Source organism: Brenneria roseae subsp. americana (genome assembly GCF_003115815.1).
Lineage (GTDB): Bacteria > Pseudomonadota > Gammaproteobacteria > Enterobacterales > Enterobacteriaceae > Brenneria > Brenneria roseae.
Genome location: NZ_QDKJ01000015.1, coordinates 57,672 through 115,342, shown reverse-complemented (window position 1 = coordinate 115,342; position 57,671 = coordinate 57,672). Strand labels below are relative to the sequence as shown.

At 51.9% G+C, this 57,671-nt stretch carries 54 protein-coding genes (2 of these 54 cut by a window edge); 13 read left to right on the top strand and 41 right to left on the bottom strand.

The annotated features are described in order from the left end of the window. The 4 genes from hybB to B4923_RS17545 all read right to left on the bottom strand — a co-directional run. On the bottom strand, positions 1-336 hold the 5' portion of the coding sequence (gene hybB, locus B4923_RS17560) for a Ni/Fe-hydrogenase cytochrome b subunit (RefSeq protein WP_109055664.1). 864 nt of this gene lie to the left of the window's left edge; only the first 336 of its 1,200 coding nucleotides appear in the window; it begins with the start codon at positions 334-336; its stop codon lies off the left edge, out of view. Further along, a complete protein-coding gene (hybA, locus tag B4923_RS17555; RefSeq protein WP_109055663.1) occupies positions 323-1,360 on the bottom strand; it encodes a hydrogenase 2 operon protein HybA in 1,038 nt (345 codons plus the stop codon). The genes hybB and hybA overlap by 14 nt, the downstream gene beginning before the upstream one ends. A 3-nt stretch (positions 1,361-1,363) precedes the next feature. Further along, entirely contained in the window at positions 1,364-2,503 is a 1,140-nt protein-coding gene (hybO, locus tag B4923_RS17550) for a hydrogenase 2 small subunit (RefSeq protein WP_109055662.1), read from the bottom strand. Positions 2,504-3,329: 826 nt separating this feature from the next. Further along, positions 3,330-4,922, bottom strand: a complete 1,593-nt coding sequence (locus tag B4923_RS17545; RefSeq protein ID WP_109055661.1) for an ABC-F family ATPase — start codon at positions 4,920-4,922, stop codon at positions 3,330-3,332. 116 nt (positions 4,923-5,038) lie between these two features. Between B4923_RS17545 and B4923_RS17540 the strand changes: the two genes are divergently transcribed. The 3 genes from B4923_RS17540 (at position 5,039) to treC (ending at position 8,503) form a co-directional block, all read left to right on the top strand. Beyond that, positions 5,039-5,920 carry a PhzF family phenazine biosynthesis protein gene (locus B4923_RS17540; protein ID WP_109055660.1) on the top strand — a complete coding sequence of 294 codons (882 nt, stop codon included), beginning with the start codon at positions 5,039-5,041 and terminating at the stop codon, positions 5,918-5,920. Positions 5,921-5,965: 45 nt separating this feature from the next. Further along, entirely contained in the window at positions 5,966-6,496 is a 531-nt protein-coding gene (locus tag B4923_RS17535; RefSeq protein ID WP_109055684.1) for a GNAT family N-acetyltransferase, read from the top strand. A 315-nt stretch (positions 6,497-6,811) separates the two neighbouring features. Next, positions 6,812-8,503 (top strand): alpha,alpha-phosphotrehalase, encoded by a 1,692-nt coding sequence (gene treC, locus B4923_RS17530; protein WP_109055659.1) that lies wholly within the window; start codon positions 6,812-6,814, stop codon positions 8,501-8,503. Positions 8,504-8,667: 164 nt separating this feature from the next. Here the strand turns inward: treC and elaB are convergent, their stop codons facing one another. The 15 genes from elaB to lrhA all read right to left on the bottom strand — a co-directional run bounded on the left by elaB (position 8,668) and on the right by lrhA (position 25,942). After that, on the bottom strand, positions 8,668-8,979 hold the full coding sequence (gene elaB / locus B4923_RS17525) for a stress response protein ElaB (RefSeq protein WP_109055658.1): 312 nt from the start codon (positions 8,977-8,979) through the stop codon (positions 8,668-8,670). A 255-nt stretch (positions 8,980-9,234) separates the two neighbouring features. Further along, the gene (nuoN, locus tag B4923_RS17520) at positions 9,235-10,692 is read right to left on the bottom strand and encodes an NADH-quinone oxidoreductase subunit NuoN (RefSeq protein WP_109055657.1); all 1,458 of its coding nucleotides are present in this window, start codon (positions 10,690-10,692) and stop codon (positions 9,235-9,237) included. 6 nt (positions 10,693-10,698) lie between these two features. Next, entirely contained in the window at positions 10,699-12,234 is a 1,536-nt protein-coding gene (gene nuoM / locus B4923_RS17515) for an NADH-quinone oxidoreductase subunit M (protein ID WP_109055656.1), read from the bottom strand. Between the two features lie 99 nt (positions 12,235-12,333). After that, a complete protein-coding gene (nuoL, locus tag B4923_RS17510) occupies positions 12,334-14,181 on the bottom strand; it encodes an NADH-quinone oxidoreductase subunit L (RefSeq protein WP_109055655.1) in 1,848 nt (615 codons plus the stop codon). Beyond that, on the bottom strand, positions 14,178-14,480 hold the full coding sequence (nuoK, locus tag B4923_RS17505) for an NADH-quinone oxidoreductase subunit NuoK (protein ID WP_109055654.1): 303 nt from the start codon (positions 14,478-14,480) through the stop codon (positions 14,178-14,180). The genes nuoL and nuoK overlap by 4 nt, the downstream gene beginning before the upstream one ends. After that, positions 14,477-15,037: an NADH-quinone oxidoreductase subunit J gene (gene nuoJ / locus B4923_RS17500; protein WP_109055653.1), complete on the bottom strand. Its 561-nt coding sequence runs from the start codon at positions 15,035-15,037 to the stop codon at positions 14,477-14,479. Before nuoJ ends, nuoK begins: the two co-directional genes overlap by 4 nt. A 9-nt stretch (positions 15,038-15,046) precedes the next feature. Next, positions 15,047-15,589, bottom strand: coding sequence for an NADH-quinone oxidoreductase subunit NuoI (nuoI, locus tag B4923_RS17495; RefSeq protein ID WP_109055652.1), 543 nt, complete (start codon positions 15,587-15,589; stop codon positions 15,047-15,049). A gap of 14 nt (positions 15,590-15,603) precedes the next feature. Beyond that, the gene (gene nuoH, locus B4923_RS17490) at positions 15,604-16,581 is read right to left on the bottom strand and encodes an NADH-quinone oxidoreductase subunit NuoH (protein WP_109055651.1); all 978 of its coding nucleotides are present in this window, start codon (positions 16,579-16,581) and stop codon (positions 15,604-15,606) included. Next, entirely contained in the window at positions 16,578-19,304 is a 2,727-nt protein-coding gene (gene nuoG, locus B4923_RS17485) for an NADH-quinone oxidoreductase subunit NuoG (protein ID WP_109055650.1), read from the bottom strand. The genes nuoH and nuoG overlap by 4 nt, the downstream gene beginning before the upstream one ends. A gap of 129 nt (positions 19,305-19,433) precedes the next feature. After that, positions 19,434-20,783 carry an NADH-quinone oxidoreductase subunit NuoF gene (gene nuoF / locus B4923_RS17480; protein ID WP_109055649.1) on the bottom strand — a complete coding sequence of 450 codons (1,350 nt, stop codon included), beginning with the start codon at positions 20,781-20,783 and terminating at the stop codon, positions 19,434-19,436. After that, positions 20,780-21,328, bottom strand: a complete 549-nt coding sequence (gene nuoE, locus B4923_RS17475) for an NADH-quinone oxidoreductase subunit NuoE (RefSeq protein ID WP_109055648.1) — start codon at positions 21,326-21,328, stop codon at positions 20,780-20,782. Before nuoE ends, nuoF begins: the two co-directional genes overlap by 4 nt. 2 nt (positions 21,329-21,330) lie before the next feature. Next, positions 21,331-23,130, bottom strand: a complete 1,800-nt coding sequence (gene nuoC, locus B4923_RS17470; RefSeq protein ID WP_109055647.1) for an NADH-quinone oxidoreductase subunit C/D — start codon at positions 23,128-23,130, stop codon at positions 21,331-21,333. A gap of 96 nt (positions 23,131-23,226) precedes the next feature. Further along, positions 23,227-23,901 (bottom strand): NuoB/complex I 20 kDa subunit family protein, encoded by a 675-nt coding sequence (locus tag B4923_RS17465; protein ID WP_109055646.1) that lies wholly within the window; start codon positions 23,899-23,901, stop codon positions 23,227-23,229. 17 nt (positions 23,902-23,918) lie between these two features. Further along, a complete protein-coding gene (locus B4923_RS17460) occupies positions 23,919-24,359 on the bottom strand; it encodes an NADH-quinone oxidoreductase subunit A (protein ID WP_109055645.1) in 441 nt (146 codons plus the stop codon). 680 nt (positions 24,360-25,039) lie between these two features. Continuing rightward, positions 25,040-25,942 (bottom strand): transcriptional regulator LrhA, encoded by a 903-nt coding sequence (lrhA, locus tag B4923_RS17455; protein WP_109055683.1) that lies wholly within the window; start codon positions 25,940-25,942, stop codon positions 25,040-25,042. Between the two features lie 503 nt (positions 25,943-26,445). On the opposite strand from lrhA, the gene B4923_RS17450 reads away from it, so the two are divergent. After that, entirely contained in the window at positions 26,446-27,660 is a 1,215-nt protein-coding gene (locus tag B4923_RS17450) for a pyridoxal phosphate-dependent aminotransferase (RefSeq protein ID WP_109055644.1), read from the top strand. Between the two features lie 113 nt (positions 27,661-27,773). Further along, positions 27,774-28,373, top strand: coding sequence for a 5'-deoxynucleotidase (yfbR, locus tag B4923_RS17445; protein WP_109055643.1), 600 nt, complete (start codon positions 27,774-27,776; stop codon positions 28,371-28,373). Here the strand turns inward: yfbR and B4923_RS20950 are convergent. The 5 genes from B4923_RS20950 to yfbV form a co-directional block, all read right to left on the bottom strand. Beyond that, complete coding sequence (locus B4923_RS20950) at positions 28,355-28,510, bottom strand: hypothetical protein (protein ID WP_170116085.1); 156 nt, start codon at positions 28,508-28,510, stop codon at positions 28,355-28,357. The two genes, yfbR and B4923_RS20950, sit on opposite strands and share 19 nt — an antisense overlap. Next, the gene (locus tag B4923_RS17440) at positions 28,492-30,324 is read right to left on the bottom strand and encodes an SLC13 family permease (protein ID WP_109055642.1); all 1,833 of its coding nucleotides are present in this window, start codon (positions 30,322-30,324) and stop codon (positions 28,492-28,494) included. The genes B4923_RS20950 and B4923_RS17440 overlap by 19 nt, the downstream gene beginning before the upstream one ends. A gap of 256 nt (positions 30,325-30,580) precedes the next feature. Continuing rightward, positions 30,581-31,237: a sugar phosphatase gene (locus tag B4923_RS17435; protein WP_109055641.1), complete on the bottom strand. Its 657-nt coding sequence runs from the start codon at positions 31,235-31,237 to the stop codon at positions 30,581-30,583. Between the two features lie 21 nt (positions 31,238-31,258). Further along, on the bottom strand, positions 31,259-31,753 hold the full coding sequence (locus B4923_RS17430) for a YfbU family protein (RefSeq protein ID WP_109055640.1): 495 nt from the start codon (positions 31,751-31,753) through the stop codon (positions 31,259-31,261). A 181-nt stretch (positions 31,754-31,934) separates the two neighbouring features. Further along, positions 31,935-32,390, bottom strand: coding sequence for a terminus macrodomain insulation protein YfbV (gene yfbV, locus B4923_RS17425; protein ID WP_109055639.1), 456 nt, complete (start codon positions 32,388-32,390; stop codon positions 31,935-31,937). Positions 32,391-32,832: 442 nt separating this feature from the next. Here yfbV and ackA point away from each other — a divergent pair, with 442 nt between their 5' ends. Further along, on the top strand, positions 32,833-34,035 hold the full coding sequence (gene ackA / locus B4923_RS17420) for an acetate kinase (protein ID WP_109055638.1): 1,203 nt from the start codon (positions 32,833-32,835) through the stop codon (positions 34,033-34,035). A 94-nt stretch (positions 34,036-34,129) separates the two neighbouring features. Continuing rightward, the gene (pta, locus tag B4923_RS17415; RefSeq protein WP_211313972.1) at positions 34,130-36,253 is read left to right on the top strand and encodes a phosphate acetyltransferase; all 2,124 of its coding nucleotides are present in this window, start codon (positions 34,130-34,132) and stop codon (positions 36,251-36,253) included. 158 nt (positions 36,254-36,411) lie between these two features. On the opposite strand, the gene B4923_RS17410 is transcribed toward pta, so the two are convergent. Next, complete coding sequence (locus B4923_RS17410) at positions 36,412-37,458, bottom strand: LacI family DNA-binding transcriptional regulator (protein ID WP_425428648.1); 1,047 nt, start codon at positions 37,456-37,458, stop codon at positions 36,412-36,414. A 217-nt stretch (positions 37,459-37,675) separates the two neighbouring features. Here B4923_RS17410 and B4923_RS17405 point away from each other — a divergent pair, with 217 nt between their 5' ends. The 3 genes from B4923_RS17405 to B4923_RS17395 are packed head-to-tail and all read left to right on the top strand — an operon-like array spanning position 37,676 to position 39,698. After that, positions 37,676-38,119, top strand: a complete 444-nt coding sequence (locus B4923_RS17405; RefSeq protein WP_109055635.1) for a PTS sugar transporter subunit IIA — start codon at positions 37,676-37,678, stop codon at positions 38,117-38,119. Between the two features lie 22 nt (positions 38,120-38,141). Then, entirely contained in the window at positions 38,142-38,429 is a 288-nt protein-coding gene (locus tag B4923_RS17400) for a PTS sugar transporter subunit IIB (RefSeq protein ID WP_109055634.1), read from the top strand. A 12-nt stretch (positions 38,430-38,441) separates the two neighbouring features. Continuing rightward, complete coding sequence (locus B4923_RS17395) at positions 38,442-39,698, top strand: PTS ascorbate transporter subunit IIC (protein WP_109055633.1); 1,257 nt, start codon at positions 38,442-38,444, stop codon at positions 39,696-39,698. Between the two features lie 81 nt (positions 39,699-39,779). On the opposite strand, the gene yfcD is transcribed toward B4923_RS17395, so the two are convergent. From yfcD to eat, 5 genes are all read right to left on the bottom strand, one after another. Then, positions 39,780-40,388 carry an NUDIX hydrolase YfcD gene (gene yfcD, locus B4923_RS17390; RefSeq protein ID WP_109055632.1) on the bottom strand — a complete coding sequence of 203 codons (609 nt, stop codon included), beginning with the start codon at positions 40,386-40,388 and terminating at the stop codon, positions 39,780-39,782. An 84-nt stretch (positions 40,389-40,472) separates the two neighbouring features. Beyond that, complete coding sequence (yfcE, locus tag B4923_RS17385) at positions 40,473-41,024, bottom strand: phosphodiesterase (RefSeq protein ID WP_109055631.1); 552 nt, start codon at positions 41,022-41,024, stop codon at positions 40,473-40,475. A gap of 182 nt (positions 41,025-41,206) precedes the next feature. After that, positions 41,207-42,001 carry an ethanolamine ammonia-lyase subunit EutC gene (eutC, locus tag B4923_RS17380; protein WP_109055630.1) on the bottom strand — a complete coding sequence of 265 codons (795 nt, stop codon included), beginning with the start codon at positions 41,999-42,001 and terminating at the stop codon, positions 41,207-41,209. Continuing rightward, positions 41,998-43,389 carry an ethanolamine ammonia-lyase subunit EutB gene (locus B4923_RS17375; protein ID WP_109055629.1) on the bottom strand — a complete coding sequence of 464 codons (1,392 nt, stop codon included), beginning with the start codon at positions 43,387-43,389 and terminating at the stop codon, positions 41,998-42,000. The genes eutC and B4923_RS17375 overlap by 4 nt, the downstream gene beginning before the upstream one ends. Before the next feature lie 79 nt (positions 43,390-43,468). Beyond that, positions 43,469-44,854 (bottom strand): ethanolamine permease, encoded by a 1,386-nt coding sequence (gene eat / locus B4923_RS17370; protein ID WP_109055628.1) that lies wholly within the window; start codon positions 44,852-44,854, stop codon positions 43,469-43,471. 453 nt (positions 44,855-45,307) lie between these two features. Here eat and yfcG point away from each other — a divergent pair, with 453 nt between their 5' ends. From yfcG to B4923_RS17355, 3 genes are all read left to right on the top strand, one after another. Beyond that, positions 45,308-45,934: a GSH-dependent disulfide bond oxidoreductase gene (gene yfcG, locus B4923_RS17365; protein WP_109055627.1), complete on the top strand. Its 627-nt coding sequence runs from the start codon at positions 45,308-45,310 to the stop codon at positions 45,932-45,934. 186 nt (positions 45,935-46,120) lie between these two features. Next, positions 46,121-46,492 carry a dihydroneopterin triphosphate 2'-epimerase gene (gene folX, locus B4923_RS17360; protein ID WP_109055626.1) on the top strand — a complete coding sequence of 124 codons (372 nt, stop codon included), beginning with the start codon at positions 46,121-46,123 and terminating at the stop codon, positions 46,490-46,492. A gap of 57 nt (positions 46,493-46,549) precedes the next feature. Further along, positions 46,550-47,473: a TIGR01777 family oxidoreductase gene (locus tag B4923_RS17355; protein ID WP_109055625.1), complete on the top strand. Its 924-nt coding sequence runs from the start codon at positions 46,550-46,552 to the stop codon at positions 47,471-47,473. Positions 47,474-47,496: 23 nt separating this feature from the next. Here the strand turns inward: B4923_RS17355 and hisP are convergent, their stop codons facing one another. The 11 genes from hisP to B4923_RS17295 all read right to left on the bottom strand — a co-directional run. After that, positions 47,497-48,270 (bottom strand): histidine ABC transporter ATP-binding protein HisP, encoded by a 774-nt coding sequence (gene hisP, locus B4923_RS17350; protein WP_109055624.1) that lies wholly within the window; start codon positions 48,268-48,270, stop codon positions 47,497-47,499. A 15-nt stretch (positions 48,271-48,285) separates the two neighbouring features. Beyond that, positions 48,286-49,002 (bottom strand): ABC transporter permease, encoded by a 717-nt coding sequence (locus B4923_RS17345; RefSeq protein WP_109055623.1) that lies wholly within the window; start codon positions 49,000-49,002, stop codon positions 48,286-48,288. Then, positions 48,995-49,684 (bottom strand): histidine ABC transporter permease HisQ, encoded by a 690-nt coding sequence (gene hisQ / locus B4923_RS17340; RefSeq protein ID WP_109055622.1) that lies wholly within the window; start codon positions 49,682-49,684, stop codon positions 48,995-48,997. The genes B4923_RS17345 and hisQ overlap by 8 nt, the downstream gene beginning before the upstream one ends. Before the next feature lie 124 nt (positions 49,685-49,808). Beyond that, the gene (locus B4923_RS17335; RefSeq protein WP_109055621.1) at positions 49,809-50,588 is read right to left on the bottom strand and encodes a lysine/arginine/ornithine ABC transporter substrate-binding protein; all 780 of its coding nucleotides are present in this window, start codon (positions 50,586-50,588) and stop codon (positions 49,809-49,811) included. A 394-nt stretch (positions 50,589-50,982) separates the two neighbouring features. After that, positions 50,983-51,552, bottom strand: a complete 570-nt coding sequence (locus B4923_RS17330; RefSeq protein ID WP_109055620.1) for a UbiX family flavin prenyltransferase — start codon at positions 51,550-51,552, stop codon at positions 50,983-50,985. A gap of 218 nt (positions 51,553-51,770) precedes the next feature. After that, positions 51,771-53,288, bottom strand: coding sequence for an amidophosphoribosyltransferase (purF, locus tag B4923_RS17325; protein ID WP_109055619.1), 1,518 nt, complete (start codon positions 53,286-53,288; stop codon positions 51,771-51,773). A 21-nt stretch (positions 53,289-53,309) separates the two neighbouring features. Then, a complete protein-coding gene (gene cvpA / locus B4923_RS17320; RefSeq protein WP_109055618.1) occupies positions 53,310-53,810 on the bottom strand; it encodes a colicin V production protein in 501 nt (166 codons plus the stop codon). A 141-nt stretch (positions 53,811-53,951) separates the two neighbouring features. Beyond that, entirely contained in the window at positions 53,952-54,686 is a 735-nt protein-coding gene (gene dedD / locus B4923_RS17315) for a cell division protein DedD (protein WP_109055617.1), read from the bottom strand. After that, complete coding sequence (gene folC, locus B4923_RS17310; RefSeq protein WP_109055616.1) at positions 54,676-55,944, bottom strand: bifunctional tetrahydrofolate synthase/dihydrofolate synthase; 1,269 nt, start codon at positions 55,942-55,944, stop codon at positions 54,676-54,678. Before folC ends, dedD begins: the two co-directional genes overlap by 11 nt. A gap of 89 nt (positions 55,945-56,033) precedes the next feature. Next, positions 56,034-56,948, bottom strand: coding sequence for an acetyl-CoA carboxylase, carboxyltransferase subunit beta (accD, locus tag B4923_RS17305; protein WP_109055615.1), 915 nt, complete (start codon positions 56,946-56,948; stop codon positions 56,034-56,036). 231 nt (positions 56,949-57,179) lie between these two features. Next, a protein-coding gene (locus tag B4923_RS17295) for a DedA family protein (protein ID WP_109055614.1) crosses the window boundary here: on the bottom strand, positions 57,180-57,671 show its 3' portion. Its footprint extends 171 nt past the window's final position; 492 of the gene's 663 nt are visible here — the last part of the coding sequence; the start codon falls outside the window, past its right edge; its stop codon occupies positions 57,180-57,182.

The window sequence follows — 57,671 nt, the reverse complement described above, 5'->3', positions numbered from 1 at the left end:
CCCGACGTCAATGGTGATCGACAGTCCCCCCAGCGAATAACCGAACAGACTGGCTAACAGCGCCGGACGAACCAGCGGATGGTATTCGCCGCGATTAAACACATAGACCGCCCAGGCCAACGCCCAGCCGCCGCAGGCAAAACCAGTGCCCACCAGCAGGTCGAACGCAATCCAGATCCCCCACGGATAGCCGCCATTGAGCGCCGCGACATCGCCGATGCCAAACACCAGACGTTTTACGATCAACATCGCGCACAGAATGACAAACGGCGCCAACAACATCACCGGCCAGCTGACCAGACGTCCGCCCAATGGGCTCGTTTTATGCGCCGTCATGATTGTTCTCCTGTTTCTTGTCAGCATCCGAATGATGGTCATCGTGATCCAACCGGTCGGCCCGGGTGTTGCGATGCACCAGTACGGATAGCCCAGCCAGAACCGCCAGCGGCAGCACCATGCCTTTGTAGAGCGTATGCTGGATATGTTCGGAGCGCGCGCCGGTCGATAGTTCGGCCAGTTCCGGCAGATCGAGATTCTGGTAAGGCACGCCCGCCAGCACCAGTACCTGCGTACCTCCGGCTTCTTTTTCCCCGTAAACATGCTGATCGTATTTCGGCACGGTGTGGAGATAGGTATCCTTTTTCGCCAGGGTCTGACGCGGATAGTGGTACTCCTCTCCCGCCTGCAACGACAACCGATGTTTCGCTTCGGATAACAGCTCTTCACGCGTGCCGAAAATCACCGCCCCCGTCGGACAGACATCCACACAGCCCGGCAGGCCGCCCTTGTCCAAGCGTTCCAACCCCGGCTGATTACACAGTTCGCATTTGTGCAGCTTGCCAAATGGATTTTCGTAGTCGTACTTGGGGATATTGAAAGGACAAGCCACCATGCAGTAACGGCAGCCGGTACAAATGCTGGCGTCATAGTGCACCACGCCGGTTTTGGCATCTTTCTTCAATGCAGAAACCGGACATACCGACACACAGTTAGGATCAACGCAGTGCATACACTGCTTCTTGATGTAGGCGTAGCCGTTATCGACCTGATCCTTATTGGTCCCGTCGCCCGAACTCCACACCTGAATGATGTTATTGGTGTAAGGGCTCAACTTATCGTTGTTAGACCAGATCGCCGCCCCGCCCGCATAGATCTTGCTGTCGGGATTATAGGCCGATTGGTTGACCTGCTGACATTCCGACACACAGGCCTGACAGCCGACACACAGCGTTGAGTCATACAGCATGCCTAACGCGCCGGGGATCGGCGGTTTATTTTCAGCGGCAGCGTGTCCTGCCAAAGGCGTACCGGCCAGTAACGCACCGGCAGAAGCCAGTTTGAAAAAATTGCGTCTGTTCACGGCTTAACCCTCCCGGGATGCGTTTCCGCCGTCTTGCTGGCTTTGACTCTGCTTTTGCTGACGTCCCAACTCACGCAAGGTCATTAGACTAACGCCCCCTACCACACCGAGAACGCCGCCAATCAACCCTACGGCCGTCGCAGACATCTGCCCGCCTTCCGGACTATGGATTGCCGGTTTTTCTACCCGCGGCGTCGGATTTTCTACGTTGGCCAGTTGGAAAATACCTTTGGTAAATCCGATACCTTTCTCGTTACAGCCATAGCAAGGATGCCCGATACCCACAGGCCAGATACCGCCGCCGACATCGCAAAACTCCAGCGTTGGGCAGTTGCCATAAGTTTCCGGCCCTTTGCAGCCCAGATGGTAGAGACACCACCCTTGACGATGGCCTTCATCACCAAACTCTTTCGCAAAACGTCCGGCGTCGAAATGTGGACGACGCTCGCAGTTTTCATGAATCAAACGACCGTAGGCAAAAGTCGGCCGCCCCTCTGCATCCAGTGCAGGCGGACGTTGGTAGGTGATGATGTGTGCGACGGTGGCGAGGAAGTTATGTGGATTAGGAGGACAGCCCGGAATATTAATGACGGTTTTTCCGGGGAGCACATCCTGCAAACTGACGGCTCCCGTCGGGTTGCTTCCCGCTGCCGGTACGCCTCCCCAGGCAGAACAAGAGCCGATGGCGATAATCGCCGCGGCGTGTTCCGCCGTTTCGCGAATATGCTCCACAATCGGCTTGCCCGCCACCATGCAATAAATACCGCCGTCTTTCATCGGTATCGACCCATCAACGACCAGAACAAATTTCCCTTTATATTGCTCAATGGCACGGTGCTTGTTTTCTTCCGCTTGCTCACCGAAAGCGGCGGAAAGCACTTCGTGATATTCCAGCGAGATGGTGTTTAATAGCAGGTTCTCAATGGTTGGGTGGGTCGCCCGTAACAGGCTTTCTGTACACCCGGTGCATTCCTGTGCGCCGATCCAGATAACCGGTGGGCGCTGTGGAGAGCTGATTGACTGGGCAATTTCTGCCACAGCAGAGTCCGCCAGCCCCATTGACGCGGCGAGTGCTGCACATAACTTCATAAAATCACGGCGATTCACACCGTGATGGGAAAGCATTAAATTTTCCCCACTCATTTTTTATTATTCTCCTGTAACCTGAACGGAGCCTACCCAGTAAATTCCGGGTTGCATCTGCCTGGAGCAGATTTGAACGCTGCCTGCATCAGCCCTGAAGGGGCGAGGCCCACGGATGGGCTGGGTAATACAGCCAATGCACCAGCAACCTGAAAGATGATGGGTATAACACACAGTATGTGTGGGGATATGGTAATGAGTAAATTAAGTTAACAGACTTGATCTTCATCAATCGCTGGGACAATAGATTTCTTATTTCTGTTATAACTGTGACTTTATACGCAATGAATCTATTTAAAGAAAAAAGAGGATTGTTTAAATGAGAAATAATCGCAATAACGACAATATATTATTGAAGCATCCATTATTCGTGAGCTAAATCGATTAACCACCGGACGTAATCACTTTATTTAATGATGGTAACCAACTGAAATAAAACAATATAAAGCTGCAAAGACATTAGCATTGTTTATTTATTTTTCAACACATAAAAAAATAATTTTTTGTTTACACAACTCATAATCAAAATAATTACTTTAAGTTTTTTAGTTAAAAAACCACCTTTGCGCCAAAATTTTTTGAGTCACAACCAAATGCAATGTTTTATCTTGCAATATTTAGGGGAAATAAATACGGGCCATATTCACGTTTCCCGTCAGGGATAAAATTACGCTTATATCACGTCAATTGACACTTGCCGGGAGCCTGTTTAAACACAGCGACAGCAAGGCTCAAAGAGGGGATAGCCAGGATGCCCATCATAAAAAAGGCAGCAACGGCTTCGGCCATATGCTGCCCTGAGCAGGAAATTACACGCGAAAGCCGGTTATTGAATGCCCTGACTACGCAGGTAATCTTCATAATTTCCCGTAAAGTCGATCACTTTATTCGGCGTGATTTCCAGAATACGGGTGGCCAGCGAGCTGACGAACTCACGATCGTGAGAGACGAACAGCAGCGTCCCTTCGTACATTTCCAGCGCCATGTTCAGGGATTCAATCGACTCCATATCCAGGTGGTTGGTCGGTTCATCCATCACCAGGATATTCGGACGCTGCATCATCAGTTTGCCAAACAGCATACGGCCTTTCTCACCACCGGACAGGACTTTCACTTTCTTCTTGATATCATCCTGGCTGAACAATAAGCGGCCCAAAATGCTGCGAACGGCCTGTTCGTCATCCTTCTCCTGTTTCCACTGGCTCATCCAGTCAAATACGGTCAGGGCGTCGTCGAATTCATATTCATGATCCTGCGCGTAATAACCGATTTTAGCGTTTTCAGACCATTTAACGGTGCCGCTATCAGGCGGCATATCACCAACCAGCGTTTTCAACAGCGTCGATTTACCGATACCGTTAGTCCCCAGAATCGCGACTTTTTCACCCACTTCCACCATCAGGTTCAGTTTGCTGAACAGCGGGCCATTATCAAAACCTTTCGCCAGCGCTTCCACTTCCAGCGCATTACGGAACAGTTTCTTATCCTGTTCAAAGCGAATAAACGGGTTCTGACGACTGGAGGCCTTCACCTCTTCCAACTGGATTTTATCAATCTGGCGAGCGCGAGACGTCGCCTGTTTAGATTTGGACGCGTTGGCGCTAAAACGGCTCACGAACGATTGCAGTTCGGAAATCTGGGCTTTCTTCTTGGCGTTATCCGCCAGCAGGCGTTCACGCGCCTGCGTCGCCGCTGTCATATATTCATCATAGTTACCGGGATAAATACGCAGTTCGCCATAATCCAGATCCGCCATGTGCGTACAGACCATATTCAGGAAGTGACGGTCATGGGAAATGATGATCATGGTGCTGTTACGCTCGTTCAGCACTTGCTCCAGCCAACGAATCGTATCGATATCCAGGTTGTTGGTAGGTTCGTCCAGCAGCAGAATATCCGGATCGGCAAACAGCGCCTGCGCCAACAGCACACGCAGTTTCCAGCCGGGCGCCACTTCGCTCATCGGCCCGTAATGCTGTTCCACTGGAATACCGACGCCCAGCAGCAGTTCACCGGCACGAGCTTCCGCGCTATACCCATCCATCTCACCGTACTGCACTTCCAGATCGGCAACTTTATAGCCGTCCGCTTCGCTCATTTCCGCCAGTGAATAAATACGATCGCGTTCTTCTTTTACCGCCCACAGCTCCACATGGCCCATGATGACGGTATCCAGTACGCTATATTGTTCAAATGCGAACTGATCCTGACGCAATTTACCCAAACGCTCATTGGGATCGAGGAAAACGTTACCGGCGCTCGGCGCCAAATCGCCGCCGAGAATTTTCATAAACGTTGATTTACCGCAGCCATTCGCGCCAATCAAGCCATAGCGGTTACCGCCGCCAAATTTAACGGAAATGTTTTCAAACAACGGCTTACTGCCGAACTGCATGGTGATATTGTTGGTACTTAACACAGCACTCACTCAAGTTAAAAATGTGATTTGGCGCGCATTATGCCACAAGCGCGCGACAGGATCGCGGTTAGTTTTGAGTAATATTTAAGCGATGGTCACCAAAGGAAGACGAACATATGTTATTGCCGCGCCGTTTTAAACAAGTCGATGTTTTCACCCAGCAGCCTTTCAAAGGGAATCCGCTGGCAGTCATCATGGAAGCTGACGGGTTGAGCGATGAACAAATGCAACATATCGCCCGCTGGACCAATCTGTCGGAAACCACTTTTTTATTACCGCCTACCGATCCTGTAGCCGATTATCGTGTGCGGATCTTCACCCCGGAGTTCGAGCTGCCGTTTGCCGGTCATCCGACGCTCGGCTCCGCACACGCCCTGCTGGAGTCGGGGTTACAGACTAAAGCCCCGGGTCAGATCGTCCAGCAATGCGGCATCGGCCTGGTGCCTATCAATATAGGCGATGACGGGATGTTGGCATTTCATGTGCCGCAGGCCGCTATCGTCCCCTTTGATACCGAGCTATATCCACTGTTGGAACGGACACTCGGCAGCACCAGAATCGATAAACGCTATCCGCCGGCGAACGTTCATATGGGAATACGCTGGTTGGTTATCCGTTTGGACAGCGCCAATACCTGTCTGGATATCACGCCTGACGCACCATCGCTGGCGATGTTACAGCAAACCTGTAAAACGGATGGCATCGCTATTTACGGTCCCCACGATCGCGCCTCACCGGCGGACTATGAAGTCCGCACATTTTATATTGAACTGGATTCTTTGAAGGAAGATCCGGTCACCGGAAGCGCCAATGCCTGTATCGCTGCGCTACTGCGGCACCAGCATTACCCGGATAATATTACCGAAAACCTGGGTTACAGCGTCCGACAAGGCATCAGGCGTCAATGTGACGGCCGACTTTTCATGACTTATCTGAACGATGAACCGTGGGTCGGTGGGCACAGCGTGACGATTATCGACGGTACGCTGCAAGCGTAATATCACGATGAAAAGAGGAAATAAACATTGATTGGGGAAGTCATGATGAAAACACTGTCTGAGTTGCATTATCCGCCTCATTTACATTTGAGCATTCAGGATGAGAGTGATGCTGCTGCCATTTTTGCGTTGATTCAGCAAGAAAAACCCCGCCTGCGCAGAACGCTGCCCTGGCCTGATTCCGTAACCTGCATTGATGACTCACGCAAGACGATCAAAGCCAACCGGGATGCCTTCGCTACCGGAACGGGGGCGGTATACGTTATCCGTTGGGATGATGCCATCGCCGGTATCGTTTCATTCAATACCCTCCGGCATAAAACAGGGGTAATTGGTTATTGGATTGCCGAAGCATTTGAAGGTAAAGGCATTGTTTCTCTGGCCGTGAGTACCATGATCAACGCGTATCTCTCTGCCGGCATCATCGAACGCTGCGTCATCAAAGCGTCGGTTGAGAACGTGCGCAGCAATGCGCTGGCGCAACGACTCGGCTTTCGTTTTTATCGGCTAGACAAGAATGCGGAGAGAATTGGCGATCGTGATTTCGACCAGAACATTTATCACTACCCAGCCTGAATAATGGCTTAATGCCGATCGGTAAATCCGCCTCAACGCAGGCGGATGTTTACTCTCCCCGCCATACGCTCCCCGGTGGAAAAACACGCCAGACGAGTGATGTAAACTTCCCGTTTAAAAACAGCTCAATGCGCTATGCTTATCTTGTCTCTCTTGCTTTTTTATCCCATTCGATTAGCGATCCAGACGTAAAGGACAGGGTGACGAGCAAGATTAAGCCGCAGGACATTGATCGTCTTATTGAACTGGATAGGTTGGCCGCAAGCGGGCAGACATCGAACCGCTTTCATTCCTTGACTAAAAGAGGAGAGCGTCATGGCTACATCCCTCCCCTGGTGGCAAAACGGTGTGATTTATCAGATCTACCCGAAAAGCTTTCAGGACAGCACAGGCAATGGCATGGGCGATATCAGAGGTATTACCTCGCGGCTTGATTACCTGCGACTTCTGGGCATTGACGCTATCTGGCTTACCCCTGTTTACCTCTCTCCACAGGTTGATAACGGCTACGATGTCGCCGACTACTGCGTTATCGATCCCGCTTATGGCACGATGGCGGATATGGAAACGCTGATTGCCGAAGCGCATCAGCGCCGTATCCGCATCGTGATGGATATGGTTTTTAACCATACCTCGACGCGGCACCGCTGGTTCCAGGCCGCTCAGGATCGTCGCAGTGCTTATCGCCATTTTTATATCTGGCGGGAAGGTAACGGCGAAGATCTGCCGAATAACTGGCGTTCCAAATTCGGTGGCCCGGCCTGGCAATGGCATACCGAAAGCGAACAGTACTACCTGCATCTTTTTGCCACCGAACAGGCCGATCTCAATTGGGAACATCCACGGGTACGTGAAGCGTTGAAAAAGGTTTGCGAATTCTGGGCAGATAAGGGAATCGACGGGCTACGACTGGGTGCCATCAATCTGGTTTCCAAACGGCAAGATTTCCCTGACGACGAACACGGTGACGGAAGGTGCTTCTATACGGATGGTCCGCGCATTCACGACTATCTGCAAGAATTCAGCCGGGATGTGTTTCAGCCACACGGACTGATGACCGTTGGAGAAATGTCATCCACCTCACTTGAGCAATGCCGTCGTTACGCGGCATTAGACGGCAGCGAGCTTTCCATGACCTTCAATTTCCATCATTTGAAGGTTGATTATCCCAATGGTGAAAAGTGGACTCAGGCACAACCGGATTTCATTCAGTTGAAACAGATCATGAATCAGTGGCAACAGGGAATGCATGACCACGCCTGGAATGCGCTTTTCTGGTGTAATCATGACCAGCCCCGCATCGTTTCACGCTTCGGCGATGAGGGAAAATACCGGGTCCATTCCGCCAAAATGCTGGCGATGGTGCTGCACGGTATGCAGGGAACGCCTTATATCTATCAGGGGGAAGAAATCGGCATGACCAGTCCCGGCTACACGGCATTAAGCCAGTATCGGGACGTAGAAAGCCTGAATATGTTTGCAGAGCGAAGCGGCGGCGAGCAGTCGGATGAGCGTCTACTGGCAATCCTCGCGGCTCGTTCGCGGGATAACAGTCGAACGCCAATGCAGTGGGAAGGTGGTGAACAGGCGGGATTTACCACCGGGACGCCGTGGCTGCAACTTTGCAGCAATTACCCGCAGATTAATATCGAACAGGCCCTGGCCGATAAAAATTCGATCTTCTATACCTATCAGCAATTGATCCTTATGCGTAAAGAACTTCCGCTACTCACCCACGGTGATTACCAGGATCTACTGCCCAATCATCCTTCCCTCTGGTGTTATCAGCGATGCTGGCGTGGTCAGCGACTATTGGTTGTGGCGAATCTTGGGAAAACGCCCCAAAGCTGGCAATCGCCGCCTATTATCAACGCAGACGATCGTCGCTGGCGCTTGCTATTGAGCAACTATGCCGATGCTGCCGACCAACCGGGTACATTGACGCTACGGCCTTTTGAAGCCATTTATTGGATACAAGGGATGCCCGAACGGGAGGATAAGGTTTGAGTACTTTGAGAAATGATAATAAAGAAGCAATAGGATTATCGGGACGACTTCGTACTAAAAGCAAACATTCTGTCGAAATGACACCGCTACAGAATGTTTGCTGCATTTAGCCTGCCATGTGTGAAAATCAGTTCAGCTGGGCATTACCTATTTTCATCAGACCACTAGCGTTTTGCCAGTAATAACCCCAGAACCAGCCCGATGGTTGCACCAATACCGATACCATGCCATGGCTTGTCGTGTACATAGACGTCAGCTTTATCCGCAACCTGCTTTGCCCGTGCATAGTAACTATCGGTTGCACCAATACGCGCTTTCACCTCCAGCAAGGCTTTCTCTGCTCCCTTTTTCAAATCCAGATAGGCTTTATCGGCCTGATCCCCAGAGTAACGCAGTAACTCATCCAACGTTTCGGACAAAAGTTTTAAGTCATCATCAATACGAATTTCTTCAGGCTGTTGCTTTGCTGCTGCCATAATGTTGTTCTCCCTCTTCTATGAAAAATCATTGTCCGATTAACTATAGACAATTCTGCGCGCCTTCTGCGTCAGATGTGGGCGGATCATTCCTAAAGTGCCCTTTTTCTGCGAATAACGGATAAAAAACACCCCGCACGTTTTTCAACGTCACGAAATGACGACCCGCAGGGTGACGGACAGGGATCGTCGGTCATAAAAAAAGCCGCTGATTCTCATCAACGGCTTTTTTATCAATCAGACTGTCGTCTGTGATTACATCATTGGCTGCGCTAATTGCACCAGCGAGATCAGCGGTTGAGGATAGACCCCAAGGAGCAGTACGGCGATGGAGGAAATAAGAACCACCACGCCACCCGCGGTCAGCGCCCAATTGCTTGGCGTATCACGCTGAAGCACTTGCGGCGCGCTCAGATACAGGCTGACCATCACGCGCAGATAATAGTAAAGACCGATGGCGCTCCCCAGCACAACAGCGCCGGTTAACCACCATAGTTCGGCATTCACACCGACGGCCAGAACATAGAATTTACCGAAAAAGCCCAGAGTCATCGGAATACCCGCCAGTGACAGCATCATCACCGTCATCACTGCGGACAGAATCGGTTTATGCCAGAACAGGCCGCGATAAGAGAATAGTGAATCGGCATCCGGGCCGCGATACGGGCTGGACATCAGGCTGACCACGCCGAACGCGCCCAGGCTACTGAACAGATAGCCCACCAGATACACACCCACGGTTTCCAGCGCCATCTGATGGCTTTGCACCGCAATCAGCGCAACCAGCAGATAACCCAGATGCGCAATGGACGAGTATCCCAGCAAACGTTTGATATTGCTCTGCGAGACCGCCATCACGTTGCCAAACAGGATGGAAGCAATGGCAATCAGCCCCAATACCATTCTGATAGAATCACTATCGACCATCGGCGCGTAGAGGAACAACCGCATGACCGCACCAAAAATGGCAATTTTACTGGCAGTAGCCAGAAATGTTGACACGGGAGCAGGCGCGCCCTGGTATACGTCCGGGGTCCACAGCTGGAAGGGAACCAGAGACAGTTTAAAGCCCAGACCCACGATCATCATCCCCAGCCCCGCCAACAGTAGCGGTTCGTGAATCTGCTGATCGCTCAGGCTACTACCCAGGCTGGCAAAGCTCAGATCGCCGGACTCGGCGTACACCAGCGCCATACCAAACAGCAAGAAAGAAGATGCGGCGGCGGAAAGCAGCATGTATTTGATACTGGCTTCCAGCGAGCGTTTCTGACGGAATGCGTAACCAATCAGGCCGAACAGCGGCAGAGATATCAATTCAATACCGATGAACAGCGCAGCAAGATGATTCGCACTCGCCAGCAAAATCCCCCCTAGCGCAGCAATGAGAACCAGTAAATAGAACTCATCACGATTATCCGGATAACCTTCCAGCCACGGATAAGCAAAGGTGCTGGTTGCCAGACTGGCTAACAGCACCAGTCCTGTATAAAACATGGAAAAGCCATCAACACGCAGTAACGGCGTCACATCCATTGGCCCTGCCTGGCCGACAAAGTAAAGCGACAGCAGCGCAATATTCAGGCCGATAACCGTCACGGTTGCGTTAACAAAATGGTTGCGTCGCCACGCAATGCACAGCATCACAACCACTACCGTCAATCCGACGATTAACAGCGGCGATAGCGCGATTAGTTGTTGAGGAGTTATTGTCATGGCGAATTACGGCCTTGTTGTTGAAATTATTGAATCTGGAGCAGACGACATGAACCACTGCTGGATATTTGACATCGCGGCACTGGAGGTATCCAGAATCGGTTGCGGGAACACCCCTAACAACACCAGCAATACCACCAACAGCATCACGATGGACAATTCACGCATCGACATACTCTGCAACAACCGATCGGATTTCGGCGCGCCGTAGTAAGCGCGTTGCATCATGATCAGCGAATACACCGACGCAAATACCAGACCAAATGTTGAAATCACCGTGATCATCGGCACCACTTGGTAGCTGCCGAACAGAATCATGAATTCGCCGACAAAGTTACCCGTACCCGGCATCCCCAGCGTGGCCACTGCAAAAAACAGCGACAGCGCGGGCAGATATTTCAGGCGGGCCCACAGTCCCCCCATCTCGCGCATATCGCGGGTGTGCAGACGTTCGTACAGCTGGCCGCACAGAATAAACAGGCCAGCGGCGGACAGACCGTGCGCAATCATTTGAATGACCGCCCCCTGGTAGGCCAGTTGACTGCCGGAATAAATGGCAATCATCACGAATCCCATGTGGGAAACGGAGGTATAGGCAATCAAACGCTTGATATCGGTTTGATTAAAGGCCATCCACGCGCCATAGAAAATCCCGATCACGCCAAGCCACATGGCGATAGGCGCGAACTCATGTGAAGCGTTCGGGAACAGCGGCAGGCTGAAACGAAGCAGACCATAGGCCGCCGTTTTCAGCAAAATACCCGCAAGGTCGACGGAACCCGCCGTCGGCGCCTGACTGTGCGCATCCGGCAACCAGCCATGCAGCGGCACCACTGGCATTTTCACGGCAAAAGCGATGAAGAAGCCGAGCATCAACAGATATTCGACACCACGGGACATCGGGGTGTCGAGCAGCTTCTCGTAGTTGAACGTCCACTCGCCGGTCGCGTTATAGTGCACAAATACCAGCGCCAGAATCGCAATCAACATCACCAGCCCGCTGGCCTGGGTATAGATGAAAAACTTGGTCGCGGCGGTAATACGGGTTTTACCGTCAGAGCCTTTGTGTCCCCACAGTGCGATCAGGAAATACATCGGCACCAGCATCATCTCCCAGAAGAAGAAGAACAGGAACAAGTCGATAGCGACGAAGACCCCGATGACAGCGCCCAGAATCCATAGCAGATTCAAATGGAAGAAACCCTGATAACGTTGAATTTCATTCCACGAACAGAGGATCGCCAGAACCCCCAGTAAACCGGTCAACACCACCATCAGTACCGACAGGCCATCCAATGCGAGATGGATATCAATACCAAAACGAGGGATCCATGGAACATTGAACTCGGCCTGCCACTGCGGCAGTCCATTGGGTGTTGCCAGCGAATAGCCACCTTGCAACCACAGTTGCAGAGATAGCGCCAGAGTCAGCCCCATAGCAATCAATGCGATCCAGCGCGGTACTTTCGTACCAAAACGCTCAAGCTGCCAACACAGCAGACCGCCGATAAAGGGGATAAGAATTAGCCAAGGTAGTAGCATGGCGTTTTGTGTCCCTAAATTAAAGAAATCTGAAAACTTTGCCGTGGCAGGGACTCCCCCGGGGAATGCCCTGCCCTTCGCACGTTACCGGGTACCGCCTTAAATCAGCAATAACAAGGCCAGCACCACGACAGCACCCAAACTCATCGAGGCAACGTACCAGCGCACTTGACCATTCTCGCTTACTGTCAGCCCACGGTTTCCCCAGCGGGTAATGAAAGCCGGAATATTCATCAGTAAGTTCAGTGGATCGCGCCGCAACAGCTTCGCAATCGCCAGATAAGGTCTGATAAAGACTTTGTCGTATACCCAGTCAAAACCCCAGGCATGGAACCACCATGTCGAGAAGAAACGTCCAGGCGCGCTTTTCGCGATACTATTAACAACCTGACGTTTGCCCAGCCACAGCACGGCAGCCAGCAAAATTCCCGCAATGGCAATCACGCCGGAAGCAATTTCCAGAGTCATTACCTGACTATGCTCAAGCTCCGTTGTTTCCGGCAATACGCCGTGCAAAGGAGGAACAATCATCGCACCGATAAAAGTTGACAGCACCATTAACACAATCAGTGGTAAATGATGGGAAATGCCTTTCCCGGCGTGCGCTTGCGTTTTTGCTTCACCATGGAACACGATGAAGATCATACGGAAGGTATACAGCGAGGTCATGAAGGCGCCAGCCAATCCCGCCACCATCAGGTTGATATGTCCATTCGCCCATGCGCCGGCCAGAATTTCGTCTTTACTGAAGAAACCCGCCGTCAGCAGCGGCAACGCCGACAGCGCCGCACCGCCGACCAGGAAGCAGACATAAACCAGCGGGATGGTTTTACGCAGGCCGCCCATTTTGAAAATGTTCTGTTCGTGATGGCAGGCAAGAATTACCGAGCCAGAGGAAAGGAACAGTAGCGCTTTGAAGAACGCGTGCGTCATCAGGTGGAAAATGGCCGCATCCCATGCCTGAACGCCAAGCGCCAGAAACATGTAACCAATCTGGCTCATGGTGGAATACGCCAGAACACGTTTGATGTCGGTCTGAACCAGTGCGGCGAATCCCGCCAATACCAGCGTTACCGCACCGATGATGCCAACCAGATGCAGAATATCCGGCGCCATCAGGAACAGACCATGCGTACGGGCAATCAGATAGACCCCTGCGGTTACCATGGTTGCGGCGTGGATCAAGGCTGAAACAGGCGTCGGGCCGGCCATCGCGTCTGCCAGCCAGGTCTGCAATGGCAACTGCGCTGATTTACCTACCGCGCCGCCGAGAAGCATCAAGGTTGCCCAGGTAATCGCCGGGGAGCCTTCTGCCAACTGTTGCGGAGCCAGAACCATCAGCTCACGGAAGTTCAGCGTACCCAGTTCCTGGTAGAGAATGAACAGAGCGAATGCCAGGAACACGTCACCGACACGGGTGACCACGAACGCTTTCATGGCCGCCGCGCCATTCTTCGGATTGGTATAGTAGAAACCGATCAGCAGATAACTGCACAGGCCTACCCCTTCCCATCCGAGGTACATCAGCAACAGGTTATCCGCCAGAACCAACACCACCATGCTCGCAATAAACAGGTTGGTATAGGCAAAAAAGCGCGAGTAGCCTTCTTCGCCGCGCATATACCAGGAAGCAAACAGGTGGATAAAGAAACCGACGCCGACCACCACGGAAAGCATGGTCACCGACAGACCATCCAGCGTTAACGTCACGCTGATGTCAAAGTTCCCAACCGCCATCCATGTCCACAAATGCTGGTTAAAGAAGGTGACGCCACCGTGCTGTTGGCCCATAAAATCGACCACAACCCAAGCGGTAACCAACGCTGCCAGACCAATCGAGCCAACCCCTACGGTCGCAGAGGCATTCTCTGACCAGCGACCGCGGGAAAAAGCCAGCAACAAAAATCCGAGCAGCGGAAATAATATTGTTAAATAGAGTAAGTTCATCCGCGCATCTCACTGACTGTATCAATATTCAGGGTTTGACGACGACGATACATTTGCAGCAGCAGCGCCAGACCGATACTTGCCTCGGCAGCCGCCAGCGTAATCGCCAGAATGTACATCACCTGCCCGTCCGGCTGTTGCCAGTAACTGCCCGCCACCACAAATGCCAGTGCGGCGGCGTTGATCATGATTTCAAGACTGATCAACATAAACAGCAAGTTACGGCGAATCAGCAATCCGGTCAGCCCCAAAACAAACAGCGTAGCGGCTAAAATCAAGCCATGCTGTAACGGAATCATGCGCGTTCCCCCGTTATTTTCTTCTCAACATCCTGATTCGCGCTTTCTTTGCTGATGACGTCGCCACGCTTGTCTTCGCGGCCAATATGGAAAGCAACGACCAATCCGGCCAGTAGCAGCATTGAGGCAAGTTCAACAGCTAAAACGTAAGGCCCGAACAGGCTAATCCCTACGGATTTCGCATCCACCATTTCACCGGTGATGTTCTGATCGCTCAGGCTAAGAATCGCCTTCACAATCACCGTCAGCAACACAAGCGACAACAGGCCGGGACCGATCCAGACCCCCGGTTTCAGCCATGCCCGCTCTTGCTCTACCACGGAATTACCGAGGTTAAGCATCATGACGACGAACACGAACAGCACCATGATGGCGCCCGCGTAAACGATGATTTCCAGTGCGCCGGCAAAGTAAGCGCCCAGCGAGAAGAACACACCCGCGATAGCCAGCAGGGAAACGATCAGATATAACAGTGCATGCACTGGGTTGGTATGGGTAATGACGCGTAATGTCGCCAGTACCGCAATCAACCCCGCGATATAAAAAGCGAATTCCATGCTAGCTCCTTAGGGCAATAAGCCTTTGACATCAATGGGTTTGGCTTCGTTTTCGGCTTCGCCTTTATCTTTCCCATCAATTGCCATTCCGGCCATCCGGTAGAAGTTGTATTCCGGATATTTACCCGGCCCCGATATCAGCAGATCTTCTTTTTCATAAACCAGATCCTGACGTTTGTAATCCCCCATTTCAAAATCCGGCGTCAGCTGAATGGCTGTGGTCGGGCAGGCTTCCTCACAGAAACCACAGAAAATACAACGCGAGAAGTTGATACGGAAAAACTCGGGATACCAGCGTCCATCTTTGGTTTCGGCTTTCTGCAAAGAAATACAGCCAACCGGACAAGCCACCGCACACAAGTTACAGGCTACACAACGCTCTTCACCATCCGGATCGCGCGTCAGCACGATACGGCCACGGTAACGCGGCGGCGGATTAACGGGTTCCTCGGGATACATTTTGGTTTCGCGCTTTCTGAAAGCGTTCGATCCCACCATACAGATACTGCGTACCTGGGTGCCGAAACCAACCACTAACTCTTTTAATGTCATGGTTCACTCACCCCTTATTGAGCGTTGTACAAAATGACGGCGGCGGTCGCCAGCAGGTTCAATAACGTTATCGGCAGGCAGACTTTCCAGCCGAAAGCCATCACCTGGTCATAACGCGGACGGGGTAAAGCCGCACGAATCAGAATGAACATCATCATGAAAAATGCCGTTTTTAACGCAAACCAGATAAATGGCGGCAGCAGCGGGCCATGCCAGCCCCCGAAGAACAGGGTGACAATCAGCGCGGAAACCGTCACGATACCGATATACTCGCCCACAAAGAACAAACCGAATTTCATACCGGAATATTCAATGTGATAACCATCGGCCAGTTCCTGCTCTGCTTCCGGCTGGTCAAACGGATGACGGTGACATACCGCAACGCCTGCAATAGCAAATGTGAGGAAGCCGAAGAATTGCGGGATCACATTCCATAAATGCGCCTGTGAATCCACAATATCGCGCATGTTGAATGAACCGGCCTGAGCCACCACGCCCATCAGGGACAGCCCAAGGAACACTTCATAACTCAACGTTTGCGCCGACGCACGGACCGCACCCAGCAGTGAGTATTTGTTGTTACTTGACCAGCCGGCGAACAGCACCGCATAAACGGCCAGTCCCGCCATCATCAGGAAAAACAGCAGGCCGATGTTCAGGTCAGAAACGCCCCAGGTCGGGCTGACCGGAACAATGGCAAAAGCCAGCAACAGCGAGGTAAATGCGATCATCGGCGCCAGGGTGAAGATGACTTTGTCAGTAAACTTCGGCACCCAGTCTTCTTTGAAGAACATTTTGATCATATCGGCGACAAGCTGCAACGAACCGCCCCAACCTACCCGGTTCGGTCCGTAGCGCCCCTGGAACAGCCCCAGCAGCTTACGTTCACCCATACTCATGAATGCCCCGCAGGTCACGACAACCAGCAGGATCACGATCGCTTTTCCGACTGAACTCAGAATCTCGATAATTTCCGGTGTTAACCAACTCATTGTGCAGCCTCCCGCAGATTTTCAACGGTTGCACCCACCAGAACCGGGGCGATTCCCGGGAATCCAAGCGGCAAACCAACCTGTCCCTGACTCAGTTCAGCGCTTAAGCGCAGCGGTAAACGCAGCGTCAGACCATCGCAGGTCAACTCCAGCAAAGCGCCGGCATTGACGCCAAGCGTAGCCGCATCAGCAGGGTTAACCATCACATAGGGTTCCGGCATACGCTGTTGAATAACCGAAGAGCGCTGTGACATCTCTTCACTGCCAAATAGGTGATAATACGGTGCAATCCGCCATTGACCGGCTTCTGCGACAAACGCAGAGGGAATATTGTCGAAATATCCCAGCGTGCCTTCGCCAGCTTCAATAATACGCACACCCGGATCGCCATGACGCAGATGACCACCCACTTCGTCCTGGAATTTGTTCCAGGCTTGCGGTGAGTTCCAGCCCGGAGCCCAGGCAAACGGGACTTGCTGACGGTCGGCGGTCGGACTGTTGTTCCCTTCCATCGAGAAAGCAAACATCGTGTCTTTATCCTGCGGCTGACGCGGTTCATGCACGCTGATATTGGCGCGCATTGCGGTACGCCCGCTGGAGCGGTTCGGCGAACGCGCCAGCTTTTGCCCACGGATGCGGAATGAAGCGTCCGGCGCAGCCTGCTTGATAGCAGACAATTGCGGCAAGGCGCTGACACAGGCATCTATCACATGATCGAGCTGAGTCCAGTCAACCTGACGGCTGTTATAGGTGATAAACAGTGAATGCAGCCAGCGCCAGCTTTCCAGCATAACGACTTTATCGTTGTAGTAAGTTGGATCGTAAACCTGGAAGAAGCGCTGGGCGCGGCCTTCCTGATTGACTAACGTTCCATCGCTTTCCGCAAAACTGGCTGATGAAAGAATGAGGCTGGCTTTATCCATAATCGGGGTGCGCTGATGATCCAGAACCACCAGATTAACCGCCTTTTCCAGTGCGGCGTCGACACGCGCAGCCGAAGCATGACGATAGAGATCGTTTTCCAGCACGACAACGCTATCAGCGTCTCCGCTTTCCAACTGCGCCAGCGCCTCATCCAGCGAGCCGCCGCCAATCATGGACAGGCCGATGCTGTTTGCTGCGGAAGCAACAAAAGTAATCCCGACATCAGAACCACGATGCTTCAACGCCTGCGCCACGTTTGCGGCAGCCGCGATGATCTCTTCGCTGCCGGAGTTGGTTCCTGAAATAATCAGCGGTTTCTTCGCGCCGGACAAGGCCTGTACGATGATATCGACCTTCTGATCCAAACCCGATGCCAGATCGGTCACCGCCGGGGCATTTTCGTCCAGAGCATGGGCAATGGCGAAACCCAGCCGGGCCTGATCGGCGACCGGCGCGCGATAGTTCCAGGCGGCGATATCATCCAGACGGGTATTATCTACGTTGGTGATAAACAGAGGATGCTTGGCGTGTTGGCCGATATTCATGATGGCCGCGATTTGCCAGTCCGCGACTTTCTGCGCGGCGGCCATTTCACGCGCCTTTCCTTTCACCGCCTGACGCACGGCCAGCGCAATACGCGCTCCCGTCTGAGTCAAATCCTCACCCAGTATCAGGACCGCATCGTAACTTTCAATCTCACGCAGAGCGGGGGTGCGCACACCGCTTTCACGCAATACTTTCAGCATGAGTTGCAGGCGATTTTGTTCATCCTGAGCGATACCGGTATAAAAATTCTCAGCGCCGACCAGCTCACGCAGAGCAAAGTTACTTTCGATGCTGGCGCGAGGTGAGCCAATACCGATGGTTTTCTTCGCCTGACGTAAAACATCAGCGGCGCCTTGCAGCGCCTGATCGGCATTCAGCGCGATCCAGTCGTCACCACGACGCTGCAATGGCTGTTGAGGACGATCTTTCAGGTTAACGTAGCCATAGCCGAAACGGCCGCGGTCACATAAGAAATAATGGTTTACGCTGCCGTTGAAACGGTTTTCAATCCGGCGCAGCTCGCCATAGCGCTCTCCGGGGCTGGTATTACAACCGATGCTGCACTGTTGGCAGATACTCGGTGCAAACTGCATATCCCATTTACGGTTATAGCGCTCGGAATGCGTTTTATCGGTAAATACGCCGGTAGGACAGACTTCAACCAGATTACCGGAGAATTCGCTTTCCAACGTACCATCTTCGGGACGACCGAAATAGACGTTGTCATGCGCGCCGTATACGCCGAGATCTGTGCCATCCGCGTAATCTTTGTAGTAACGCACACAGCGATAGCAAGCAATACAGCGGTTCATTTCATGAGAAATGAAGGGGCCGAGATCCTGATTGCGGTGGGTGCGCTTGGTAAAACGATAGCGACGGAAGTTCTGTCCCGTCATTACCGTCATATCTTGCAAATGACAGTTACCGCCTTCCTCACATACCGGACAATCGTGAGGGTGATTGGTCATCAGAAACTCAACTATCGTTTTACGGAATAGCTGCGCTTCCTCGTCCTCAATCGCGATAAACGTTCCCGGTGTAGCAGGTGTCATACATGACATCACCAGACGACCTCGGGTATCCTCCGCGTTCTGGTATTGCTTTACCGCACAAAGGCGGCAGGATCCGACGCTTCCCAGCGCCGGGTGCCAGCAAAAATAAGGAATATCAAGCCCCAGAGACAGACAGGCTTCAAGAAGATTGTCCGCTCCGTTTACTTCATACTCTTTGCCGTCTACATGAATAGTAGCCATAGTCAGCATGCTTCCATAATGGCCCGTGTCGCCACGAGCGCTAATCAAAAATTCTATTATCGGTGTGGCTTATTTGCGCCACCCGGCGGATACATTGACTGCATCTCACACTTATCAGGCCAGTACTTATTACCAGCGTTCTTTCAGCAGATTGGGTTGAATACCGCCAATTGCTTTAAGATTACCCAGATATTGTGGAGAAATTCCCGCCTCAAATTCTTCCCGGAAATATTTAATGGCGCTCTGAAGAGGCTCAACGGCGCCTGGCGCATGCGCACAGAAGGTATTGCCCGGCCCAAGGAAACGGCATAGCTGCTCCAGCGTTTCAATATCGCCCGGTTGCCCTTCCCCTCGTTCCAGCGCGCGCAGCAGTTTAACGCTCCACGGCAGGCCGTCACGACAAGGCGTACACCAGCCGCAGGATTCGCGAGCAAAGAACTCTTCCAGATTACGGGTCAGCGAAACCATGTTGATTTCGTGATCGACGGCCATCGCCAGTGCCGTGCCTAAACGGCTGCCGGCTTTCGCGATATGCTCAAAATCCATCGGTAAATCGAGATGGCTTTCCGTCAGGAAGTCCGTACCCGCACCACCTGGCTGCCAGGCTTTGAACTTCAATCCGTCGCGCATACCGCCAGCATAGTCTTCAAGAATCTCACGGGCGGTCGTACCGAACGGCAGTTCCCATAATCCGGGATTTTTGACGCGGCCGGAGAAACCCATCAGCTTCGTGCCGGCATCTTTACTCTTGCCCGCCGATAGCCCCTGATACCACGCCGCACCATATTCAATAATTGCAGGTACGTTACACAGTGTTTCGACATTGTTCACACAGGTCGGTTTGCCCCATGCGCCGGCAGACGCCGGGAAAGGCGGTTTGGAACGCGGGTTGGCCCGACGACCTTCCAGAGAATTTATCAGCGCCGTTTCTTCACCGCAGATATAACGGCCCGCCCCCGTATGAACGAACAGCTCAAAATCAAATCCGCTGCCCAGAATATTTTTACCCAGCAATCCTGCTGCTTTGGCTTCTTCAATCGCGCGGCGTAAATTCTCTGCCGCCTCGATATACTCGCCGCGCAGGAAGATATAGCCGCGGTAGGCTTTTAGCGCAAACGCGCTAATCACCATGCCTTCCACCAGCAGGTGGGGAAGCTGCTCCATCAAAAGGCGGTCTTTGTATGTCCCTGGCTCCATTTCATCTGCGTTACACAGCAGATAACGGATATTCATGCTTTCGTCTTTCGGCATCAGGCTCCATTTCAGCCCCGTCGAAAAGCCAGCGCCGCCGCGCCCTTTCAGTCCGGCATCTTTGACCAGAGAAACCACCTCATCCTGCGCCATGCCGCTTAATGCTTTTTGCGCGCCGGCATAGCCGTTTTTGCTGCGATATTCATCCAGCCATACTGGTTGTTTATCTTCACGCAAACGCCAGGTCAAAGGATGTTGCTCAGCAGTCAGGACAATGTTTTTACTCATTGATACTGCTCCAATAACGATTCAATATCTTCAGGCTTCACGTGGCTGTGGGTGTCGTCGTCGATCATCATTGACGGCCCCTTGTCACAGTTCCCCAGACAGCAGGTCGGCAGTAACGTGAAACGTCCGTCAAAGGTTGTCTGGCCCGGTTTGATGCTGAGCTTGCGCTCCAGCGCGGCCTGAACGCCCTGGTAACCATTGATGTGGCACACCACGCTGTCGCAATAGCGAATAATGTGACGTCCAACCGGTTGACGGAAAATCTGGCTATAAAATGTCGCAACACCTTCAACATCGCTGGCGGGGATGCCCAGTACGTCGGCAATCGCCGAGATGGCGCCATCCGGCACCCAGCCACGCTGCTTCTGCACGATTTTCAGTGCTTCGATGGATGCCGCGCGGGCATCTTCATAGTGGTGTTTTTCGTGTTCAATCGCGTCACGCTCTGCGTCACTCAACACAAAAACATTTTCTTTCGTCAGTGAATCGGCGGCGGGTTGCCCCTGAGCGTCGATATGATCGTGAGTGTTGTTATGATCGTGCATAATTAGCGGTCCACATCTGACATGACAAAATCAATACTGCCGAGATAAACGATCAAATCGGATACCAGACATCCTCGGATTACCGACGGAATCTGCTGCAGATGCGCGTAACTCGGCGTGCGAATACGGGTACGGTAGCTCATGGTGCCGCCATCACTGGTCAGGTAGTAGCTATTGATACCTTTGGTTGCCTCAATCATCTGGAATGATTCATTGGCAGGCATAACCGGCCCCCACGAAACCTGTAGGAAGTGGTTAATCAGGGTATCAATATGCTGCAACGTGCGCTCTTTCGGCGGCGGCGTGGTCAGCGGATGATCCGCCTTGAACGGCCCTTCCGGCATATTCTTCAGGCACTGTTCCAGGATCCGCAGACTCTGACGAAGTTCTTCAACTTTCAGCATCACCCGGCTGTAACAATCACTGATGCCATCGCCGACCGGTACTTCAAAGTCAAAGTTTTCATAGCCGGAATACGGACGACGCTTACGTATATCGAAATCAATACCGGTTGCGCGCAAGCCTGCGCCCGTTACCCCCCACTCCAATGCCTCTTTGGCATTGTAGGCGGCAACGCCCTGAGTACGGCCTTTGAGGATGGTATTCTGCAAGGCGGCTTTGACATAGGTGTCCAGACGGGCCGGCATCCAGTCGAGGAATTCGCGCAGCAAGCGTTCCCAACCACGCGGCAAATCGTGCGCCACACCGCCGATCCGGAACCAGGCTGGGTGCATACGGAAACCGGTAATCGCTTCAACCAGATCGTAGATCTTCTGGCGATCGGTAAAGGCAAAGAACACTGGCGTCATGGCGCCAACGTCCTGAATGAAGGTACTGATATAGAGCAGGTGGCTATTGACACGGAAGAGTTCGGATAGCATGACGCGAATCGTCTTAACGCGATCCGGCACCTCAATGCCGGCCAGTTTCTCAACGGCCAGCACATAAGGCATTTCATTGACGCAGCCGCCCAGATACTCAATACGGTCGGTATAAGGAATGTAGCTGTGCCAGGACTGACGCTCACCCATTTTTTCCGCACCGCGATGGTGGTAACCCACATCGGGCACACAGTCGAGCACTTCTTCGCCATCCAATTGCAGGATGATGCGGAAAGCACCGTGCGACGAGGGATGGTTCGGCCCCATATTGAGGAACATGAAATCCTCATTTTCGGTGCCGCGCGTCATTCCCCAATCTTCTGGTTTGAACGTCAGCGATTCCATTTCCAGATCTTCTTTCTGCTTGGTCAGCACAAAAGGATCGAATTCGGTCGCACGCGCCGGGTAATCTTTACGTAACGGGTGACCTTCCCAGGTATGCGGCATCATGATGCGCGTTAAATGAGGGTGGCCGTCAAACGTCATGCCGAACATTTCCCAGGTTTCCCTCTCATACCAGTTGGCATTGGGGAATAATCCGGTCATGGTCGGCAGGTGCATATCACCTTCGACCAGCGCGACTTTCAACATGATGTCGCGGTTACGTTCGATGGAAATCAGATGGTAAAAAACAGAGAAATCAGCAGCAGGCAAACCTTCGCGGTGCGTACGCAAACGTTCGTCCATACCGTGTAAATCAAACAGCATGACATACGGTTTCGGCTGTTTTTTCAGGAAAGACACAACTTCCAGTAATTGCTCACGCTTGATCCACACAACAGGAACGCCTGTGCGCGTTGCTTGTACAGTAAATGAATCCGGCCCAAAACGGTTACGCAGTTCGCTAATGACCGGATCGTCAAGGTGATCGCGGGTTTGCCAGGCTGGCAGAGCGAGATCGTGCGTCGTTAAATCTGTCATAAATGTCACCACATTAAATGTGCTATTGCTGTATCTGATCATGGCCGCACACTGTTATCGTGATATTACACGGCCAGCGTAATCATCATTTACAGATCAAATCTCATCGGGCGAACGCAGGTTGGTCACTGCGATACGCTCACCGCGTTTGCGTTCCCGTTCGGATTGCATATTGGCACGGTAAACGCCCTGTTCCCCCACTACCCATGACAGAGGACGGCGTTCTTTTCCAATGGACTCTTTTAACAGTAGCAGAGCTTGCATATAGGCTTCAGGGCGCGGCGGGCAGCCAGGAATATACACATCAACCGGCAGGAATTTATCGACCCCCTGAACAACGGAATAGATATCGTACATGCCGCCGGAGTTGGCGCAGGCTCCCATGGAAATCACCCATTTAGGCTCCAGCATTTGTTCATACAAACGCTGGATGACGGGCGCCATTTTGGTGAAGCATGTTCCGGCAACGACCATAAAGTCGGCCTGGCGCGGTGAAGCGCGCAATACTTCAGAACCAAAACGCGCGACGTCATGAACGGCAGTAAACGACGTCACCATTTCAACGTAACAACAGGAAAGGCCAAAGTTATAGGGCCATAAAGAATGTTTACGACCCCAGTTCACGGTATCGTGTAATGCATGTTCCAGTTTGCCCATATAGACACTGCGGTGAACATGCTGCTCCAGAGGGTCGGAAACGATCTCCTGCCGTTGCAGGGGATAACGGTCATTCTCACCGTCCGGCTCTATGCGGGTGAGCGTATAGTCCATCTTAAAATGCCTCGCTGTTACTGCTGATGAGTGTTGGTAGTGTTGATCATGTCTGATTTGACGACTTGTCTCTTGGAACGAGCAGGGATCCAGTCCAGCGCCCCGATACGTACCAGATAAATCAAACCAGCCAACAGCACCAAAATGAAAATGGTTGCTTCGATAAAGCCAACCCAGCCACTCTCCCTGATAGAGACAGCCCAGGCATACAGATATAAGGCTTCAACGTCGAAGATAACGAAAAACATGGCGACCAGATAAAACTTAGCGGACAGACGCAAACGCGCTGAACCCACCGCATCAATACCGGATTCATAAGGAATGTTTTTAGCTCTGGCCCTTGCTCTCCCACCAAGCAAGAATCCCCCTACCAGCATGAAACCGCACAGGCCCACAGCAACGATAAGGAATAGCGCAAACGCCCAATGGTGGGCGAGGACTTCAGTAGTTGTTGACATACTCTTTGCTTACTCATCAAAAGTGGCGGGTAACACATCTGCTCTTTTTCCGGCAGTTAATACGCCACATCGATTAAAAGGAAGGATAAATAACCACACGGAAAGCACGGAAACGTATCAGGTCAACGGCATTCGACGTGGTTGAGTCCCTAATTTTGTAACCTTTTTTCAACCTTACTAAAAATAACAGTACATTAGTTTACATGCACGTAGTTTTGTTAACATTTTGTGTCCTTACCTTCGGCTAAATCGAGTCAGTTTCGTGACTCGTTAACAAATTACGACGGTAGAAAACGCTGATTCGCAATGCCACTATACCATTTTCACAAGGAATGCCTGTTCCCCCATAGGGTTATTAGGGATATTTTTTGATCCAGCACACATTTTTTTCAATTTAGTTAGTAAAAAAATTGGCGGGGTTGACTGTAGGTAAGAAGTAAATTTTTGCAACAACATTTTAAAAAAAACAAACTATCGTTTTATAAAAAACAAAGGGATTCGATGCTGTAGCAACGCCCCATTTCAGCCGGGGCACTTATAGGATATCTGATATCTGGATAGCGTGCTTTGCGCACGCATCACCGACAAGCCGCCATCATTCGGGTTATGTCCCTATTGCCCGAATGATGTCAGGCCTATCATAAAATGATGGATAAGATCGAAAAGCGAGCCTTCACCGCTTAATCCTGCACAGTTGAAACAGGGATCACATGCGATTTATTCCCTGAATCAATCACATTGAAAATCGCGGTTACCAACTCATTTTCATGATGCGGGTTCCTGCACAGGAAATAACGGGTTTCAGGCAGTCTGGGTAACCCATCCTCTTCCCCCAGCACTTTCAACTCGGGGCTCATCATCTCGACCGAACGAACCGTTACACCAAGCCCGGCTTTGACCGCTGCGCGTACGGCAGACAATGTTGACGCCACATAAGAAATCTTCCAGGGTATCCCTGCCGCTTTCAGCCTTTCTACGGCTAATGTGCGAAAAGGACTGGGTTCATCCAATACGACGAGTGGAACCGGTTCTTCAGATCTGAATTGATAATCCGCGGCGCAATACCATAACGTAGGAGAGCTGCGTAATAAAACATGCGGAAAGCCAACACTATTCATCGTGGTAATCACCAGATCAATTTTTCCCTCATGTAGCATTTCCAACATTTCAGCACTGCGTTTCACACTTACCGCTATCGATAATTTAGGAAAAACAGAAGTTACCCGGTGTAAAATATAGGGAAGAATAGTATCCGCAGTATCATCGGAAGCGCCGATCGTCAGCGTCCCCTGAATATCGCTATACATTAATGAAGCGCAAGCTTCGTCATTGAATTGTAATATCTTTCTGGCGTATCCGAGAAACTGGATACCGTGTTCAGTTAACTGCTTATTACGCCCATGACGGGCAAACAGCTCCTTTCCGATGAGTTGTTCTAAACGTTGCATTTGCTGGCTGACAGCCGATTGGGTCCGGCATACGGCAACAGCGGCGGCTGCAAAGGTGTTTAAATCTGCAACAGCGACAAACGTTCTCAATAGATCAAGATCGAGATTAAGTACTGGTCGATTTGCATTGGTCATACGATTATTCACTTATCTATTTTAATTTTTAACAAGAGCATTCCTGGTGTTTTATTACATGTATTGGGAACGTCCCATACATTTGAAGACACTATCGCAGACGCACGATAAGGGCAAAAAAATACTTATGTTTCGTTACCCCTATCGTCTTTTCAATTGATGCCTCATCTTTATTTTAAATGATTCATCAATCTTAATCTTTATCAGAATAAAAAAATCGTTTCCGCTTTTTTTCACTCTGAAAAATAAACAATCTCTGTTATTTAAAATAACCTGAGACCGGTTGTAGTAGAGAAAACAGTTACAAACTGATGAAAAGACCGCCTTCTGAGCCTACCATAGCGCACTAATCAACTAGTACACAATGCCATAGTATGCCGGCGCTGATATTTGCAGATATCGAGATAAACATTCTTCAAAAGGCACAACGGGAGGAGTACATTAAGCAGGTTATGCTATTCCACACAGGAATACGCTTTTCCCGCAAAAGGTCTGTGATATTTATGTCTCCGATTGAAAAATCCAAAAAGCTGGAGAACGTTTGTTATGACATTCGTGGTCCGGTTCTGAAGGAAGCCAAACGACTTGAAGAAGAAGGTAATAAAGTCCTCAAGCTGAATATTGGTAATCCCGCCCCTTTCGGCTTTGAAGCCCCGGATGAAATCCTCGTCGACGTTATCCGCAATCTGCCGACAGCGCAAGGGTACTGTGATTCAAAAGGCCTGTATTCCGCGCGTAAAGCCATCGTCCAGCACTATCAGGCTCGGGACATGCGCGAAATGACGGTTGAAGATGTCTATATCGGCAACGGTGTTTCCGAACTGATTGTGCAATCAATGCAGGCGTTACTGAACAGCGGCGACGAAATGCTGGTGCCTGCGCCGGACTACCCGCTGTGGACGGCTGCCGTATCACTTTCCAACGGCAATGCGGTACATTATCTCTGCGATGAAGAAGCCGGCTGGTTTCCCGATCTGGACGATATTCGTAAAAAAATCACGCCGCGTACCCGTGGTATCGTCATCATCAATCCCAATAACCCGACAGGCGCAGTCTATAGCAAAGCGCTGCTGCTTGAGATCGTGACCATCGCCCGCGAACATAACCTGATTATTTTCGCTGACGAAATTTACGACAAAATTCTCTATGATGACGCCCAGCATCATTCTATTGCCGCGCTCGCCCCCGACCTGTTGACCGTCACCTTTAATGGTTTATCAAAAACCTATCGCGTCGCCGGTTTCCGTCAGGGCTGGATGGTATTGAATGGCCCGAAAAAGCATGCGAAAGGGTATATTGAAGGTTTGGAAATGCTCGCATCAATGCGTTTGTGCGCAAACGTACCGATGCAACATGCCATTCAAACCGCCATTGGCGGTTATCAGAGCATCAGCGAATTTATCCAACCCGGCGGACGTTTGTATGAACAGCGCAACCGCGCCTGGGAACTGATCAATCAGATTCCGGGAGTCTCCTGCGTCAAACCCAGCGGCGCGCTCTATATGTTCCCGCGTATTGATGCCAAACGCTTCAATATCCATGATGATCAGAAGTTGGTTCTGGATCTCCTGTTGCAGGAAAAAGTGCTGCTGGTACAGGGAACCGCGTTCAACTGGCCTTACCCGGATCACGTTCGAATTGTGACGCTGCCACGCATTGACGAATTGGATATGGCCGTCCACAAACTGGGGCGTTTTTTGGAAGGGTATCACCAATAACCCTTGCCGCTCCTTGCCGGGCAGTTCCCTGTCCGGCGTTATTTTGTCTGATTGCATAATCCTGCCCAAGTGCTCACAATAGATTCTTGTCGTGCTGCTGTCTGAGAGATGTTATGAATCAGAGTCACTTTTTTGCCCATCTATCCCGCCTTAAACTCATTAGCCGCTGGCCGCTGATGCGAAACGTCCGCACAGAAAATGTTTCTGAACACAGCCTGCAGGTGGCTTTTGTCGCCCACGCTCTGGCCGTAATTAAAAACCGAAAGTTCAACGGCAACATGAACGCGGAACGAATTGCCTTACTGGCGATGTACCATGATGCCAGCGAAGTGTTGACGGGGGATATGCCTACGCCAATCAAGTATTACAATGCGCAGATTGCTCATGAGTACAAAAAGATTGAGAAGATCGCACAGCAAACACTGATTGAGATGCTTCCGGAAGAATTGCAGCAGGACTACCGTTCGCTTCTGGATGCACAATATATGAGCGAGGACGAGCGGGCGATTGTCAAACAGGCCGATGCGCTTTGCGCCTATCTGAAATGTCTGGAAGAACTGTCTGCGGGTAATACCGAATTTACGCTGGCCAAAGCCCGATTAGAGAAAACATTGCAGCTGCGCAACAGCCCGGAAATGGGCTATTTCATGGATGTCTTTATTCCGAGCTTTAGTCTGTCGCTGGATGAAATCAGTCAGGATTCCCCGCTGTAAATGCTGATGGGATTGCCGTGCTCTCTCCACGACAGCCAGCAATCACGCGCCAGGATAACGGATTGCTCCAGCGGGGAGCAATCCGTTTCGCCGATGCCGTCGCCTGAACCAAAAACAATCAGAAAGGGTACAGCCACGGTACCATCATCACACTTACAATCATCACCAGGATGGTGAACGGCACACCGACACGGATAAAGTCGCCAAACTTGTATCCCCCCGGCCCTAATACCAGCGTATTCACCGGCGATGACACCGGTGTCATGAACGCAGCTGAAGCCGCAATAGCAATGATCAGGGCAAATGGATAGGGTGAAACGCCCATCTGTTTGGCTGCCGCAATGGCGATCGGCGCCATTAACACCGCTGTCGCCGTATTCGAGATAAACAGCCCGATAACCGCACACAATATAAACAGGCAGACCAGCATGACATGAGGCCCTGCCCCCCCGGCGACTTCCATCAGCGCATTCACGATCAGCGCCACCCCGCCGGTTTGCTGTAGGGCAAGTGCAAACGGCATCATTCCCACAATCAGGATAATGCTGGGCCAGTGAATCGCACGATAAGCGCCTTCCATGTCAATACAGCGAAACTTGCCCATTAATAAACAGGCGATCAGCGCCGCAATCGCATTGGGAATTTCATCCGTCAGCATCATGGCGACCATCAACGCCAGACAAAATAACGCATGGGGAGCCTGACTGACCGCAGGTGCGACATCATCCACTTCCGCGGGCAAACTCAGCAACAAAAAGTCGTTTTTCTGCGTGTGCAACTGCCGGATCATTCGCCAGTCACCAATAACCAGCAAAATATCACCGAGTTGCAGTTGCTCATCTGCCAAAATCCCTTCCATCGCCTCACCGTTGCGGCGAATACCCACCACGCTCAATCCGTAGCGGCTGCGGAATCCCACTTCATAGAGCGTTTTTCCCAGCAGCTCGGAATCGGGAATCAACGACATTTCCGCCATGCCGACATCACGAGCCTGTTCTGAAAAATATTCTCCGCGCAGCACCATCGGTTCCAGACGCTGCGAGGTACAGAACTCGCGCAGATCCATTTCCGACGCCGACATATCAATCAGCAGGACATCATTCAGGCGAAGCTCGGTGTTACCCGCCACACTGACCATCACGCGACGAAATTTCCGCCAGCGTTCAATCCCGACGATATTGGCGCCATAGCGCTGACGCAGACGAAGATCGTCCAGACGATGACCAATCAAAGGGGAACCGGAGAGGATCGCCAAACGACGCGCCCTGCCCGTCAGCTTATAATCCCGAATCAGGTCGCGGAATGTTTTTCTTTTCCAGGCCTCTTTTGAGGCTTCCGTTTCCGCACCGCTGAGCCAGTAACGCGCCACCATCATATAGGCCACGCCCATCAATAACACCACTATACCGATTGGCGTCATGCTGAAAAAACCGAACCCCGCGATACCTTCACGCATAAGTTCACTGCTGACGACCATATTGGGCGGTGTCGCCACCAGCGTCATCATCCCACTGATCAACCCGGCAAAGCTCAATGGCATCATCAATCTGCCCGGAGATGTTTTCATGCGGGCAGAAACACTCAGCACCACAGGAATAAAGATAGCCACCACGCCCGTTGAGCTCATAAACGCACCCAACATGGCAACGGTCACCATTAACAACACCAGCATTTTGATTTCACTGCTGCCCGCGGCTCGCACCAGCCAGTCTCCCACCTGATAGGCAACGCCGGTACGCACCAATCCCTCACCAATAACAAACAGCGCCGCAATCAAAATCACATTAGGGTCGCTAAATCCCACCAACGCCTGGGGTAATGTCAGCGTTCCGCTCAAAACAAACGCGATAATGACCAATAGTGCAATGACATCCATGCGTAATTTATTGGTGGTAAACAACACAATGGCGATCAGCAACAGGGATAAAACCCAGAGAAGTTCGCTATTCAAAACGGTTCCCCTGACGGAAAGAGTTCATTGATAGGAATATATTCAAAATGCCATAAAAAACCGATGCATTTTTTAGCGCGGTCCGAAGGGCGGCGGACAGGGATAGTCCTGCCATAAAAAAATGCAGGAGCATTTTTTAACGCAGCGTTGCTGCGACCCGAAGGGTGGCAGACAGGGATAGTCTGCCATAAAAAAACCTCGCTGATGCGAGGTTCGATCATATTTAATCATACTTTTGTCAGTAAATTACAAAAACTTATTGACCATAGACGATACTAACGCCGTTGTCAGACTTCTCTATTCGAATCTGTTCCAGCGAATTTAAAACCAGGTCGACCTGATCCAGTTTCGGCGTATCCAGCGGCGCTTTTACCGCAATAACCTGACACCCTGCCGCCAACCCAGATAATATGCCCGCCGGCGCATCTTCGACCACCACACACTCTGTCGGATTCAGCCCCAGCTGTTGGGCGCCGAGCAAGTAAGCATCAGGATGCGGTTTACCCTGAGCAACCTGTTCCGCAGTAATAAACACTTTCGGTGCAGGCAATCCCGCAGCCCGGTGACGCGCGCTTGCAATCGGAATCGTCCCCGAGGTGACGATTGCCCACGGGATACCCAGTTCATCCAATCGTTCTAACAGGGCTTTCGCCCCGGGCATTTCGACGACACCCTGCGTATCCATCGTTTCAATTTTTTCCAACGCATAGAATTCCTGCTGAATCGTCTCCTCGCTCTGTCCCCGGAGGAAATGCCGCAGAGAAGTAATCGCCTGCTTGCCATGAATAAAATCCAGAACTTCCTGTGGATCGATACCGTGTGCTTTTGCCCAGTTAATCCAGGAACGTTCTACGGCAGGTAATGAATCAACCAGCGTACCATCCAAATCAAACAGAAAACCTTTACACTCCACAGAAAGCCCCTTTGCAATCATTCAGGCGTTGATAATTTGTGCGATCTCAACCGCACTCAAATGATATTGGCGCGGACAGGACTGCCAGATAGACAGCATACGGCCATACTTGTCCCACATTTTAGTCTGGGCATTAAAACCATGCGTACCCGAGTCGAAATGCGGATAGCGCCCTTCCACGTGCACCATAAAACGGACAAAGCCGAGATAGCGTGCTTCCGTCGCCGCATCAAAACCCAGAAAAACCAGGCGACGTTCGTCCAGATCCTGTTTATCTTTCAGATTGTCCCACGACACCTGCAAGGCGTGGTGCATTTCCATTATATTGATAATCGTGCGGCAGACATCTTCACTCAGCTCGCCGAACTCACGATCCAATTCGCGCATCTGTAAACCATAGCCCCGCTCGATAATAGTTTGCAGCCGGCGATAACGCTCTGCGTTCTCCGGATCAAGCATGGTCATCATTTTGTATTGATTTGAAAGGATCAATCTCTGGGCATTTGTCATTTCCATCGTGCTCTCCTGAACCACATCCCGGCGTACCGCCGATTACCATGTTATTGATAACAGAATCGTTATTGACAGCAGAATCGCATACTGAATCGTTTCGTGATAGCAATAGCAGACGAATTTTTGATTTAAAACAGCAGGAAGGAGAAAAATCACCTTCCACGCACGCCCAGTCTGATTCAGATCACAGATCGTCCAAAAACGTTTTATCAAGCTGCTTGAAAGCGCGTTTCAGCACATCGGCCAACGATTGGTACGTCGGGGCTTCCTCCAGCGGCGCCAGCGCCAAACCAGACTCAAGCAGCTTATGGCGGATATCATGGAACCAATTCAATAGCGTAGGCGGCAACGGCGTCACGGAGCGACGTCCAAGCCACCATAGCCCTTGCATAGGTAAACTGCAGGCAAATAACGCGGTGGCGATGGCGGGGCCTAGTTGCCCTTCAAGGGCAATCTGCCAGGTCAGGGTAAACACCGCCAACGGCGGCATAAAACGAACGGCAAACTGGGTAGCGCGCGCCACACGATTTTCAGGAAAAACGGGAGCCAGACGCTTATCGGCAGGCCACGTTTTCATGTAGTGCTGCCCACGTTGGAGTAACTGTAGCCAACTGATTCTACCGCTAGGTTTCGTTGCCATAGTCACACCTCAACTTTAAAGATAAAAAATAAAACTTTTGCACAAACCAACAACTCAATTTGATAAGGTTAAAATATATTTTGTGTTTGCCGTACGCTATCGGTATTCTAGAACGGCCTTTTGGCCGCTATATATTTGGCTGCTATATACTAAAATCGTAGCCTATACGCAGGGAGTACATTCCCTCACTACAACAAGCGCTGCCAACAGCCATAACGCGGTTATTCATCGCTTTTAATAAGCTGCGGTCTCATCACGTTGATGTCATGTTCAGTATACTGTTCATTCGGTATCAACGCTTAGAGACATCGACATTTTTTCATCGTCATGTCAGGTGTATCACACCAAGGCATGATGTTAATCATAAATGCCAACAGTGGTGTACGATAGACTTACCTCTGTATGACATTTTTTTAACCATGTATAACAAGTAGGTACTTCCATGTCGAGTAAGTTAGTACTGGTTCTTAACTGTGGTAGTTCATCCCTGAAGTTTGCCATCATCGATGCTGTTAACGGGGAAGAATACCTATCCGGTTTAGCCGAATGTTTCCACCTTCCTGAAGCCCGTATCAAATGGAAGATGGACGGTAGCAAACAAGAAGCTGAATTGGGTGCTGGCGCGGCTCACAGCGAAGCGCTGAACTTCATCGTTAGCAACATTCTGGCTCAAAAACCGGAACTGTCTGAACAACTGGTTGCCATCGGCCACCGTATCGTTCACGGCGGCGAGAAATTCACTCAGTCCGCCGTTATCAACGCCGATGTCTTGCAGGGTATCAAAGATTCCATACCTTTTGCACCTTTGCATAACCCTGCGCACCTGATCGGTATCGACGAAGCGCTGAAATCCTTCCCTAAACTGGCCGATAAGAACGTGGTTGTCTTCGACACCGCTTTCCACCAGACCATGCCGGAAGAATCTTATCTTTATGCCCTGCCGTACAAACTGTATAAAGAACACCACATCCGTCGCTACGGCGCACACGGCACCAGTCACTATTTCGTTACTCAGCAAGCGGCTAAAGCGCTGAATAAACCGGTTGATGAACTGAACGTCATTACCTGCCACCTGGGTAACGGCGGTTCTGTGGCTGCGGTTCGTAACGGTAAATGCGTTGATACTTCTATGGGGCTGACGCCGCTGGAAGGCCTGGTAATGGGTACCCGCAGTGGCGATATCGATCCGGCAATCGTTTTCCACCTGCATGACTCGCTGGGCATGAGCGTTGAAGCCATTAATAAACTGCTGACCAAAGAATCCGGCCTGCTGGGGCTGACTGAAGTCACCAGCGATTGTCGCTATGTTGAAGACAACTATACGACCAAAGAAGACGCCAAACGTGCAATGGATGTTTACTGCCACCGTCTGGCTAAATACATCGGCTCCTACAGCGCCCTGATGGAAGGTCGTCTGGATGCCGTCATCTTCACCGGCGGTATCGGTGAAAACGCCGCGATGGTACGTGAACTGACGCTGAAAAAACTGGGCCTGCTGGGCTTTGACGTCGACCACGAGCGCAACCTGGCCGCACGTTTCGGCAAAGGCGGCAACATCGCTAAAGAGGGTACCCGTCCGGCGCTGGTCATTCCGACCAATGAAGAATTGGTCATCGCTCAGGACGCCCTCCGTCTGACAGCGTAAAAATAAAGAACGCCAACTCCGTCAGCTCAGGCTGACGGAGTTGTTTTTGACTAACGAGCAACCGTCAAGAGGTTTAGCCGTGTCCCGTACAATCATGTTGATCCCAACTGGCACCAGCGTTGGTCTGACTAGCGTCAGCCTGGGTGTCATCCGTTCCATGGAACAAAAAGGCGTCCGCCTGAGCGTGTTCAAACCTATCGCTCAGCCTCGCACTGGCGACAATACGCCAGACCAGACCACGACCATCATTCGCGCCAACTCCTCCATCAATGCAGCAGAACCGTTGCAGATGAACCGTGTTGAAGCGCTGCTGAGTTCCAACCAGCAGGACGTGCTGATGGAAGACATCATTGCCCGCTACCATGAAAACACCAAAGATGCGGAAGTGGTGCTGGTCGAAGGTTTGGTTCCGACCCGTAAACATCAGTTCGCCAACGCGCTGAATTATGAAATCGCAAAAACGCTGAACGCGGAAATCGTTTTCGTACTGGCGCTGGGCAACGACTCGCCCGCACAGTTGAAAGAACGTATCGAACTGGCCCGTTCCAGCTTCGGCGGCAGCAAGAATAAAAACATCACCGGCGTGATCATCAACAAACTGAACGCCCCGGTGGATGATCAAGGTCGTACGCGTCCTGACCTGTCTGAAATCTTTGATGATTCCAGCAAAGCCAGCGTTACCAATATCGATCCGAAACTCCTGTTTGCCAACAGCCCGTTGCCGGTACTGGGTTGCATTCCGTGGAGCTTTGAGCTGATTGCCACCCGTGCAATCGATATGGCCAAACACCTGAATGCCCGTATCATCAACGAAGGCGATATTCAGACTCGCCGCGTGAAATCCGTGACGTTCTGTGCGCGCAGCATTCCTCATATGCTGGAGCATTTCCGTCCAGGCTCGCTGCTGGTCACTTCGGCAGACCGCCCTGACGTACTGGTTGCCGCCTGTCTGGCCGCAATGAACGGCGTGGAAATCGGCGCCCTGCTGCTGACTGGCGGCTACGAAATGGACCCGAGCATCAGCAAACTGTGCGAACGCGCTTTCCAGACCGGACTGCCTGTCTTTATGGTTAAAACCAACACCTGGCAGACCTCGCTCAGCCTGCAAAGCTTCAATCTTGAAGTGCCGGCGGACGATCACCAGCGCGTGGAAAAAGTTCAGGAATACGTGGCTCGCCACATCGATACCCAGTGGATTGACTCGCTGAGTGCCGAATCCGAGCGTTCACGTCGCCTGTCGCCACCTGCGTTCCGTTATCAGTTGACCGAACTGGCGCGTAAAGCCGGCAAGCGTATCGTTCTGCCAGAAGGTGATGAACCGCGTACCGTTAAAGCCGCCTCTATCTGTGCTGAACGTGGCATCGCTCACTGCGTTCTGTTGGGGAACCCGGAAGAGATCCAGCGTGTCGCTGCCGCTCAGGGCGTAGAATTAGGTAAAGGTATCGAAATCGTCGATCCGGCTGCCGTGCGCGAACGTTATGTTCCACGTCTGGTTGAACTGCGCAAGAGCAAAGGCATGACCGAAGTGGTTGCGCGTGAGCAACTGGAAGACAACGTCGTCCTGGGTACCCTGATGCTGGAACAGAGCGAAGTTGACGGTCTGGTTTCCGGCGCGGTTCACACCACCGCTAACACCATCCGTCCGCCGTTGCAGTTGATCAAAACCGCGCCGGGCAGTTCTCTGGTTTCTTCCGTGTTCTTCATGCTGCTGCCTGAGCAGGTTCTGGTTTACGGCGACTGCGCCATCAACCCGGACCCAACCGCTGAACAACTGGCTGAAATCGCGATCCAGTCTGCCGATTCCGCCACTGCTTTCGGCATCGACCCACGCGTCGCGATGATTTCCTACTCTACAGGTAATTCTGGCGCCGGTAGCGATGTGGAAAAAGTTCGTGAAGCAACCCGTCTGGCTCAGGAAAAACGCCCGGATCTGGTCATCGACGGTCCGCTGCAATATGACGCCGCCATCATGGCCGACGTGGCGAAATCCAAAGCGCCGAACTCTCCGGTTGCGGGTAAAGCCACCGTGTTTATCTTCCCTGATCTGAACACCGGTAACACCACTTACAAAGCGGTACAGCGTTCAGCAGACCTGATCTCCATCGGGCCGATGTTGCAGGGTATGCGCAAACCGGTCAACGATCTGTCACGTGGCGCACTGGTAGACGACATCGTTTACACCGTTGCCCTGACGGCGATTCAGGCAACCCAGCTTTAATTTTCCGTCTGCCACATACCGATCCCCGCGCAAGCGGGGATTTTTTTATGCATGCGCAATCATTGCGCTTACTGACAAATCCACCGGTTTAGTTGTGCATAGCGTGTGTTGCGCTTTGCTTTGACAACACCGTCAGCGATTCATATTTACCTGGGATATTAGCTGCTTCTTCCCGGTTCAAACCGATAACTGAACGCAAGACTGATCGGTTCTTCCATTCCTTTCTTAAGCATGGATATTAGTAACTTACCCGTTTCACGCCCCATTTTTGCATAATCTACCCTCACCGAGGTCAATACCGGATAGGTTTGATCGCAATTCTCGCTACCGTCCAGACAGGCTATCGCCAGATTTCCCGGCACCTTGATCAAGCGGCGCTGGCACTCGAACAACAGCCCGAGCGCAATATCTTCATGGCTGCAAACCAGCGCATCCAACTCCGGCTGTCTGAGCAACAGCTCCATCAGGGCATGGCGACCAAACTGCATACTGGGTGCGTCAGACGTCGCCACGACCAGATCGGCATTCTGATAGCCTTGCAGCATGGCTTTATGCCAGCCGTTCAACTGCTGTCTTTGCAGGCGGTTGTCCATATGCGCACAGACGTAACCGATATTCTTGTATCCCTGCGCCAGTAAATGCCGGGTTAGCTCTTCCGTAGCGGCAGAAAAATCGACATTGAGGGTCAGACTGGCATTCAGGTTGCCAGCTCCGGCAATATTCAGGGTTGGTACGGAGGCCCGTTCAATGAACTGCCAGGTGCTGTCGGCAAGCTGCGAGCCAAAGACGACCAGCGCATCGGGATTATTCTGTAGTAAGGTGCCGAGAATGCTGGCTTCTTTCTGCTGGTTGTAATCATGACAACCCAACAGCAGTTGGTAATTGTTGCGATTGAGCGCCAGTTGCAATGATTGCATAAACAGCGAACTGGCCTGATCGGTCAGAGAAGGGATCAGCACAGCGATGGTATTACTGTGCCCGGAAGCCAACGCTCCCGCCGCGCGGTTTGGAATGTACCCCAACGATTCCACCGCCTGCTCTATTTTTTCTCGCAGCTTATCCGATACCTGTTCTGGCGTTCTCAGCGCGCGCGAAACGGTCATCATGCCGACACCGACGTAATTCGCCACATCTTGAAGGGTAACCCGTCCGGTCGTGCGGCGTTTACGCAATTTTTCCATTCTGGTTTTCCCTGTTTCCGTCATAGAACCCCGCCACACCCTTAACGAGTAGATGACATATATGGTCATTATAACCGCCGCAGCGATACATCATCAAATATCATCGCATCGTTAATGATAGCGTTATCACACAATTTGGTAGCGCTACCAGTTAGCGCTACCAAATGTGACTCACATCCCATTAATCGCTGTATAAAGCGGCTACGCTCTGCGGCATTGACGTAAAGAGAGAGAAAAATAAATGTTAAAAGATCTATTAACACCGGATGTGATCCAACTGATTGACAGCGTAGATGACTGGCGGAGCGCCGTGGCCGTTTCCTGTCGGCCGCTCATCGACAACCACGCTATCGAACCCCGTTATCTGGACGCCATCTATCGCTCGCACCAGGCGATTGGTCCGTATTACGTCATTGGTCCCGGCATCGCCATGCCACACGCGCGTCCGGAAGAAGGCGTAAATCGTCTGGCATTGAGTCTGACGGTGATCCGCAACGGCGTTAATTTTTCGGCTGGCGAAAACGATCCCGTTAAGCTGCTGGTCGTGTTGGCCGCTGCCGACAGTAACAGCCATATCGACACCATTTCACAGTTGGCGGCGTTATATGACAACAGTGATGATATCGCCGCCATTATGCAAGCCAACACCCCGCAAGATGTTATTGCGATTATCGAGCGCTATTAATTACCTGCCCCGGAGTAAATAAATGAAAATTACAGTCGTTTGCGGTAACGGTTTAGGTACCAGCCTGATGATGGAAATGAGCATTAAAACCATCATCCGGGATCTGGGCGTCAGTGCCGAGGTTGATCACGTGGATCTGGGATCGGCCAAAGGTACGCAAAGCGACATCTTTGTCGGCACCAAAGACATAGCGGAACAGCTCATTGCACAGTCCGTCAACGGAAAAATCGTTTCGCTCGATAACATGATCGACAAAAACGCCATGAAAGAACATTTGTCCATTGCGCTTACCGAACTAGGCGCCCTGTAATCGGAGGTCAGTATGGATTTTTTTCATTTTTTGATGAGCGACGTGCTGTCCGAACCGTCGATTCTGGTCGGTCTGATTGCATTGATTGGTCTTGTCGCCCAGAAAAAACCCGTTACCGAATGCATTAAAGGTACGGTCAAAACCATTATGGGTTTTGTCATACTCGGCGCGGGCGCGGGTCTGGTTGTTGCCTCTCTGGGCGATTTTGCCAATATCTTTCAGCACGCGTTTGGCATTCAGGGCGTCGTGCCGAACAACGAGGCGATTGTTTCGGTAGCGCAGAAAAGTTTTGGTAAAGAGATGGCGATGATCATGTTCTTCGCCATGGTAATTAACATTCTGATCGCCCGTTTCACTCCCTGGAAGTTCATCTTCCTTACCGGACACCACACGCTATTCATGTCGATGATGGTGGCGGTTATTCTGGCTACCGCAGGCATATCCGGCGTGACGCTGATTGCCATTGGTTCACTGGTGGTTGGCACGGCGATGGTGTTTTTCCCGGCGATTGCTCACCCGTACATGAAAAAAGTCACCGGTTCCGACGAGGTGGCGATCGGTCATTTTTCAACATTATCGTACGTACTGGCGGGCTTCATCGGTAGCAGGTTTGGCAACAAGGCGCATTCGACTGAAGATATGAACGTACCGAAAAGCCTGCTGTTTCTGCGGGATACGCCGGTTGCGATCGCGTTCACCATGAGCATTATCTTCATTATTACCTGTCTGTTCGCCGGACCGGAATTCGTCAAGAGCATTAGTGGTGGCAAGAACTGGCTGATGTTCTCGATTATCCAGTCGATTACTTTCGCGGCGGGCGTGTACATCATTTTACAGGGTGTACGAATGGTCATTGCCGAAATCGTTCCGGCGTTTAAAGGCATCTCTGACAAACTGGTGCCCAATGCCAAACCGGCGCTTGATTGCCCGATCGTGTTTCCCTATGCGCCAAATGCGGTATTGGTCGGCTTTCTCAGCAGTTTTGTCGCAGGGATTATCGGTATGTTCGCGCTGTACCTGCTCAACATGACGGTAATTATCCCCGGTGTCGTTCCACACTTCTTCGTGGGGGCCGCCGCTGGCGTGTTTGGTAATGCGACTGGTGGACGACGCGGCGCGATTCTGGGCGCTTTTGCTCAGGGTCTGCTGATTACCTTTCTGCCGGTGTTCCTGCTGCCGGTACTGGGCGAAATTGGTTTCGCCAACACCACGTTCAGTGATGCGGACTTCGGTGCGCTGGGGATCCTGCTGGGTATTATTGTGCGTTAACCCCACGGACTGACTTAATTTCAACGCATTGACGATCATCGTTATCCCCGTTTTCACGGGGATAACGGCGGACAGAAAGCCTCACTTCTCCAGTTCAATAAAGCCGCCGTCTTCAGCGCGGCTCTGGCTGTCGTTGTTGACACTGTTGTCACGCGCCAGCGGTTTACCGTAGTTTTGGTCATTGTAGCGCGTTAACCACAGCGACAAGGCTTTGAGTGAATCAGGCGTAAACTCATCACAGCGCGCGGTAATTTCTTCCGGCGACAGCCAACTCACTTCATCAATTTCAGCTTCCTGCAACGCAAAAGGTCCATGCGTAACACAGCTAAAAAGCCCTCCCCATACGCGACAGTTCTCTGCTTCATAATAAAACAGGCCATGTTCAGCGAACGGGACACCGGCAATACCGAGCTCTTCTTCAGCTTCGCGACGCGCGGACTCAAGCATCTGCTCTCCGCTTTGCACGACCCCTCCCGCCGTTGCATCTAACCATCCTGGATAGAAATCTTTGCTTTCGGTACGACGCTGAACCAGAATTTTGCCCATGCCATCATGCACAACAATGTAGGTAGCTCGATGACGAAGACTCTGGGCACGCATCTGCTGACGACTGGACTGAGCGATTACCTCATTGTTTTCATTGACGATATCTACCCACTCTGTGTCTGCTGACTGACTTTGTTCCGCCATCCTTTGAAACCCTTTAGTATTGACGCGTTGCAACGCGTATCTGTTTAAATAGTAGACTTCACTAACTGTGTAATCACAAATAAATTAGTGCCTAATGGTCACCTGCGCAATAGGCTCACCATCAGACAAAGGAAGAACGCGCAGAACATCGTCTTCCAGCGTTCCATAGCTAGCCGGATAACCGCCTTTAGGCAGGCTGACCGAACCCGGATTAAAATGGTATATCTCCCCCCGCTGTGCGGCGACCGGAATATGAGTATGTCCATAAACCAGTACATCGCCAACGTTTAACGGCGGTAAGTTGTCAGGATGATAGAGGTGACCGTGCGTCAGGAAAAGGCGATTTTTCGGCAATAGCACATGTTGCCAAGGCGCGGTGATAGGAAAGCTCAGCAGCATCTGGTCCACCTCACTATCGCAATTCCCGCGCACCGCGATAATCCGTTTGGCATAGGCATTCAGACGGGCCGCCACTTCCACAGGCTGGTAGTTGTCCGGCAACGGATTGCGCGGCCCATGATTCAGAAAATCCCCTAATAGAATCAGCCAGTCCGCGCCGCTTTGCTCAAATAGACGCAGCACCCGTTCTGTCGCACTCAAAGAGCCATGTAGGTCAGATGCAAACATCAACTTCATCGTTTTATCCCCCGCGTGTCGTCGTCAGCGTATTGTCATCAAAACAATTGTCATCAAAACAATTGTTATCAAAACAGTCGGGAGCTAGTTTAACAAAGTTGTACCATCGACCTTAGTATGAATTCAGTATAAATAACGCCGGAATGTGTATCCGATATCAAACGTATGGCGACGGCCGATCATTAACGCGACATCAGCAAGGATGGGGGTGGCGTAATCCGTCCGTGCAACGCCGGGTTATCACTTTCATCTTTGAGTTGAACGCCCGACAAACGACGCTGGAAAGATTGTTCCAGCAGCCAGGCCAGCTTGAATGCCGCCAGAGGATAATCCAGCCCCTCAGGGCGAATATTCGAGATACAGTTACGCTCTGATTCAAGCCGCCGGGTATGCGGCCCCCAGGTCATGTAGACGCTCAGACTGTCCGGCGACGATAAGCCGGGGCGTTCGCCAATCAGGATCGCAACCGCTTTGGCCTGAATGCATTCACCGATATCATCACCCAGCGCGACGCGGGACTGATGAGCTAATACAACAGGAGCCAAAGACAAGCCCAGCAGATCGAGATACGGCTGTAACGCTAAAATTAATGGTACTGCCTGCCGATGCACCGCTTTGGAAGACAATCCATCGCCAATCACCAACAGCAAATCGGCCTGCTGGACGGAGGAATTCATCAGCAGCGTTCGACTCGATTCTGATAACCGGCGGCCTAAGTCGGGCCGGCACAGATACTGTTCCCGCGTTTGCGCCGCACTGTGAACCGTCAGCGTTTTCAATCCGGCATCTTCCAACGCATTCGCCAGCGCTTCGCTATCAAAAACCTGATGAACGGCATCCCTCGCCTGCGCATGGGCCATGCCAAATTTCAACAGTTCCCGGGTCGGCAGGCTCGCGCCGGTACGCCCCAGCGCAATACGCGCCCCCGTAAACTCACGTAACGTCTCCCAGGGGTTGTCGTGGATCACCCGACTCATAGGCTTCCCTCCAGATAAGGCTGATGCTGCAACAGCGGATGCTGGCTGCTGGTATCGCACAAACGCCCCTGCGCATCAATGATGCGCATTTTCTCCAGCCACTCACCAAACTCCGGGGCATGTTTAAGTCCCAACAGCTCACGGACATAAAGCGCATCGTGAAAAGAGGTGCTCTGATAGTTCAGCATGATGTCATCCGCGCCCGGAACCCCCATCAGAAATGTCAGCCCGGCATTGGCGAGCAGCGTCAACAAGGTATCCATGTCATCCTGATCGGCCTCGGCGTGGTTGGTATAACACACATCGCATCCCAGCGGGACGCCCATCAGCTTGCCGCAAAAATGATCTTCCAGACCGGCCCGGATAATTTGTTTACCGTCATACAGGTATTCCGGGCCGATAAAACCCACGACCGTATTCACCAGAAACGGAGAGAAACGCCGGGCAACCGCATAGGCGCGCGCTTCACAGGTTTGCTGATCGACGCCGTGATTCGCGTTGGCCGACAAACAGCTCCCCTGCCCGGTTTCAAAATACATTACGTTGTTACCCAGCGTACCGCGTTTCAGGCTTAACGCTGCCTGATGCGCCTCTTCCAACGTCGCCAGATTAAAGCCAAAACTGCTATTGGTTGCTTCAGTACCGGCAATGGATTGAAAAACCAGATCAACCGGCGCGCCGCGCTCCATCAGTTGCAGCGTATTAGTGACGTGTGTCAACACACAGGATTGCGTCGGAATGTCAAAACGGCTGATCACATCGTCCAGCATGTAATTCAGTTTTTCCAGCAGCGGCAAACTGTCGCTGGCCGGATTGATCCCCACCATGGCATCACCGCTTCCATACAGCAGCCCGTCGAGCATACTGGCCGCGATACCTTTCAAATCGTCCGTCGGATGATTGGGCTGCAAACGCACGCTGATATGACCCGCTAATCCAAGCGTATTACGAAACTTCGTAATAACCCGGCATTTCTTCGCCGCCAGAATCAGGTCCTGATTACGCATAAGCTTACTGACTGCGGCCGCCATTTCCGGCGTAATCCCTTTAGCAACCCGGGCCAGTAGTGCGCTGTCCGTTCGTTCGCTTAACAGCCAGTCGCGGAAATCCCCGACGGTCAGGTGAGAAATGGGCGCAAACGCCGCATCATCGTGCGAATCGACAATCAGCCGCGTGACTTCATCCTGTTCGTAAGGAATAAGCGCCTGCTGCAAAAAGGCCTTCAGCGGCAAATCCGCCAGCGCCATGCGGGCCGCCATTCGTTCCTCTGCGCTTTGCGCCGCCACGCCCGCCAGAAAATCACCGGAACGGGCGGGTGACGCTTTCGCCATCAGCTCACGCAGATCGTGAAAACGATAGCTACGGTGACTCAGCGTTGTCTGATACATCCATTCGCCTCGAACATTATGTGGTAACAGCCCGCATGCGGATAACGGGCCGTCATTTTGGATGATATGAAAACGTCCGCTACTTGGAAACCGTCAACTGCGGATCAAACACCGCGCTATCGCGCGACGTGCTGGTCAGACGAAACCAGCCATAGCCCAGCAGCATCATGACCGCAAAAATCATGGCCAGCAGCGTGTTGTAATACACCATCGCCGCCAGACAAATCACCGCCATCACCAGTGCAAACGCCGGAGCAAACGGATACCACGGCGCACGGAACGGACGCGCCAGATCCGGTTCGCTACGACGCAATTTGAAAAGCGACGCCATTGACGTGATATACATAACAATGGCACCGAATACCGACATTGTCACAATGTTGGCGGTCAACGGTTGACCGCCGATCGTCACCAGAGAATCAGAGAAGATTGCGGCGATACCGACAACGCCCCCGGCCAGAATAGCGCGATGCGGAGTACGGAAACGGGTATGCACGCGGGCCAGTGGTTTAGGCAGATAGCCGGCGCGGGCCAGCGCAAAAATCTGGCGGGAATACCCCATAATAATGCCGTGGAAAGAGGCCACCAGACCAAATAGCCCCAGCCATACCAGCATATGCAGCCAGCCGCTGTTACTGCCGACAATCAGTTTCATCGCCTGAGGCAACGGGTCGTTGATGTTAGACAGTTGACGCCAGTCACCCACGCCCCCGGCAAACAGCATCACGCCAATTGCCAACATCGTTAAGGTCAGAATACCGCAGATGAAGGCGCGAGGGATGGTACGGCGGGGATCCTTGGCTTCTTCAGCCGCCATCGCGGCTCCTTCTATCGCCAGAAAGAACCAGATAGCAAAGGGAATGGCGGCAAAAATGCCGGATACCGCCACCGAGCTGAATACGTCAGAACCGGCCCATCCGCCGCTGATGAAATTGCCCCATTCAAAGCCCGGGGCAACCACGCCCATGAACACCAGCAACTCAAATATGGCCAACAGCGTGACCAACAGTTCAAACGTCGCGGCAATGCCTACACCAAGAATGTTGAGTCCCATGAATATCAGATAAGCACTGACCGCCACCCATTTCGGATCCAGCGACGGGAACTGCACATTTAGATAGGCGCCGATAGCCATTGAAATGGCGGGGGGTGCAAACACAAATTCAATCAGCGTGGCAAACCCGGCGATAAACCCTCCGGTCGGGCCAAACGCGCGATAGGCGTAGGCAAACGGTCCGCCTGCGTGTGGAATCGAAGTGCTCAGTTCGGTGAAGCTGAAAATAAACGCACAATACATCGCGGCAATCGCCAGCGCCGTAATCAGGAAGCCTAATGTGCCAGCCTGCGCCCAACCGTAACTCCAGCCAAAATATTCACCGGAAATCACCAGACCCACGGCAATGCCCCATAAGTGGAAACTGCCCAATGTCCGTTTTAATCCCGGTTCTGCTTTGTTGTTTTCCATCCTGCCATCCCTTGTATCAATATAATATCCAGGGACATTGCAAAGAGTGTACCAGATGGGAAGAAGGGCTCATCGCAGGCAAAATATTGATTCTTTCCAACCCCGCCCGATCGGATGCTGCCCCGTTTTGGGACATTCCGCTCCGTAATGCGGCAGTTGATGCGTGCTTTAAGGGCATTTCACCGGTGTACCAGGCGAATGTAACGCCAATCCCCGGTCATACCCCACACCCTTCGGTTAAGGCCAGCGCGACAATCCGTACCACAATTCAAGTTCGTCATGATGACTTGCCATCACCGCCGCTTATTTTCCCTGCGGGAAAGTGGTAGGGTAATCTTCCGACTTTTCAGAAACACCCGCTTGATCCAATACTAAAGTTTAACGGAGCATCGTCGTGATCAACCGTCACGTAGCGCCACGATGTTTTTCTGAAGTGAAACGGAGATGCCACTCATGATCGATCTTTATTACGCCCCTACACCTAACGGCCATAAAATCACCCTGTTCCTTGAAGAAGCCAATCTGCCTTATCAGCTTCACCGCGTGAATATCGGTACGGGTGAGCAATTTAGGCCCGAGTTTCTTGCCATCTCGCCTAACAACAAAATTCCGGCGATTGTCGACCACCAGCCCGCCGACGGCGGCAAAGCCATCAACCTGTTTGAATCCGGCGCCATCCTGCTCTATCTGGCTGAAAAACACGACGTCCTGCTCAGTAAAGATTTACGTGAGCGTACCGCAACCCTGCAATGGCTGTTCTGGCAAGTGGCGGGGTTTGGCCCCATGCTGGGTCAAAACCACCATTTCAATCACTACGCTCCTCAGCCCGTGCCCTACGCCATTGAACGTTACCAGCAGGAAACACAGCGCCTGTATCGCGTACTGAACAAACAGCTTCAGGGAAACACCTGGCTGGCCGGCGATCGCTACAGTATTGCCGATATCGCGACCTACCCCTGGGTTGTCTCTTACGCTCGTCAACGTGTTGATCTGGATGATTATCCGGCGGTGAAAAATTGGTATGCGCGCATTAGCGAACGTCCGGCGACGGAACGCGCCTATAAACTGGCAGAGGAATAGTCATTTCCTCTTCACGGTACTCGGCCTGCCGCTATCTTCTGGTATTGTTACCGATGCGCACAAGAAGCGGCACCGGGCCTGACGAGGTCCGAATCCTTTGCCCGGACGCGGATTGCAATCAGCGCGGTACGAGACAACGGCCAGCGTGATAACTTCAAGTCAAAAAGGAAAATTGAGGACTAATGAATGTCATACAGAAATACTGACGCCATTATTCGCATAAAAAACCTGCGACTACGCACGTTCATTGGAATCAAAGAAGAAGAGATTAATAACAAACAAGATGTTGTTATTAACGTTGTGATCCATTACCCAGCAGAACGTTCACGCAACAGCGAGAATATTGAGGATGCGTTAAATTACCGCACCATCACCAAAAATATCATTCGCCACGTTGAGGAGAACCGCTTCGCGCTGCTGGAGAAATTAACGCAGGAGGTGCTCAATATCGCCAGCGATCATGACTGGATCACCTATGCTGAAGTAGAAGTGGATAAACTGTTTGCCTTGCGATACGCCGATTCTGTCTCCATGACCATGCGTTATCACAAGGAGTAAGCCCGTCATCATGGTCAAGAAACTGACTGCACAATGAAGGGATAAGCGAGGCCAGACATGCAATTACTCATTACCGGTGGAACCGGTCTTATCGGACGCCATCTGATTCAACGGTTATTACTGCTTTCTCATCATGTCACCGTTTTGACCCGCGATCCCGAACGAGCCCGACAGGTTTTGGGCGACCAGGTGGAATACTGGTCCACGCTGAACAATAAAACCTCACTTAACGGTTTCGATGGCGTCATTAATCTGGCGGGTGAACCCATTGCCGATAAGCGCTGGACGCCGCAGCAAAAACTGCGCCTGAGCCAGAGCCGCTGGAACATGACCGAACAACTCGCCAGACTGATTAACGCCAGCAGCGAACCCCCTTCCGTGTTTATTTCCGGTTCCGCCGTGGGCTATTACGGCGATCAGGGCGCGGCACTGGTCGCCGAAGATGAAACGCCCGCCAATGAGTTTACCCATCATCTGTGCGCCCGTTGGGAAACGCTGGCGCAATCCGCAGAAAGCGACAAAACCCGCGTTTGTCTGTTGCGTACCGGCATCGTTCTTTCTGCGGAAGGCGGCGCACTGGCCAGGATGTTGCCTATTTTCAGGTTGGGACTCGGCGGGCCAATCGGATCGGGGAAACAATACATGTCGTGGATTCATATTGATGACATGGTGAACGGGATTCTTTATCTGCTGGATAATCCGATACTCAGCGGGCCATTTAACATGGTTTCGCCCTATCCGGTTCGCAACGAACAGTTTTCAGCCATGTTGGCGCACGTACTGGATCGGCCCGGCTTTCTGCGCGTACCGGGTTTCGTTATCAAACTGCTGATGGGAGAAGCGTCGACGCTGGTGCTGGGGGGACAGCGCGCATTACCGCACCGGCTTGAGGCCGCAGGGTTCGGCTTTCGTTTCTTTGAACTGGAAGATGCCTTGAAAGAGGTGATAACACCCAAAGATACCGTGAAGAAAACTGGCTGACCCGCAGGGCAGCCAGACGGGGATTATTTCAACGTGCCGGACAGGAACTGTTGTAAACGCGGACTTTTAGGGCTACCAAACACAGCGTCAGGTGGCCCCTCCTCTTCAACCACTCCCTGATGCAGAAAGATTACATGGCTGGAAACGTGGCGCGCAAACTCCATTTCATGCGTGACCACCACCATCGTTTTCCCCTCTTCCGCCAACTGCTGCATAATACGCAGTACCTCACCAACCAGCTCGGGATCGAGCGCCGACGTCGGTTCATCAAATAGCAGCACTTCCGGTTCCATCGCCAGCGCGCGCGCAATTGATACGCGCTGCTGCTGACCACCGGACAGATTAGCCGGATATTTATCCTGCGCCGCCCCGGTAATCCCCACCTTATCCAGATAGAAAACAGCGCGTTCGCGTGCTTCGGCTTTGCTCAACCCCAATACCTGCACCGGTGCTTCCATCACGTTTTCCAACGCGGTCATGAAGCTCCACAGATTAAAGTGCTGAAATACCATGGTCAGGCGCGTGCGCAATAGCTGAAGTTGCTTCTTATCAAACACCTTCAACTGGCCATCATTATCGCGCACCACCCGGATTTCCTGGTCGTTGACGTGAATCGTCCCTTCACAGGGTTTTTCCAGAAAGTTGATGCAGCGCAGCAACGTGCTTTTACCGGAACCGGATGATCCGATAATGGAAATAACGTCCCCGGCCTTAGCCTGCAATGAAATGCCCTTCAGCACTTCATGCTGACCATAACGTTTATGCAGATCCGTTACCATCAGCTTATTATTCGACATACTCTGTTCCTGCTTTTAATGAGATGAACGGATACGAAGATGACGCAACCAGCGCTGTTCCGCTTTTTTGAACAACCCGATTAACGTAAAAGAAATGACCAGATAGATCACTGCCGCGATGCCAAACGCATAAAACGGCTGGTAGGTGGCAGCATTAATATCACGGGCAATTTTCAGAATATCCGGCACCGTGACGGTAAACGCCAACGCGGTGGAATGCAGCATCAAAATCACTTCATTGCTGTAAGCGGGCAACGCAATGCGTAGCGCGCCCGGCAAAATGATATGACGATATTGTTTAAAGCGAGAGAAACCATAGGCTCTGGCCGCTTCAATTTCGCCGTGAGGAATCGAACGAATCGCACCGGCGAAAATCTCGGTGGTATAAGCACAGGTATTTAACGCCAGCGCCAGAATGGCGCAATTCAGCCCGCTGCGGAAAAAGGCGTTTAACAGATCGGTCCCACGCACAAATTCCAGACTATAAACACCAGAATAGAAAACCAATAGCTGAACGTAGAGCGGCGTACCGCGAAAAACATAGGTAAATAACCAGACCGGAAAACTGAATCGCCGCCGCGGCGAAACACGCGCCACCGCCAGAGGGAGCGCCAGCGTACCGCCAATCACCACCGAGGAAATCAGCAGCCACAGGGTCATCGCCAGCCCTGTCATACGGTAACCATCACTCCACAGCAGCGGTTGCCAATATTGTTGCAGGATCTCACTCATAGTTTATTTTTTTGACTCCCTGCGAGTAGTGTCTTTCCAACCACCACAAGACTCCGTTGGAGAGCGTGGTAAAAACCAGATACAGCGCCGCGGCAACGATCGCAAAGTAAAAGGGTTCATGCGCCCCTTTGCCCGCCAACTGCGTGGCCTTGATAACGTCATTGAGGCCCAGTAACGATACCAATGCCGTGGCCTTTAGAATGACCTGCCAGTTATTACCGATGCCCGGTAGGGCAAAACGCATCATGGAAGGAAACAATATCCGGCGGAACACTTTCATCGGTGAAAAACCGAAAGCCACAGCCGCTTCAATCTGTCCGGGAGAAACCGCCAGAAAAGCGCCACGGAACGTTTCGGTGAAATACGCGCCGTAGATGAACCCCAGCGTGATAATCCCCGCCGTCATCGGATCGATATCGATCTGAGCGACGCCCAGCGCTTCCGTCAACGTATTCAGCGTGATCTGCAAACCATAAAAGATCAGCAACATCAGCACCAAATCAGGCACGCCGCGGATCAACGTGGTATAGCCGGAGAAAAATCCCGATAGCAATCGGCTGGCGGAAAGCTTGGCGCCCGCGCCAATCAGACCAATAACCAGCGCCAGCAGCAGTGAACTCACCGCCAGCTCCAGCGTCATGGCCGCGCCATCCAGAATGAGTTGGGAGTAGCCATAAAGCATTAATCATACCCGTTCAGAGTAAACATCGAGGTTGATGACATCACACATCATTACCAGACAAGATATCTCAAAAACATCGGGGCGAGGCCACAGCCCTCATCCCCGAATCCAGACAATGGAGGTCTTAGCCGCCGTAGACATCAAAATCGAAGTATTTTTTGGCAAATGTATCGTAAGTACCGTCTTTGCGTATTTCTTCAAATGCTTTATCCAACGCGGCTTTCAGCTCGGTATCCGTTTTACGCAGACCAATACCGGTGCCCACGCCAAAATATACGTCGTCTTTAACCGCAGGGCCGGCAAACTCATAGTCTTTCCCGGCTGCCAGCTTCAGGAAGCCTTCGCTGCCCGCCACTTCATCCTGAAACGCGGCATCGATACGGCCGGCCGTCAAGTCGTCATAGACTAATTCCTGATTCTGATAAGCGACGATCTCAACGCCTTTCGGCTGCCAGAGTGCATTCGCGTAGGATTCCTGAGTCGTTCCCTGTAATACGCCGACGCGTTTGCCACCTAATGAGGCCAGCGTAGGTTCGATATTGGCGCCTTTTTTCGCAATCAGACGGGCATTGGCAGCGTACAATTTCTCAGAGAAAGCGATTTCCTGCTGACGTTTTTCAGTAATAGAAAGAGAGGAGATGATGGCATCAATTTTTTTGGCTTTCAGGGACGGGATCAACGCGTCAAAATCGCTTTCGACAAACGTACACTTGGCTTCAATACGTTTGCATAACTCTTTGGCCAGATCGATATCAAAACCGATGAGTTCACCGCTGGAATTTTTAGATTCGAAAGGGGCATAAGTAGGATCGGTACCGATTTTAATATTTTCGGGAATGGCGGCCATCGCACTTCCTGCGGCCAGAATTAATGCCAACGGCAGAATTTTTACCAGTTTTTTCATATTGCTACCCTTACCATAAGTGATTGAGGTCAAAAGTTAGTCGTAGATATTTAACGGTTTTTATCGATGTAAATATGAATGACGTGATTGCTGTTTATTTCTCATTACGAAACATAGCAGTTTTCATGCCACATTGACAAAACAACACCAGAAACGTAGCTGAAAGTGACCCGTCGCAGAGTAACAATTTATTTAATTGATTTTATTAATCTATATTTCCAGGAAGAGCGTAAAAGTTAAGAAGGATCGCGTGCAAATGAATATCGCTCAGCACTAATAAGGTGCAGCATCGCACAAAAATAGCGCAATGTTATAAAAAGGCACCATAAAGAAGCATAACGCCTTATTTATTATAGAAAGTGTTTCGCCAGAAACAGCAAAAAACGAGTGACCATTACGAACCCTGCCAGCGGGTAAACAGCTCTTCCGGCAATTCGATATCAAACTGATCAAGCACACGGTTCACCGTCTGATCGATAATATCCTGCACACTTTGCGGGCGATGGTAAAAAGCCGGCACGGGCGGCATGATAATCGCCCCGAGTTCTACGGCAGCGGTCATCATCCGCAAATGCCCCAGATGCAACGGCGTTTCGCGCACGCAAAGCACCAGCGGACGACGCTCTTTCAGCACCACATCCGCCGCACGCGTAAGCAGATTATCGCTGTAGCTGTGCGCAATGCCTGACAGGGTTTTTATTGAACAGGGCAGTATCACCATACCCGCGGTTTTAAATGAACCAGAAGAGATGCTGGCGGCGATATCGCGGGTGTCATGTACCACATCGGCCAGCGCCTGAACGTCACGCAGGTTGAAATCAGACTCCAGAGTGAGTGTCTGGCGGGCCGCATTGCTCATGATAAGGTGAGTTTCTATCCCTTCCACGGTCTGCAAAACCTGCAACAAACGAATGCCATAAATCACACCGCTGGCGCCGGAAATACCAATAATGAGTCGCTTCATCAATACTGCCTCTGACTGATCGCATGCGATTAACTGATGCGAATAAGTGATCTGCGCCGACTTTGCCGTAATGATTAACGATAAGCAAGAAGTAGATAAAAACAGAAAAGGAGCACGTCAGAACGTACTCCTTTTTTCGCTCATTACACCGCTAAAAGATGTTTATACCCGTTATACGCCAAGTTGCATGGGCGCTGGCTTGATGACAGGTATAACACTCAGCCTTCGTTGTGTAACTCCAGATCTTCGACTTCGTTCTGGCTACGCAACGCTTTGGCATCATCATTACGCAAGCATTCCAGATAGTCGAGATAACCCTGATCGACATCCTTCGTCACATATACGCCGTTGAATACCGAACATTCAAACTGTGTGATGTCCGGATTATCTTCACGCGCCGCGGCGATCAAATCGTCCAGATCCTGGAAAATCAGCGCGTCGGCACCGATGAGCTGGCGAATTTCTTCGACTTCACGCCCATGGGCAATCAGTTCATTCACGCTCGGCATATCGATGCCGTACACGTTCGGGAAGCGGATTTCCGGGGCCGCCGAGGCCAGGTACACACGCTTGGCGCCAGCCTCGCGGGCCATTTCAACGATCTGCTCGGACGTGGTGCCGCGCACGATGGAATCATCAACCAGCAACACATTCTTATCGCGAAATTCCGCACGGTTAGCGTTCAGTTTGCGACGAACTGATTTACGGCGCGCCTGTTGACCCGGCATGATGAACGTCCGGCCGACATAGCGGTTCTTCACAAATCCCTGGCGATACGGCTTGTTGATGATACGCGCAATTTCCAACGCGATATCGCAGGAGGTTTCAGGGATAGGGATAACGACATCGATATCCAGATCTTCCCACTGGCGGGCAATTTTTTCACCGAGCTTCTGCCCCATCCGGACGCGGGCGCTGTATACGGAAATTTTATCGATGAAAGAATCCGGGCGCGCAAAATAAACATACTCGAACAGGCACGGATTGCTCTTCGGATTTTCAGCGCACTGCCGGGTAAACAACTGCCCTTTCTCAGTGATATAAATCGCCTCTCCCGGCGCAACATCACGCAGGAATTCAAAGCCCAGCGTATCCAACGCGACGCTTTCCGACGCAACCATATATTCACTGCGTCCATCTTCCAGATCGCGTTTACCGATCACCAGCGGACGGATGCCATTGGGATCGCGAAAAGCAACCATTCCATGACCGATAATCATGGCAACACAGGCATAAGCACCGCGAATTTGCTGGTGCGTCGCAGCAACTGCCGCAAAAATATTATCAGCTTCCAGCGGATAGTGCTGAAAACGGTCCAGCTCTCTGGCGAAAATGTTTAACAGAATTTCGGAATCAGACGTGGTGTTGACATGACGGCGTTCCTGCTCGAACAGCTTTTTACGCAGTTCATGCGCGTTAGTCAGATTACCGTTGTGTGCCAGCGTGATCCCAAAGGGGGAGTTAACGTAAAAAGGCTGCGCTTCCGACGCACTGGAACTGCCTGCGGTGGGATAACGCACATGGCCGATGCCCATATTCCCTTGTAAACGTTGCATGTGTCTTGCTTCAAACACATCCTTCACCAGGCCATTGGCCTTGCGCAGGCGGAAGCAATTTGAGTCATTAATGGTGACAATGCCCGCAGCGTCCTGCCCACGGTGTTGCAACACCGTTAACGCGTCATAAATCGACTGGTTGACCGGTGTAAAACCGGCGATACCGACAATACCGCACATGGTGTCTTTTCCTCATCAGCGCTACCGCAGTGTGATGTGCTGCGGCAAGAAACTTGACGTGCTTTGCAGGTAGTCAAAAAACCACCTGATAATATAACTGAACTGCGGGATTAACTGGGACTGCTTCCAGTCGTCACTCTGTGAAAAACCGGTAAAGGTATCCAAAAAGAATAGCAGTGCGGAGACAATCAACACACCGCGCAGCGCACCAAAGCAAACGCCCAATACACGGTCGGTGCCCGATAATCCAGTGCGTTCAACCAGTGAACTAATCACATAGTTGACGATAGCACCCACAATCAACGTCGCAATAAACAGAATGGCAATAGCGATGCCGTTACGTACCAGTTCATCATCAAAACGGGTGAAATAGATCGCCAGATAGGCGTAGTAATGGCTGGCGATAAAAAATGCACATCCCCAGGTTACCAGCGACAACGCTTCACGAACAAACCCTCGAATCAGGCTAACCAGAGCCGAAAATCCGATGATGCCAATAATGACGTAATCAACCCAAACCATGAACGATCCTAATAATGAACGATGCTACCGGTAAGCCGCGACGTCATCCTGTTCGCGGCGAATTCTAACAGAAAAAGAAAACGTTTGCGTAGCGTATTTCCGCCGATTTTATCAATAGACAATAAAGACGGATGCCACACCTTAACGCACGCTATGCGACCTCACCTGACCACTTAAACCGCTCAGTTGCTGCAACTCACCCAATGATGCCTGCAACTTCTGTTTCGACGCATCAGGGCCGACATAGATACGGGTAATCTGCCCCGCCACAGGCGTTGCGGGTACGGTATAAGCCCGATAGCCGGAAAGACGAAGCTTGGCGACAATTTCATTCACCTTGTCCGCATTTTTCAGCGCCCCGAGTTGAACGATATAGGCCTGTCCGACGGGCGCTTGTTCTGCGGCCGGCGCTTCCGTTCTGGTTTCTGGTTTGACTTCAGGCTTGGGTTCCGGTTTGGTTTCAACTTTTGGCTTCACCTCCGGCTTAGGCTGTACTTTTGGCGCGATGGGAGGTTGAGCCGGAGTCTGAACGGGCGGCCGTTCCACCACGGCGGGCGGCGCCGTCACGACCGCAGGCGCATTCGCATCGGGGGAAACACGCTCCGCGGGAACGCCGGTATCCGTACCGTCCGCGGCTGGCGGCTTATCCTGCATCGCCGCCTCTGCCCCTTCAGGCGGCTGGGTAAGCAACGACTGGTTCAGCGGAGGCAACGAATCCATCTCATCGCTGTCTCCCGGCTTGGGGATCAGCGGGATAGCCGCAAACTCATCTTCATAGTGCTTCTTTTCACCATCCAGCAGACCGGGCAAAACAATCACGCCCAGCGCAACAAGAATGATGGTACCGACCAGGCGATTCTGAAATTTACTCGCCATAGGCTTGTTCCTCATCCAGCGCTTCCAATACATGCGCTACCGTATGAAAAGATCCACACACAATGACGGTATCCTGCTCCGTTGATACCGCCATCGCCTGACGCCAGGCGCTGGCCACATCGGAGAACGACTGGCACTGATTCAGATGTTCAGCCAGCTGCGCGGCCGTCGCGCCCCGCGGACCTTCCAGCGTGGCGCAGTACCATTCATCCACCAGCGGCTGTAAATAGCCCAGCGTGCCGGCAATATCTTTGTCTGCCAGCATGCCCACCACCGCGCGGATTTTCCCCGCTTTTGGCAGGGTTGCCAAGCGGTTGGCGAGATACGCCGCGGCGTGAGGGTTGTGAGCCACATCCAGAATCAGCATGGGTTTTTCGCGAACGATCTGGAAACGGCCAGGGAGCAACGCCTGCTTCACGCCCTGACGAATGGCCTCTTCACTCACATTCAGCGGTGAATAGTTCAATGCGGCCAATGCTGTGGCGGCGTTAGCCAGAGGAACATTCGGCATTGGCAATCCTGACAGCTCGCGCTGCTTGTTCTGCCAGCTCCAGCCATCGCGTTGAATCGAGAAATCCCAGTCCCGGCCACGCCGCAACAACACCGCGCCTTTCTCATCAGCGATACCGGCTATTGAGACCGGCATATCGGGTTCGCCCACCACGGCCGGCTTACCCTGCCGGAATATCCCGGCTTTTTCTCTGCCGATGCTATCACGATCTTTACCCAGCCAGTCGGTATGGTCGAGCGCAATACTCGTCACGACGGCCACGTCGGCGTCCACGATATTGGTCGCATCGAGGCGTCCTCCCAGACCGACTTCCAGAATCACAACGTCCAGATTCGCCTGCTTGAACAATTGCAACGCGGCCAGCGTGCCAAATTCAAAATAGGTAAGAGAGATCGCCCCTCTTCCGGCTTCGATAGCGGCGAAAGCCTGACAATGATGTGATTCGGGCAACTCTGCGCCCTGAATTCGCACCCGCTCGGTATAACGCAGCAAATGGGGGGAGCTGTAGACACCGACACGCAGTCCGGCAGAGATCAGGATGGATTCCAGCGTACAGCAGGTCGTGCCCTTGCCATTGGTCCCTGCGACGGTAAAGACAACCTTGGCGGGCTGTAATAATTGAAGATGTTCGGCAACCTGCTTAATGCGCTCCAGTCCCAAATCAATGGTCTTGGCGTGCAGGTGCTCCAGATAATGAAGCCACGTGACCATAGGCGACGTGGCTTGGGGTATTTGAAGATTATCCATGAGTCCCGTTCACTGGCTTACGGTTCATTTTATACAGGAAGCGCGAATGTTGCCTGAGGCGGACTCACGCTTCCTGTTCATCGGTTCAGCTACGCTTCATCCTGTGATTCGGACACAGCGTCGCTGTGGTGTTCAACCACATCATTGCCTGGCTCCGGCTGATTGGTCAGCTTGGCAAGAATCGTCGCCAGTTTATAACGCATCTCCGGTCGACGAACGATCATGTCGATAGCGCCTTTTTCAATCAGGAACTCACTACGCTGAAAACCCGGCGGCAGTTTTTCACGTACCGTCTGTTCAATAACGCGCGGCCCTGCGAAACCGATCAGGGCTTTAGGCTCGGCGATATTCAGATCGCCGAGCATCGCCAGACTGGCCGATACGCCGCCCATCGTCGGATCGGTCAGTACGGAGATATACGGTAGGCCACGCTCGCGCATTTTAGCCAATGCCGCACTGGTTTTCGCCATCTGCATCAGCGACATCAACGCTTCTTGCATACGGGCGCCGCCGCTGGCGGAGAAACAGACCAGCGGGCAGCCATCTTCCAGCGCCTGTTCAACCGCACGAACGAAACGCGCGCCAACGACAGAGGCCATAGAGCCGCCCATAAAAGCAAACTCAAAGGAGGCGGCTACCACTGGCATACCATATAATGTCCCTTTCATGACGATCAGGGCATCTTTTTCATCAGACTGCTTTTGTGCTGCAACCAGACGATCTTTATATTTTTTCGAATCCCGGAATTTCAGGATATCTTTCGGTTCCAGTTCGCTACCTAACTCCACTGTCCCTTCTTTATCCAGGAAAGCTTGCAGGCGAGCTCGTGCTGAAAGACGCATATGGTGGTCGCACTTCGGGCAAACCTCCAGATTGCGCTCCAGCTCTGCGCGATACAGTACCTGACCGCAACTATCACATTTAGTCCAAACACCCTCAGGAATGTTCGCTTTACGGGTCGGGGTGATATTGCTTTTATTAAGAATTCGTTCAATCCAGCTCATTGATAACCTTTCTGCTTGAACCTGGCACATGCCAGTCCGCTGTTCATGCCTCAACCATTCCCTGACAACACAGCCAATTAAAAATGCCAGAGACCCGCGTCAATCGCGGTACCAAGGCATTGGCGTCAAGGGTTGTTCCAAGAACAGACCATAAATGCTGCCCATTAAACCATAACGATCCGGTGCTGTGGATAAAAAACTGGTCAAACCGGATGTTAAAATACTGTTCACTTATTTCACATTACCGCGCATTGCCGCTCTCCGGTGCCGGACGACCTCAATAATACCCGGCAGGATAGAGACAAAAATAATCACGACAATCAGTAATTTCAGATTTTCCTGCACTATCGGCAAGTCACCGAACAGATATCCCGCGTAGGTAAACAAAATGACCCACAGCAGCGCCCCGATTACGTTATAAGCCGCAAAGTGACGGTAACTCATATGCCCCATGCCGGCGACAAACGGCGCAAATGTTCTCACAATAGGGACAAAACGCGCCAGAATTATTGTTTTGCCGCCGTGACGTGCATAAAACTGATGTGTTTTATCCAGATAGCTGCGGCGGAAAATTTTTGAATCCGGATTACTGAACAACTTCTCACCGAACAAACGGCCAATCGTGTAGTTCACTGCATCCCCCATGACCGCCGCGGTAATCATCAGGAAAACCATCGTATGCACATTCAGGTCATTCGATGGCAGCGCAGCCAGCGCCCCAGC

Excerpts from the sequence above, each read along its gene's own strand:
- nuoG (WP_109055650.1), bottom strand. The coding sequence starts at position 19,304 with ATGGCTACTATTCATGTAGACGGCAAAGAGTATGAAGTAAACGGAGCG.
- nuoJ (WP_109055653.1), bottom strand. The coding sequence starts at position 15,037 with ATGGAATTCGCTTTTTATATCGCGGGGTTGATTGCGGTACTGGCGACA.
- B4923_RS17450 (WP_109055644.1), top strand. The coding sequence starts at position 26,446 with ATGTCTCCGATTGAAAAATCCAAAAAGCTGGAGAACGTTTGTTATGAC.
- B4923_RS17535 (WP_109055684.1), top strand. The coding sequence starts at position 5,966 with ATGAAAACACTGTCTGAGTTGCATTATCCGCCTCATTTACATTTGAGC.
- B4923_RS17410 (WP_425428648.1), bottom strand. The coding sequence starts at position 37,458 with ATGACGGAAACAGGGAAAACCAGAATGGAAAAATTGCGTAAACGCCGC.
- B4923_RS17375 (WP_109055629.1), bottom strand. The coding sequence starts at position 43,389 with ATGTATCAGACAACGCTGAGTCACCGTAGCTATCGTTTTCACGATCTG.
- eutC (WP_109055630.1), bottom strand. The coding sequence starts at position 42,001 with ATGAGTCGGGTGATCCACGACAACCCCTGGGAGACGTTACGTGAGTTT.
- yfcE (WP_109055631.1), bottom strand. The coding sequence starts at position 41,024 with ATGAAGTTGATGTTTGCATCTGACCTACATGGCTCTTTGAGTGCGACA.
- treC (WP_109055659.1), top strand. The coding sequence starts at position 6,812 with ATGGCTACATCCCTCCCCTGGTGGCAAAACGGTGTGATTTATCAGATC.
- B4923_RS17460 (WP_109055645.1), bottom strand. The coding sequence starts at position 24,359 with ATGTCAACAACTACTGAAGTCCTCGCCCACCATTGGGCGTTTGCGCTA.
- B4923_RS17465 (WP_109055646.1), bottom strand. The coding sequence starts at position 23,901 with ATGGACTATACGCTCACCCGCATAGAGCCGGACGGTGAGAATGACCGT.
- B4923_RS17395 (WP_109055633.1), top strand. The coding sequence starts at position 38,442 with ATGGATTTTTTTCATTTTTTGATGAGCGACGTGCTGTCCGAACCGTCG.
- B4923_RS17330 (WP_109055620.1), bottom strand. The coding sequence starts at position 51,552 with ATGAAGCGACTCATTATTGGTATTTCCGGCGCCAGCGGTGTGATTTAT.
- hisP (WP_109055624.1), bottom strand. The coding sequence starts at position 48,270 with ATGTCGAATAATAAGCTGATGGTAACGGATCTGCATAAACGTTATGGT.
- cvpA (WP_109055618.1), bottom strand. The coding sequence starts at position 53,810 with ATGGTTTGGGTTGATTACGTCATTATTGGCATCATCGGATTTTCGGCT.
- nuoE (WP_109055648.1), bottom strand. The coding sequence starts at position 21,328 with ATGCACGATCATAACAACACTCACGATCATATCGACGCTCAGGGGCAA.
- nuoL (WP_109055655.1), bottom strand. The coding sequence starts at position 14,181 with ATGAACTTACTCTATTTAACAATATTATTTCCGCTGCTCGGATTTTTG.
- hisQ (WP_109055622.1), bottom strand. The coding sequence starts at position 49,684 with ATGCTTTATGGCTACTCCCAACTCATTCTGGATGGCGCGGCCATGACG.
- B4923_RS17335 (WP_109055621.1), bottom strand. The coding sequence starts at position 50,588 with ATGAAAAAACTGGTAAAAATTCTGCCGTTGGCATTAATTCTGGCCGCA.
- nuoN (WP_109055657.1), bottom strand. The coding sequence starts at position 10,692 with ATGACAATAACTCCTCAACAACTAATCGCGCTATCGCCGCTGTTAATC.
- nuoM (WP_109055656.1), bottom strand. The coding sequence starts at position 12,234 with ATGCTACTACCTTGGCTAATTCTTATCCCCTTTATCGGCGGTCTGCTG.
- elaB (WP_109055658.1), bottom strand. The coding sequence starts at position 8,979 with ATGGCAGCAGCAAAGCAACAGCCTGAAGAAATTCGTATTGATGATGAC.
- folC (WP_109055616.1), bottom strand. The coding sequence starts at position 55,944 with ATGGATAATCTTCAAATACCCCAAGCCACGTCGCCTATGGTCACGTGG.
- ackA (WP_109055638.1), top strand. The coding sequence starts at position 32,833 with ATGTCGAGTAAGTTAGTACTGGTTCTTAACTGTGGTAGTTCATCCCTG.
- yfcD (WP_109055632.1), bottom strand. The coding sequence starts at position 40,388 with ATGGCGGAACAAAGTCAGTCAGCAGACACAGAGTGGGTAGATATCGTC.
- nuoI (WP_109055652.1), bottom strand. The coding sequence starts at position 15,589 with ATGACATTAAAAGAGTTAGTGGTTGGTTTCGGCACCCAGGTACGCAGT.
- yfbV (WP_109055639.1), bottom strand. The coding sequence starts at position 32,390 with ATGGCAACGAAACCTAGCGGTAGAATCAGTTGGCTACAGTTACTCCAA.
- pta (WP_211313972.1), top strand. The coding sequence starts at position 34,130 with ATGTTGATCCCAACTGGCACCAGCGTTGGTCTGACTAGCGTCAGCCTG.
- B4923_RS17405 (WP_109055635.1), top strand. The coding sequence starts at position 37,676 with ATGTTAAAAGATCTATTAACACCGGATGTGATCCAACTGATTGACAGC.
- nuoC (WP_109055647.1), bottom strand. The coding sequence starts at position 23,130 with ATGACAGATTTAACGACGCACGATCTCGCTCTGCCAGCCTGGCAAACC.
- B4923_RS17400 (WP_109055634.1), top strand. The coding sequence starts at position 38,142 with ATGAAAATTACAGTCGTTTGCGGTAACGGTTTAGGTACCAGCCTGATG.
- B4923_RS17355 (WP_109055625.1), top strand. The coding sequence starts at position 46,550 with ATGCAATTACTCATTACCGGTGGAACCGGTCTTATCGGACGCCATCTG.
- lrhA (WP_109055683.1), bottom strand. The coding sequence starts at position 25,942 with ATGACCAATGCAAATCGACCAGTACTTAATCTCGATCTTGATCTATTG.
- nuoH (WP_109055651.1), bottom strand. The coding sequence starts at position 16,581 with ATGAGTTGGTTAACACCGGAAATTATCGAGATTCTGAGTTCAGTCGGA.
- yfbR (WP_109055643.1), top strand. The coding sequence starts at position 27,774 with ATGAATCAGAGTCACTTTTTTGCCCATCTATCCCGCCTTAAACTCATT.
- nuoK (WP_109055654.1), bottom strand. The coding sequence starts at position 14,480 with ATGATTCCGTTACAGCATGGCTTGATTTTAGCCGCTACGCTGTTTGTT.
- accD (WP_109055615.1), bottom strand. The coding sequence starts at position 56,948 with ATGAGCTGGATTGAACGAATTCTTAATAAAAGCAATATCACCCCGACC.
- nuoF (WP_109055649.1), bottom strand. The coding sequence starts at position 20,783 with ATGAGTAAAAACATTGTCCTGACTGCTGAGCAACATCCTTTGACCTGG.
- folX (WP_109055626.1), top strand. The coding sequence starts at position 46,121 with ATGTCATACAGAAATACTGACGCCATTATTCGCATAAAAAACCTGCGA.
- B4923_RS17540 (WP_109055660.1), top strand. The coding sequence starts at position 5,039 with ATGTTATTGCCGCGCCGTTTTAAACAAGTCGATGTTTTCACCCAGCAG.
- purF (WP_109055619.1), bottom strand. The coding sequence starts at position 53,288 with ATGTGCGGTATTGTCGGTATCGCCGGTTTTACACCGGTCAACCAGTCG.
- B4923_RS17345 (WP_109055623.1), bottom strand. The coding sequence starts at position 49,002 with ATGAGTGAGATCCTGCAACAATATTGGCAACCGCTGCTGTGGAGTGAT.
- dedD (WP_109055617.1), bottom strand. The coding sequence starts at position 54,686 with ATGGCGAGTAAATTTCAGAATCGCCTGGTCGGTACCATCATTCTTGTT.
- yfcG (WP_109055627.1), top strand. The coding sequence starts at position 45,308 with ATGATCGATCTTTATTACGCCCCTACACCTAACGGCCATAAAATCACC.
- B4923_RS17430 (WP_109055640.1), bottom strand. The coding sequence starts at position 31,753 with ATGGAAATGACAAATGCCCAGAGATTGATCCTTTCAAATCAATACAAA.
- hybO (WP_109055662.1), bottom strand. The coding sequence starts at position 2,503 with ATGAGTGGGGAAAATTTAATGCTTTCCCATCACGGTGTGAATCGCCGT.
- eat (WP_109055628.1), bottom strand. The coding sequence starts at position 44,854 with ATGGAAAACAACAAAGCAGAACCGGGATTAAAACGGACATTGGGCAGT.